This is a genomic window from Streptomyces sp. NPDC029041 (assembly GCF_040637515.1).
Classification (GTDB): Bacteria; Actinomycetota; Actinomycetes; order Streptomycetales; family Streptomycetaceae; genus Streptomyces.
The window spans coordinates 56623-113215 of the sequence record NZ_JBEZWO010000004.1 but is presented as its reverse complement, the minus strand read 5'-3'; the positions used below and the strand labels follow the sequence as shown (position 1 = coordinate 113215).

Genomic DNA, 56593 nt, shown 5'->3' with positions numbered 1-56593 from the left:
ACCGCGATAAGTTCAACCGAGCGGCTAGCGACAAGGACCCGTATGTGCGGCTAGCCAAGGAAGCGGCAAAGTACAAGATCGGAATGGTTTACGCGACACAGGAAGTCTCCAGCGTCGACGAAATGATTCTGTCGAACACGGCCAACTGGGTTTGCGCGTACATGAATAACAGCAGCGAGGTCAAGAAGCTTTCCAATTACTACGACTTCGCTGATTTTGCGGCTCAAATCCTGACTGCTGATGATCGCGGTTTCGTCCGACTGCGTACAGACTCGTCGCCGTACACCCTGCCGGTGCAGATCGCCAAGTTCGACTTGGAGATGGTGAATGGTGTCCGCGGAGAGTGTGGGCTTGCACCCACTGGCGCTAGCGACGATTTTGCTCCGGAAGCTGGCGTAGATGAAGACGACTTCTCCGACTGCCCTGACCCTGACGAGATTTTCTCCGCGCATGCCGGCGCGCGATCTAACCACGTGACGGCAGGTCAAAGCAGTGCCCTCCTCTTCGAGGACTCTGAGGTTAGGTACTGACATGCCCTACAGCTCACGTCTTCCGGGAGGAGCTTTCTCTTTCGAGACTGCCTCCAGTATGGGGCACCTTCCTACGGTCACTAACGAGCGGATCCGTGAGCGTTTGGCCCGCTATAGCAGGCCTGACGCCCAGCTTGACTTCGGCAGAATCGAGAAGCTGACCGGTTCTGCCGGTGATCTAGATCAAACCACCGAGCCTCACATCCGTTACGTCGTTGCGGTGGATGGGTCGAACCATGAATACGAGGAAGCGTTCGATCGGTATCCCTCGACGCGTGTGCTCTATCTGCAAATCGCCGGGGTCTTTATCGACCTGCAGCAGATGCAAGAGCAAACGGGACCTTTTGTGAGCCCCAGTCGGATTGCCGAAGCAATCGAAGCCTCAGTGGTTTCCGGTTTTCTTCCCGGGTCATTCCTTGAACATCAGGATTTCGCGGACCCGGTAGAGGCGTTCCGTGCCGAGCTCTTCGACCTCTTCGCGACTACTGAGGTGCAGAGTGGCATGCTCCTCGATTTGATCTGTGAGGTGCAGCGCTACGGACCCGCGGAGGACGCTTCTGCAGCGCAACAGAAGAGGGTACTCCTGCCCAAGTGTCCCAATTCAAAGTGTGACCTGAATGAATCGAAGGTGGCGCGACGGGCAAACCTGACTGTCTCGCTTAAGACCCCCGAGAAGTGCCCGGCGTGCTCCTGCACACTTTGGGCTACTGATACCTTTCGGGTTTACGAGGACTTTCGCCCAGACGCCTCCAATGGGGAGGTGTTGGGCAGAGTCAGGGACATCGTCGAGCACCTTGTGCTGCTGGGCGTCGCGCTTGACTTGGAGCGACGGTACCCTTGGCTGTTGCCTGAGACTGCCTTCCTCTACGACGGCGACTTGGCCGTCTTCGGTAACAGTGCTCGCATGTTCCGTGGTCTCTTGGGCTCTTGGCAGGCGCTCTGGCAGCGTTCCCGTCGGCGGGGGCAGCAACCGCCAGTTTTGCTCGGCATCGCTAAGAGCGGCTACCCCGTTGAGCACTTCAAGGGAATTCAGCGGGCTGCCGAAGTTGCAGAGCGTCCGCTGCCGATTCCACGTCAGTCGTATATGCGGATCGATGATCGGTACATGAAAGAGGTCTTGCGGGTGCAGAGCCTGAGCGAGACTTACTATGGCCGCAAGTTCTTTTATCATGCGGCAGACGGCCAGCATTTGGTGATAACTGTCCCGCCAGCAGAAGGTTTGGCCTACGCGAAGCAAACTGAGGAGGGGGCCGATGACCCTTCTCGCTTCCCGACTCTCAGGCGTACCTTCGAGGTTCTCGATCGTATGGGCACACATCTGTACGACGATGCGGTGATCCCTGTGTCTCTGGCACACAATTGGGCCGCGTATCCGCTGAGTAACGCCGATAAGGTTCTAAGGGTCCTGACGGAGCAGACCATCGCTCGCAAGAGATCCTGATGGCGGCAAATAGTTAGGACACCAGAGCGCCGGTAATCGACGTGGAATGCGTCGACGCCGGCGCTCCCGTTTTTGGAAGTGTATTACATGGTGTCGCCGATTCTATTTTCGAAAAGTAGCCGAGTACTCTTCCTTCGCCTTCTTGATTTGCTCCTCGGTGAGGCTGTTGAAGTATCGAATTGCCTCCGATGACCACTTGACCAGGTTGGCATCCTTATCCCGCCAGCAGTATTTGGACTCCTCGCGCATTTCGTGCGTGTAAGTCACTGCCTGCCATTCGAAGGACGTGGTGGAGCGCTTCAATTTGGGAAGGACGTCCTTCTGGCGGTAGGGGTGAGAGACGTTCGGATCTACTTTGCGAGAGACGACTACGGCATCGGCGAGTTCCTCGGCGGTAACTCCAACGACGATATCCGCTTTGTCGATCTTCTTGATAGATTGAAGAGATACGTCGAAGACAGTTAGAAGGCGCTCTGTGTCGATTCCGTCAGACTCAAGGGCGTCGCTTTTTTCTTTGAGGTAGGCCAGGAAATCCTGCACTGCCTTGCTCTTCGGAACTTCGCTGGAACCACTCTTCATGAATTGGATCGGATCTACCGGATTCTCAATGCCCAATGGCATTATGCGCCAAGATATTTCATCGGATAGGTCTTTGCCGAATACTGCCGACGCTATGTCGCGGTAGTTCAGAATCGACGTCTGGGCGAGCGAGTAGATTAGATTGGAGAATGACTTCTCGTTGTAGAAGTGCACGGCATTGTCGCGGTAGGTAGTCAAAAGGTCGACGTTTGCATCCACGGCCTGCACGGGAATTTGCTTTGGCCACAGAGCTGAGTTCGCGGCTCGCCAGAAGGCATCTCGGCAGGTGAGTGTGCGGTACGGTTCTCCTCGCTTCTTCGGGTAATATATTCTGTTGCCCGACTTCGAGGTAATTGCTTTGAATAGCAACTCCCAGGCGTTTATTAGTAGGATGACGAAAACTTCGTCCCGGTAATCGAAGCGCGGTTTATTGTACACCTCGATTGCGCCGACAATCGCAGATTTGCTGTTGCCGAAAAGGCGTCGCCACGACCCTTTATAGTTCATTTCTTGTCCCCCCAGGTCTTCCTGCCTGGCTCCTGCAGTGTTCAGTCCTCAAGATTACGCCTGCTGCCGCGGGGAGGCGTAAGAGGCACACGTCATGGCTGCCGAGAGGGGGAGCGCTGTTGCGAGAAGGGCGGCGGAGCGGCTTTGGGCTGGAGCTGCTTTGGCGCGAGTGATCATGGCCCCGTAAGCTTCCGGCGCGTCGGGCAGTCTGTGGACCTGCCCGCTAAAGCACGACGTTGGGGCCATGATCTTCGAGGCTCGCGCCAAAGTGGCTGCCTAAAGCCGTGGAGCCGACCGCCCCAGCCACGATCTACCCCTTCTCTGACAGCAGGTGGCTGATTGCTGTGCGCGCGGCACGGGCGCCGGCTGGGCTGGAGCGGGGCGGAGACAGGAGCGCAGGCCCGGCCGGGGGCCGGGCCGCGCGCGGGGAGCGGAGCGAGCCGCCTTGAACCAGTAGAGAAAGTTGTAACTCAGTCTGTGGTGCGGGGCTTGAAGTCGTATGTGCACGCGGGAAGTTCGCGGCCTCGGCGGTGAGAGAGGGGCAGGAAGAGCACTGGTCGGATCGTCCAGGTGATGCGGGTGGTGGTGTGCGTGACGGTGACGGTGCAGGGCTCGGACCGCAGGAGGGCCCTTCTCGTCTCGGCTCGCTCCTCGTAGAGCCAAGCCCATGCTTCGTCGCATGCTGAGGTGTCTAGTGCCGGGGTGATGGTCCTGAGCGCGACGGCTACCCACCTGTCGGCTTGATGAGCGGAGTACGCGTCGAACGATGCGTGCAGGGTCGGTTGCTCCGCTTGGCTTGTGAGGTCTTCGGTCCAGCACTCGCACCAGTAGCCGCGGGGAAGTTCAGTCACGAGGTCACTCCTGGCGGGTAGGCCACGAGCACGTAGCGAGTGCTCTCGTCGTGCAAGGTGAGTTGGTAGGCAGTGCCCCCGGTTAGGTAGGCGAGTGCACGATCGTGCTCGGGCTCGTCGGTCAACCAGTGGCGTCCCGGCTGGGCGTACGCCGCGTCTAGCTGGTCGGTGACGTTCCTCGTCCGCTCGCGCAGCCAGCGCAGAGCCAGGCGGGGACTCGCCGTGTCGTGTGCTCCCAGAGGGATGGAGCGGATCTCGTTCGCGGGATAGGCCGCTGCCCAACAGCGGTAAGTAGTGAGGTGTTCCGCTGCGGCTAAGCGTCCGTGAGGAGTCCCCGTCATCACGTACGCCCTCCCGGTTGTGCGCTCGCGAAGAGTTCCGCGGTGATCGTGTGGCCGGCCTGGCTGTTGTGGACCACGACCCGGTGTGCGAGTGCGGTGACCATGCCCAGCCCTCGGCCGTGTTCGGCGTCCTGGCCCTGGTGCTCGACCTTGGGAGACATGCTGGTGCCCCCGGCGTCGGTGACCGACAGGGCGACCACTTGCGGGGAGACGGCCAGGGCCAGGTGGAAGCTGCCGGATGCCGTTCCGCTCGCCGTGTGGAGGATCGCGTTCGCGCTCAGCTCGCTCACGATCAGTTCGGCGTCGTCGGCCAGGGGAGATCCGCGCAGGATGTCCCGCGTCCAGCGCCGGGCCCGGCTGACCTCTTCCAGAAATCCTGGGCAAGTGAGTCCCCAGACCCGGACGGTGCTCGTATACTCGTGCATACAAGTTCCTTCGTGCTGGTAGGCCGCCATGTGCAGCGGGTTCGGGCTAGACGAGTTTCACGCCGTCGTGGGCGCGGATAGCCGGCGGGGCTACAGCGTCCAATGCGTCCAGGACGCGGATCGCGTATGCCTCGTCGGCGAGTTCGATGACTTCTTCGCGGGTGGCCCAGCGCAGTGCGCGGGTCTCGTCTCCGGTGGTGGGCGTGCCGTCGGCGGCCTCACAGCGGAAGACCATGGAGACGATCAAGCCCTTCATGTTCTTGTAGATCCCGGTCAGGGTCGCGGGAAGCGCGATCTTGATGCCGGTCTCTTCGAGAACTTCGCGCTGGAGGGCCTCGGGGATGGTTTCCTCGCGTTCGAGGATGCCGCCTGGGGGTTCCCAGTGGCCGTTGTCGCGGCGCTTGATCAAGAGGGCGCGGTCCTGGTCGTCGACGATGACTCCGGCGACGCTCACGGAGTGCGGACGTTCGGTGCTCACGTTCCTCTGCCCTCTCGGATGGCTAGGCTCTCCACCGTAGCAACAAAGCTCGCCCACTCGTCTAGATACCTAAAGGAGTACACGTGCCCTCTCTTTCCTCCGGCCTCCTCGGCGACCTCGACCCCACGAGCGATCGTGCGGTCTTTCGGCAGATCGCCGACCAGCTGCGCGAGGCCATCGACCGTGGGCGATTCAAGGAGGGCGAAAAGCTGCCTTCGGAAGCGGAGCTTGTCGAGCATTACGGGGTTTCCCGTATGACGGTTCGAAACTCCTTCTCCGTCCTCCAGGGCGAGGGCCTGGTGCACGCCGAGCACGGCAAGGGCGTCTTCGTGCGACCACGCCCGCCTGTGAGGCGTCTCGCCTCAGACCGGTTCGCCCGGCGTCATCGCGAGCAGGGGAAGTCAGCGTTCATCGTGGAGGCCGACGCCGCCGGCAGTCACCCGCAGGTGGACAGCCTGGAGGTGAAGGAGGAGAAGGCCAGTCAGGACGTCTCCACCCGACTCGGGTCCGTGCGGCGGGTGCTGGCCCGGCGTCGCCGGTATCTGCTGGACGGGCGGCCCGTGGAGTTCGCCACCTCGTATCTGCCGCTCGACATCGCGCGCGGGACACCGATCGCTGAGCCGAACCCCGGGCCCGGGGGCATCTACGCCCGGCTTGAGGAGCTGGGGCACCGTCTCGACCACTTCGAGGAAGAGATTCGTGCCCGGATGCCCTCGCCCGATGAGGTCCGGACGCTGCGGCTGGCCTCCGGTGTGCCGGTCATTCACCTGATCCGGACCGCGTTCGACCAGGAGGGGCGGGCCGTGGAGGTCTGTGACACGGTCATGGCGGCGGACGCGTACGTCCTGTCGTACCAGCTCCCGGCGACGTGAGCGCCTGATCGGTGGTGGTGCGCGGGGCTGCCTGCCCGAACTCGTACACCCCAACAGGCTTACTCGTATAGACGAGTGGGCAAGTTGTGTGGCAAGGTGGTCGTCGTTCCCGGAAATCGGGTTCGAACGCCGCATCTCGTATAGACGAGTAGATGGGAAGAAGCCTTGCGCACCATCCGTGTAGAGACCTCCGCCGCAACGATCCTGCTGACCGAGGCGCCCGAGCCCAAGGTCCGCGACCGGCAGACGGGCGAGATCGCCAAGGACGCCACCAGCGGTGAAGCCCTGATGACCATGGGCGTCGTCTACTTGGAGGACGGCGAGTCCTCGCTGATCAAGGTCACCGTTCCTGAGAGTGGAGTCTCCGAGGGGCTGACGCTCGGTGCTCCGGTCTCGCTGCCGGGGCTGGTGGCCCGTCCGTGGGAGAGCGTCTTCAACGGGCAGCAGCGGCACGGCATCGCGTTCCGCGCCGCTGCGGTGACTCCGGCCGCGTTCCCGGCCGCCTCCGGGGCCGCTGCCTGATGACCGATCTGACGACGCTCCTGGAGGTGGGTGGTCCTGTCGCCGCACTCGGCGGCGGGGCCGCCTACGCCCGGGCCAAGCATCCCGGGGTGTACTGGTCCACGTTCGGCCTGCCGATATCCACAGCCCGGCTGCTCAGCTCGTACGGCTCGGTCATGGAGGCCTGCGGCCTGACCGTAGCTCCGTCCCGGCTGCGGATGCTGGCGGTCAAGGCCACCACTCGCCGTGAAGTTCGTCCCGTACCGCCGCGTCGGGGCATCATCCGCCCCACCTCGACCGGGCTGCGGCTCCGGCTCCGCCTCGCTCCGGGCCAGGAACCGGCCGACGTCGCCGCCTCGGCCGAACGACTGCGACACGCATGGGGCGTGCACGCCGTGTACGTGACGACGATCAAGCCCGGTGTGGTCGAACTACGGCTGGTCGGCTTCGACGTGCTGCGGCAGGTGCGGATGCCTCGCAGGGTGGACGCCGAGTTCCTCCAGGTGCCGGTGGCGCTGCGGGAGGACGCCATGCCGTTCGTACGCGACTACCGGGCTGTACCCCACCAACTCACCCTCGGCGCGACGCTGTCAGGTAAATCCATGTACCTGCGGCACCTGATCGCTGGGCTCGCCCCTCAGCCGGTCGCCCTCGTCGGTATCGACTGCAAGCGCGGTGTGGAACTGGCGCCATTCGCCTCCCGGCTCTCCGCGCTGGCGACCGACCCGGAGCAGGCAGCCGAGCTGCTGCCCGTGCTCGTGAAGGAAATGGAGGACCGCTACGACTTGATCAAGGCCCGGCAAGGCATCGCCCCGGGTACCCCGGCCGAAGAGATCACCTCCGACATCTGGGGACTGCCAGAGTCTGAACGTCCCGTCCCCCTGGTGCTGTTCGTGGACGAGGTCGCTGAACTGTTCCTCGTCGCCACCAGGAAGGACGAGGAACGTCGGGATGAGATGGTCACCCAGCTCATTCGCCTTGCCCAGCTCGGCCGCGCGGCCGGCATCTACCTGGAGGTCTGCGGACAGCGCTTCGGCGCCGAGTTGGGCAAGGGCGCCACCATGCTGCGGGCCCAGTTGACAGGCCGCGTCTGCCACCGAGTGAACGACGAAGCCTCCGCGAAGATGGCGCTCGGCGACATCGCACCCGAAGCGGTCTCGGCTGCCTGCGCCATCGCACCTGAACGCCCCGGCCTGGCCGTAGCTGGTGACACCTCCGGCGGCTGGTCACGCATCCGGACCCCGTACCTGTCCCTCAGCGATGCGGCGGCGGCCTGCCGAGAGTCCGCACACCTGGTGCCGGACGTGCCTGCGCTCAAGCCCTTCCTGCCCGAGGTGGCCATACGGCCAGTTGAGTCTCCGGCCCTCGTCGCCGAACCCCGCCCGGCTACCGGCTGACCTCCTCCACAACCCCGGTCGGCGTGACCGCCTCACGCCAGGTCCCTACCCCTCGCATGCCTGAACCCGGAAGGAGCCGCATCATGCGCGCCCAACTGGCCCGCGTTGACGCGGTGCTCATCCAAGCCGTCATCGCCGCCGCGCTGTCCTTCGCCCACCTGCACGACATCGCCTCGGCGGCCGGACAGGACGGGTGGAAGGCGTGGGCCTACCCGATCTCGGTCGACCTGCTGCTCGTCGCCGCCTGGCGCCGACTGCGCTCCGGGGAAGCCAAAGCGGCCGGGTGGTGCTGGTTCGTCATCGCCCTCACCGCCTCCCTGGGAGCCAACGTCGCTACCGCCGGCCTCCTCGACCTGAACCACGTCCCGGCCTGGCTGCGCATCCTCGTCGCGGGCTGGCCCGCGGTCGCCTTCCTCGGCGGCACGCTGCTGGCGCACTCCGCACCGACAACGCTCCACCAGGTCGCCGACCCCGACAAGGACAACGAGGTCCACGACTCCGCGGAAGCACCAGAAGCCCGTCCCGAGCCTGCACGCCCGGCCACCGAACAAGCCCCGCCCCAGCCCGCCGACGAGCACGAGCCGCCCGAGCGTCCCGCCTTGCCCGTTCCGGCCGCCCTGGTCGCCCACGCTCGCAAGGTCGCCGCCGAACACCACACCGGTACCGGAACACCCATCGACACCCCAACGCTCCGCGCCCGCCTCGGCGTCCCCGCACCCATGGCCGAAGCCATCGCCACCCACCTCTGAAGGAGACCTCGTGAGCGCCAATCGCCGCTTCCGCAACGTCGTCCGCATCGGCCCCGTCCGGGTCGGCACGTACTACGACGGCCGGGGCCAGGAGAAGCACACCGCAGCCTGCACCGCCCCGCGCTGCGGCTTCTCCACCGACTACGACGGCCGCGCCGCCGCCGAGCTGGCCGCCCGCACTCACCGCTGCCCCGTGCGCTGAAAGGACTCTCACCCCGTGACCGTCAGCCTGCCGCTTGTCGTCATCCTCGGATTCTTCGCCTGGGGAGCAGTCAGGTTCCTCGGCGTCCGCGTCTGGATCGTCGTCCTGATCGCCCTCTTCGGCTTCTGGCTGTCCCGCACCTTCCTCGCACCCGCCATCGAGTCCGGCACGCGCTCCGGCGTGACCGTCATTAACGGCTCACACGCCTAGACGAGTAGATAAGGAGAGCCAGCCGTGTTCCTCCCGAAGTACCCCGACAGCCCGACCCCGCCGCCCGCGCACACCCACACCCCGACCGAGCCGACACCCGTCCAGCGCTCGCTCCCGTCGGTCTCCGTCGATCAGAAGACCGTCGTCGCCCTGGTCGTCGGCGGGGTCGTCCTCACCGCGCTCCTGGCCGCCGTCGCCGTCACGGCCATCTCCGTAGCCGTCGCTGCCGTCGTCCTGCGCTCCATGCTCCGCGACCACCACCGCCGCTGAACCGCGCTGGCCCCCGGGGCGGCGGCACACGACCAAGCATCTCGCCACCCCGGGGCCCGCTCCTCCCGACCGAGCCAGTCAGAAGGAGAATCGCCATCTTCACCCGCACCACTCCGGCCCCACTCCCGGAACTCGCGAACCTGGCCACGCAGGGCACACTGCCGGGTATCCTCCGCCAGCTCTCCGGACTCGGCGGCTGCACCAACCCGATCCGCCTCGACGGCCACCGCACCGAGTACGACGTCGACACCACGACCGGCGAGATCGGCAACGTCCTCCACCGCCTCGAATCGACCAGCCTCCCGGCCGGACAGCTCCTCGTCCGCTGCAACAACCGCCGCACGACCCGCTGCGCCGCCTGCGCAGAGGTCTACCGCCGCGACACCTTCCACCTGATCACCTCCGGGCTGCGTGGCGGCAGGGGCATCCCCGAACACGTCGCCGTCCACCCGCGCGTGTTCGCCACCTTCACCGCGCCGAGCTTCGGCCCGGTCCACAACCGACCCTCCAGCGGGCGCCCCTGCCGCTGCGGCACCCACCACGACCAGGACGACGAGGCGCTCGGCACCGCGCTCGACCCGAACACCTACGACTACGAAAGCGCTGTGCTCTGGAACGCCCACGCCGGTCCTCTCTGGCGGCGCTTCTCGACCTACCTGCGCCGAGAGGTCGCCAAGCGCGCCGGCCTCTCCCAGCGGCGCTTCCGCGAGCACGCCCGCGTGTCCTTCGCCAAGGTCGCGGAGTACCAGAAGCGTGGCGCGGTCCACTTCCACGCGGTCATTCGCATCGACGGCCCCAGCGGCGGCGACACTCCACCCCCTGCTTGGGCAACCGCCGAGCTGCTCACGGACGCCATCCGTGCTGCCGCTGCCAAGGTCCGCGTGGACGGCCCGACTATCGACGGCCGCGCCCACACCTTCACCTTCGGTCGCCAGCTCGACGTACGCACCATCCGCTCGGCCGACTTCGACGGCGGCCAGGAGCTGACCGAACGGGCTGTCGCCGCCTACATCGCCAAGTACGCCACCAAGGGCGCCGAGACTGCGACAGGAGCTCTCGACCGCCCGCTCAAGTTTGCCGCCGAACTCGCCCAACTCGACATCAGCGATCACGCCCGGCGCCTTATCCGAACCGCTTGGTTCCTCGGCGTACGCAAGGACCTCGAACACCTCCGCCTGCGCGCCTGGGCTCACATGCTCGGATTCCGCGGCCACTTCTCCACCAAGTCCCGCCGCTACTCCACCACCCTCGGCGCCCTCCGCGACGCCCGCGCCGAGTGGCGCCGTGCCCAAGCCGCAGCACCCAGCGGCGCAGAACCTGAGACGACGTACGTCCTCGCGCACTGGGTCTTCGCCGGTACCGGCCTCTCGGACACCGAAGCCTGGCTGGCCGCATCTCTCGAACCCGCCCCCGGAACGGAAGGAGAACCGACATGGACCGCCGACGGGACGAACTGATGACTGTCCCGCAGATCCTCGCCGAGCTGGGCGGAGTGTCCCGCCGAACCTTCTACCGCTGGCGCGAGCTAGGGCAGGCTCCGGAAGCGATCAAGCTGCCGAATGGTGAGCTCCGCGTTTGGCGCAGTGACTTCGACGCCTGGCTCCACGGGCTCGCGGAGGCGGCGTGAAGTCGCATGACGTGAGGGTGTGGGGCATCCGCAAGCGGCCCTACAAGACGCCGTCCTATGACGTGCGATGGAAGGTTGCCGACGCCCCGCCGTTCTCCGAGACCTTCCGGACCAAGGCACTCGCCGACAACTTCCGCGCCAAGCTTCTTCGGGCTGCGCAGAAGGGCGAGGCCTTCGATACGGACACTGGTCTGCCGGACTCGATGGCACCCGTCAAAGCGTCCCGTACCTGGTACGACTTCGCACAGGCGTACGTCGCCATGAAGTGGCCGCACGCGGCTCCGAACTCCCGCGACAGCTTGAACGAGACGATGACGCTCGTCACGACTCAACTGCTGGGTGATCGGCCTGGGCGGCCTGCTGACGACGTCTTGCGCCGTGCGCTGCGGGGCTGGGCTTTCGTCGTCCAAGCCTCGGACGAGGAAGCTCCGCCGGTCGACATCGCGAACGCTCTTCGCTGGGTGGCCAAGGCTTCGCTGCCATTGGCGACGATCAAGAATCCGGCAGACATCCGCCGCGTTCTCGACTCGTTCAAGCTCAAGCTGTCGGGCGCTCCAGCGGCCGCAGAGACGGTACGGCGCAAGCGCGCGGTCCTCTTCAACGCCCTTGCCTATGCGGTCGAACTGGGGGAGCTTCCGGAGAACCCGGTCACGCTCGTGAAGTGGAAGCCTCCGAAGGTGACCAAGGAAGTCGACCGCCGGGTCGTGGTGAACCCTCGGCAGGCACGCGAACTCCTGGCCGCAGTCTCTTACGTCGGCGGCTACCGCAGAGCCCGTGGGCGGCGCCTGGTCGCGCTCTTCGCCTGCATGTACTTCGGCGGGCTTCGGCCGGCGGAAGCTGTGGCACTGCGTCGTCCGGACTGCACGCTGCCGGAGACCGGGTGGGGTTCGCTGATCCTGGAGAAGACCCGCCCGACCGTCGGGAAGCGCTGGACCGGGACCGGGGAGGTTCACGACAACCGCGGCCTCAAGAATCGCCCCACGAATGAAACCCGCATCGTCCCGATCCCACCTCGCCTCGTCCGCATGCTCCTCGCCCACATCGAGGAGTTCGGCACCGCCAAGGACGGGCGGCTGTTCGCCAACGAACGTGGGGGAGTGGTCGCCTCCACTACGTACTGGCGCGTCTGGGACGAGGCCAGGCACCTGGCGCTCACGCCGGAACAGGTTGCCTCGCCGCTGGCCGCTCGACCGTACGACCTGAGGCACGCCGCGCTCTCCTCCTGGCTCAACGCGGGCGTCGACCCCACCGAGGTCGCGGAGCGCGCGGGCAACAGCGTCGAAGTGCTGCTGAGCCGGTACGCGAAGTGCCTTGACGGTCGCCAGGACGTCGCCAACCGCCGGATTGCCGAGCTCCTCGGTGAGGACGACGGCCAGGAGGACGAGCCCGGCAACGACACCTGATCCCGACACACCTTCGACGCGCGCACCTGCGGCAAGATGGGCCCCCGGACTACGGTCCGGGGGCCTCCGTGTTTTCCGGTGCTGACCTGCGGATTCTTGGCCTGCGGCCAGTCCACGGATAGTCCACAGCCCCCGACATACAGCCGCTCCGAGCGGCACACGCCTGCACACACACGAAGACCCCGTCCCAGCGAAAGCGCTGATGGCGGGGTCTTTGGACACCTCATACAAGGTGCCCCCGGCAGGATTCGAACCTGCGCACACGGCTCCGGAGGCCGTTGCTCTATCCCCTGAGCTACGGGGGCGTGTTCGTCGCGTTGCTCGCGGCGACGGGTAGAACACTACCAGCTCCCTCGGGGTGGTCATGAACGGGTTTCCGCTGTCGGGGCGGGGGATCCGGGTCGCTCGTGCGGGGTGGAAGTGGGGAAAACCGGGACGCGATGGCCGGGGTCGACCTACTCTCGAGTTGTGCCAGGCGCGTCGGGTCGGGTGCTTGTTGTGGACGACAACAAGGTCATCCGGCAGTTGATCAGGGTCAACCTCGAGCTTGAGGGGCTGGAGGTCGTGACCGCGGCCGATGGTGCCGAGTGTCTTGATGTCGTGCATCAGGTGCGGCCCGATGTCGTGACCCTCGATGTCGTCATGCCCCGGCTGGACGGGCTGCGGACCGCCGCTCGCCTCCGGGCCGACCCGCGGACCCGGGACACGCCCCTCGCCATCGTCAGCGCCTGCAGCCACCACGAGGTCGAGGCCGGGCTTGAAGTGGGCGTCGACGCCTTCCTCGCCAAACCCTTCGAGCCCGCCGAACTGGTCCTCGTGGTCCGCCAGTTGATGGAGCGAGCCCGGGGTGGGGGTCGGCAGCGCGGCGGTGGCCCCGACACCGACGGCGGTGGTGCCCCAGGGAACGGCCCAGTAGCGAAGGAACCGGCGGTGAAGGAACCGGTGAGGGAGCAGGGGCAGGAAGTGGATATTCCCGCCGTGCCGTAGGAGAGGGTCGCACCGTCGCCGCTTTGCCGCTCCCGCAACGCCGGGCAGCGTCCACCGACGCGGCCCCCGGCCCCGGCCTCCTCATGCTGGCAGCGTCCACCGGCGCGGCCCCCGGCCCCGGCCCCGGCCCCCTCATGCTGGCAGCGTCCACCGGCGCGACCCCCGGCTCCATGCCGACAGCGTCCACCCCGGACACAGACCGGCGTCCCCCACCCCAAGACAGGCCCCGCCCCCCCCGAGCAGCCCCCACCCCGAGACACCAGCCCGCGTCCACATCCCGGACCCTCGGGAAACCGGCTCGCATACCCACCCCCTTCCTCCCATACGCTGGTGCCGTGACCCCCGCAGAGCTCTCCCGCACCGTGCTGCACGCCGTGCGCCGCGCCGTCGACGAGGGTGAGCTCAGCGTGACCGTTCCGGAGCGGGCCGTGGTCGCTCCGCCCGGGCCCGGGGGCCGTGGCGACTACGCCACCAGCATCGCCCTCCAGCTGGCCCGCGCGGCAGGGCGGCCGCCGCGTGACGTCGCCGAGGTGCTGCGCGCGCGGCTCCTCGACGAGCGGCGGTTCGCCGACGTCGTGGTCACCGGGCCCGGCTTCCTCAACGTCAGCCTGCACAGCACCGCCTCAGCCGACCTCGTCGACGAGATCCTGCGGCGCGGGCGGCGCTACGGGCACACGGCGAGCGGGTTCAGCGGGAGCGCCCTCGAGATCCACTGCCGGGCGGAGGTGCGTGCCGTCGTGGTCACGGACGTCGTGGCCCGTCTGGCGCGCAGCCAGGGGGACGTCGTCCGCGTCTCGTGCACCGGGCGGCCCGTCCCGGAGTGGAAGTCCGTCCTCGGGGCGGACATCACCACCCCTGGTTCCCCTGTCATCACCCCGGGGCCGCATGTCACGCATGTCATCCCCGACCGGTCCGTCACCGTCCACCCCGTTCCCGCCCCCGCCGACCCCGTGCCCCTCGGCCGGGACGCCGCCCGCTGGGCCCTGCTGCACCCCGCCGCCCACGACCGGCCTAAGATCCCCGGCGACCACCTCGTCCAGCGGGAGTGCAACCCCCTCTTCCGCGTCCGGTACGCCCACGCCCGCACCCGGGCCCTCCTGCGCAACGCCTCCGACCTCGGCTTCCACCCCGAGCCGGGTCCCGTGAGCGCAGCGGAAGCGCTGACCGCCGTACTCGGCGACCACCCCCGCGTCCTCGCCGCCACCGCCACGCAGCACACCCCCGACCGCCTGGCCCGGCATCTCATCGCCGTCGCCGATGCCGTGATGCCCCTGCTCCCCGCCGTGCTGCCCCTCGGTGAGGAGAAACCCTCGGCCGCCCACCGTGCCCGGCTCGCGCTCGCCGAAGCCGCCGGGACGGTGCTGGCCGGCGGCCTGTCCCTGCTCGGCATCGACGCACCCGACCATCTCTGAGAGACACGAACAGATCATGAGCCGTTCCGCACACCCCGCCGGGCCCCGTCACGCGGATGTCCTCCCCGAGGGGCACTACTCCGCCCCGCCCGCCGACCTCAACGCGCTGGATCCCAAGGTGTGGGCCCAGACCGTGACGCGTGACGACGACGGGGTCGTGACCGTCGGCGGCATTCCCGTCACGCGGCTCGCCGAGGAGTTCGGCACCCCCGCCTACGTCCTGGACGAGGCCGACTTCCGGGCCCGTGCGCGTGCCTGGCGCACCGCCTTCGGGGCCGACGCCGACGTCTTCTACGCCGGCAAGGCGTTCCTCTCCCGCGCCGTGGTGCGCTGGCTGGACGAGGAGGGGCTGAACGTCGACGTCTGCTCCGGCGGCGAGCTGGCCACCGCCCTGTCCGCCGGTATGCCCGCCGAGCGCATCGCCTTCCACGGCAACAACAAGTCCGTCGACGAGATCACCCGTGCGGTCGAGGCCGGTGTCGGGCACATCGTCCTCGACTCCTTCCAGGAGATCGTCCGCGTCGCCCACATCGCGCAGAGCCTCGGCAAGCGGCAGAAGGTCCTCATCCGGATCACCGTCGGCGTCGAGGCGCACACCCACGAGTTCATCGCCACGGCCCACGAGGACCAGAAGTTCGGCATCCCCCTGGCCGGGGGGCAGGCCGCCGAGGCCGTACGGCGGGCGCTGCAGCTCGACGGGCTCGAGCTCGTCGGCATCCACAGCCACATCGGGTCGCAGATCTTCGACATGTCCGGGTTCGAGGTGGCCGCCCACCGGGTGGTCGGGCTGCTGAAGGCCGTCCGCGACGAGCACGGTGTCGAGCTGCCCGAGATCGATCTCGGCGGCGGGCTCGGGATCGCGTACACGAGCGACGACGACCCGCGCGAGCCGCACGAGATCGCCAAGGCGCTGACCGAGATCGTCACCCGCGAGTGCGAGGCCGCGAAGCTGCGCACGCCGCGGATCTCCGTCGAGCCGGGGCGCGCCATCGTCGGCCCGACCGCCTTCACGCTCTACGAGGTCGGCACCATCAAGCCCCTCGACGGGCTGCGGACCTACGTCTCCGTCGACGGCGGCATGTCGGACAACATCCGCACGGCGCTGTACGACGCCGAGTACAGCGTCGCGCTGGTCTCCCGCACCTCCGACGCCGAGCCGATGCTCGCCCGGGTCGTCGGCAAGCACTGCGAGAGCGGGGACATCGTGGTCAAGGACGCGTTCCTGCCGTCCGACGTGGCACCGGGTGACCTTCTCGCCGTACCGGCCACCGGCGCCTACTGCCGCTCCATGGCCAGCAACTACAACCACGTGCTGCGCCCGCCGGTCGTCGCCGTCGAGGGTGGGGAGGCCCGGGTGATCGTCCGCCGCGAGACCGAGGAGGACCTGCTGCGTCTCGACGTCGGCTGAACGGCAGAAGGCCGAAAGCCGAAGCAAGCGGGCGGCGGAAGATCTCCTGTCTTTCGCCTCCGCGAAAATGAAATAAACATCTCACGATCCGGACCGGGGGCAGAAACTCCCGTCCGGTGAGTGAGACTGGTTCCACCGTAGACGGTAAAGAGGAAACGAGGTCGGATGATGCGTACGCGTCCGCTGAAGGTGGCGCTGCTGGGCTGTGGAGTGGTCGGCTCAGAGGTGGCGCGCATCATGACGACGCACGCCGACGACCTCACGGCCCGCATCGGGGCCCCGGTGGAACTCGCGGGCGTGGCCGTACGGCGGCCCGACCGGGTGCGCGAGGGCATCGCCCCCGAGCTCGTCACCACCGACGCCACCGCCCTCGTCAAACGCGGCGACATCGACGTCGTGGTCGAGGTCATCGGCGGCATCGAGCCCGCCCGGACCCTCATCACCACCGCCTTCGAGCACGGCGCCTCCGTAGTCTCCGCCAACAAGGCGCTGCTCGCCCAGGACGGCGCCGCCCTGCACGCCGCCGCCGAGCAGCATGGCCGGGACCTCTACTACGAGGCCGCCGTCGCCGGTGCCATCCCGCTGATCCGGCCGCTGCGCGAGTCCCTCGCCGGCGACAAGATCAACCGGGTGATGGGCATCGTCAACGGGACCACCAACTTCATCCTCGACAAGATGGACTCGACGGGCGCGGGCTACCAGGAGGCCCTCGACGAGGCCACGGCCCTGGGGTACGCGGAGGCCGACCCGACCGCCGACGTCGAGGGCTTCGACGCCGCCGCCAAGGCCGCGATCCTCGCCGGCATCGCCTTCCACACGCGCGTGCGTCTCGACGACGTCCACCGCGAGGGCATGACCGAGGTGACCGCGGCCGACTTCGCCTCCGCCAAGGAGATGGGCTGCACCATCAAGCTGCTCGCCATCTGCGAGCGGGCCGGCGACGGGGCGTCGGTCACCGCGCGCGTGCACCCGGCCATGATCCCGCTGAGCCACCCGCTGGCCTCCGTCCGCGGTGCCTACAACGCCGTGTTCGTCGAGTCCGACGCCGCCGGGCAGCTCATGTTCTACGGTCCCGGAGCGGGCGGTTCCCCCACCGCCTCCGCCGTGCTCGGCGACCTCGTCGCCGTCTGCCGCAACCGGATCGGCGGCGCGACCGGACCGGGCGAGTCCGCCTACGCCGCGCTGCCGGTGTCCCCGATGGGCGACGTCGTCACGCGGTACCACATCAGCCTCGACGTAGCTGACAAACCGGGTGTTCTCGCCCAGGTCGCGACCGTCTTCGCCGAGCACGGAGTCTCGATCGATACGGTTCGCCAGTCGGGGAAGGACGGCGAGGCCTCCCTCGTCGTCGTCACGCACCGTGCGTCCGACGCCGCCCTCACCGGGACCGTCGAGGCGTTGCGCAAGCTCGACACCGTGCGTGGTGTCGCCAGCATCATGCGGGTTGAAGGAGAGTAACCAGCAATGACCCACCAGTGGCGCGGAATCATCGAGGAGTACCGGGACAGGCTGCCGGTATCCGACAGCACGCCGGTCGTGACGCTCCGTGAGGGCGGTACGCCCCTGGTGCCCGCGCAGGTGCTCTCCGAGCGCACGGGCTGCGAGGTCCACCTCAAGGTCGAAGGCGCGAACCCGACCGGGTCCTTCAAGGACCGCGGCATGACCATGGCCATCACCCGGGCCAAGGAAGAGGGCGCGAAGGCCGTCATCTGCGCCTCCACCGGCAACACGTCGGCCTCCGCCGCCGCCTACGCCGTGCGGGCCGGGATGGTGTGCGCCGTGCTCGTGCCGACCGGCAAGATCGCGCTCGGCAAGATGGGCCAGGCCCTGGTGCACGGCGCGAAGATCCTCCAGGTCGACGGCAACTTCGACGACTGCCTCACGCTCGCGCGCGGCTTGAGCGACAACTACCCCGTGGCGCTGGTCAACTCGGTCAATCCGGTGCGTATCGAGGGTCAGAAGACCGCCGCCTTCGAGATCGTGGACATGCTCGGCGACGCGCCCGACATCCACGTCCTGCCGGTCGGCAACGCGGGCAACATCACGGCCTATTGGAAGGGCTACACGGAGTACGCCGCCGACAAGGTGGCGACCCGGACCCCGCGCATGTGGGGTTTCCAGGCCTCCGGCAGTGCCCCGATCGTGCGCGGCGAGGTCGTCAAGGACCCCTCGACCATCGCCACGGCCATCCGCATCGGCAACCCGGCCTCCTGGCAGTACGCGCTTGCCGCGCGGGACGAGTCGGGCGGGTTCATCGACGAGGTGACGGACCGTGAGATTCTGCGCGCCTACCGGCTGTTGGCGTCCCAGGAGGGCGTCTTCGTCGAGCCGGCGTCCGCCGCGTCCGTCGCCGGTCTGCTGAAGGCCGCCGAGCAGGGCAAGGTCGACCCGGGGCAGCGGATCGTGTGCACCGTCACCGGCAACGGGCTGAAGGACCCCGACTGGGCCGTCGCCGGCGCCCCGCAGCCGGTCACCGTACCCGTCGACTCGGCGGCCGCGGCGGAGCGTCTCGGCCTGGCCTGACCTGCGGCGTCGCACCGGGCGCCGGCGCACGGCCCGACACGGTCCGGCGCAAGAAGGCGCTTGCCCGGGGGAGTTCCCTACGGGGGGTGCATAGGGGGCTTACGACACGCATCGTGCGCCTCCTGTGCGCCCTGTGTCGCCACAGAACCTTCCTTCGATAGGCTGTACCGAACCCGCCCGCCGCATATGCCTCCGCATGAGCATGGTGCCGTGCCGTCTCCGCGGCCGGGCAGCGGCCGGCCGTCCCGGTCGGCAGCGGCCCGAGGGGTTCTCGTACGCCATCGAATGTCCACTGCACGTCATTCGACCATCACCGCAGCTCAAGGAGAGTCATCGAGCGATGGCCGGTCCAGCGTTCCGCGCCGCCGCCGTCCGGGTGCGCGTCCCCGCCACCAGCGCCAACCTCGGCCCGGGCTTCGACGCCCTCGGCCTCGCGCTGGGCTTGTACGACGACGTGGTCGTCCGGGTGGCCGACTCCGGGCTGCACATCGACATCGCGGGTGAGGGGAGCGAGACGCTCCCGCGCGACGAGAAGCACCTGCTCGTCCGTTCTCTGCGCACGGCCTTCGACCTGCTCGGCGGACAGCCGCGCGGTCTGGAGATCGTCTGCGCCAACCGGATTCCGCACGGCCGGGGTCTCGGTTCCTCGTCGGCCGCCATCTGCGCGGGCATCGTCGCCGCCCGCGCCGTGACCATAGGGGCCGACGCCAAGCTCGACGACACCGCGCTGCTGGAGCTCGCCACCGAGATCGAGGGCCATCCCGACAACGTCGCGGCGTGTCTGCTGGGCGGCTTCACGCTGTCCTGGATGGAAGGCGGCGCGGCGCGCGCGATCAGGATGGATCCCGCGGATTCCATCGTTCCGGTGGTTTTCGTCCCCGGAAAGCCGGTACTCACGGAGACGGCGCGCGGCCTGCTCCCGCGCACCGTTCCGCACGTCGACGCCGCCGCCAACGCCGGCCGGGCGGCCTTGCTCGTCGAGGCCCTGACGCGCCGCCCCGAACTGCTGCTGCCGGCCACCGAGGACCGCCTGCACCAGGAGTACCGCGCCCCCGCCATGCCCGAGAGCGCGGCGCTGGTGGAGCGGTTGCGGGGCGACGGCATCCCCGCGGTCATCTCCGGCGCCGGACCGACGGTCATGGCGCTGGCCGACGCGGAGACGGCCGACAAGGTCGAGGCCCTGGCGGGGGCGGAGTGGGCGGCGAACCGGCTGCGTCTCGACCAGCAGGGCGCGAGCGTGCTGCCGCTCGCGACCTCCGGTGACATCTGAAAAGCGCTCGGTTACCGGATTTCGAGAGGGGGAATGTTTGTTGGATCCGGTAGTGTTAACCTCAAGTCTGCACCCGACCCCACCATGGCGAGGTGCCTCGTGTCCCCGTCCGGGACAGACATTCTTCCGGGAGCCCCCCAAGCCGCACTGTGTTCCGTACGTCGGACCGTACGCCGTACGCGGACACTGAGCGGGGCGCAGGGCATGCTCCGGAACCGGTGCGACCACGCCGCGTGACACTGACACTGGGTGCCACGACTCAAGGAAGCGCCATCACCAGATTCCTCCGCCGCTTAGGCGGACCACCGCCCCGGCACGGTTCACACCACACGAACCGAAGTCGGACAGCACAAACGGTCGCCGAGCCAGACAGGCCGACGTCCGCTCCAGGGAAGGACCCTTCGTGAGCGACACCACCGATCTGATGGGCGCACGTGTCGAGGAGACCGCTGCCGCGCCCGCCACGGACGCCTCCGCGCCTGCCAGCGGTGCCGGCTCCCGGCGGCGCCGCGGTACCGGCCTCGAGGGCATGGTGCTGGCCGAGCTGCAGCAGGTCGCCTCCGGCCTCGGTATCAGGGGTACCGCGCGGATGCGCAAGAGCCAGCTGATCGAGGTCATCAAGGAGGCGCAGGCGTCCGGCGGCGCCGCTCCGGCCGCGAAGGCCGACGCCCCCGCCGAGACCAAGCCCAAGCGCCGCGCCACCTCGCGGACCCGTACGGGCGACAACGCCGAGAAGGCGGACAAGAAGGCGGACGCGAAGGAGGCCTCCCAGGCCCCCGCGGACAAGGCCGACAAGGCCGTGGCCCAGCAGCAGATCGAGATCCCCGGCCAGCCGGCCGGCGGCCCCTCCCGCGACGGTTCCCGCGCGAGCGCGGGCGAGCGCGGCGGAGACGAGGCGCCCGAGCGCCGTCGCCGCCGGGCCACCGCCGAGGCCGGAGCCCCGGCCTCCGCCGCCACGGAGACCGTCGTCGCCGAGGCGAAGAGCGACACCAAGGCCGAGACGCCGGCCCCGTCGCAGCAGCAGTCCCAGAACAACGAGGCCAAGTCCGACGCCGGTGACGGCGGCGAGGGCCGTCGCCGTGACCGCCGTGACCGCGGCGACCGTGGTGACCGCGGTGGCCGGGACCGCGACCGCCGCGGCGGCAAGGGCGACGACCAGCAGGGCGGCGGCCAGCGCGGCCAGCAGCAGAGCCAGCAGGGCGGCGGCCGTCAGGACCGGGGCCAGCAGCAGGATGACGACGACTTCGAGGGCGGCCGTCGTGGCCGCCGCGGCCGCTACCGCGACCGCCGTGGCCGTCGTGGCCGCGACGACATCGCCACCGAGCCGCAGATCGCCGAGGACGACGTCCTGATCCCGGTCGCGGGCATCCTGGACATCCTCGACAACTACGCGTTCATCCGCACGTCCGGCTACCTGCCCGGCCCGAACGACGTGTACGTCTCCCTCGCCCAGGTCCGCAAGAACGGCCTGCGCAAGGGCGACCACATCACCGGTGCCGTGCGGCAGCCCAAGGAAGGCGAGCGGCGCGAGAAGTTCAACGCGCTGGTGCGCCTCGACTCCGTCAACGGCATGGCGCCCGAACACGGCCGCGGCCGCCCGGAGTTCAACAAGCTCACCCCGCTGTACCCGCAGGACCGCCTCCGCCTGGAGACGGACCCGGGCGTGCTGACCACCCGCATCATCGACCTCGTGTCGCCGATCGGTAAGGGCCAGCGCGGTCTGATCGTGGCCCCGCCGAAGACCGGCAAGACCATGATCATGCAGGCGATCGCCAACGCGATCACCCACAACAACCCCGAGTGCCACCTGATGGTCGTCCTCGTCGACGAGCGTCCGGAGGAGGTCACCGACATGCAGCGGTCGGTGAAGGGCGAGGTCATCTCCTCGACCTTCGACCGCCCCGCCGAGGACCACACCACGGTCGCCGAGCTCGCCATCGAGCGCGCCAAGCGTCTGGTGGAGCTGGGTCACGACGTGGTCGTGCTGCTCGACTCGATCACCCGTCTGGGCCGTGCGTACAACCTCGCCGCCCCCGCCTCCGGCCGCATCCTGTCCGGTGGTGTCGACTCGACGGCGCTGTACCCGCCGAAGCGCTTCTTCGGTGCGGCCCGCAACATCGAGGACGGCGGCTCGCTGACGATCCTCGCCACCGCCCTGGTGGACACCGGGTCCCGCATGGACGAGGTGATCTTCGAGGAGTTCAAGGGCACCGGCAACATGGAGCTCAAGCTCGACCGCAAGCTCGCCGACAAGCGCATCTTCCCGGCGGTGGACGTCGACGCGTCCGGCACCCGCAAGGAAGAGATCCTGCTCGGCAACGAGGAGCTCGCGGTCGTCTGGAAGCTGCGCCGGGTGCTGCACGCCCTCGACCAGCAGCAGGCCATCGAGCTGCTCCTCGACAAGATGAAGCAGACGAAGTCGAACGTCGAGTTCCTGATGCAGATCCAGAAGACCACCCCGACGCCCGGCAACGGCGACTGAGGTGACTCGGCTGAGGTGAGCCGCCTCAGGTAAGGACTGCGCAAGAGGGCCGACCCCCGGACGGGGGGCGGCCCTCTGTGTCGTTCGGGTGCGGGTAGGATCACGCTCTCTTCGAACTTGTGATCCCAAGGGGGGACATTCGTGGGTACACCCATGCCCGGGGGCGGTCGGCACAGACGCCGGATACGCATAGCACTGCCCGTCGCCGCGGCCGGTGTCGCCGCCGCCGTGGCCGGCGCGCTGCTGACGACGTCCGCCGACGCGGCGACCCCGCTGCCGCAGCCGACGGTCAAGCCCGCCATGAGCTCGCCGTCGCTCGCCGAGCTGGAGAAGCGCGTCGCAGGCGCCATGGCCGGTGACGACGTCGCCGGCAAGACGAGCAAGGCCTCGCTCAGCGCGAGCACCGGCACGAACACCAGCAGCATCGACCCGAAGATCATCGGTGGCAACGAGACCACCATCAGCACGGCGCCGTGGATGGCGCAGCTCCTCTACTTCGACGACCGGGGCACCTCCAGCACCAGCGACGACATCGGCTTCTTCTGCGGCGGCGCCGTCGTGGCGCCGACGAAGATCCTCACCGCCGCGCACTGCGTCAAGGGCTACAACTGGAACGCCAACGGCGCCGTCGTCACCGGCACCTCCCAGCTGCCCTCGGACAACGGCACCGACCTGCACGGCGGTACCGCCACGGCAGTCTGGCGGCAGTGGAACCACCCGTCGTACAACGCCACCACCATCGACAACGACATCGCGGTGCTGACCCTGGCCGTCCCGGTCAAGGCCACCCCGATCCGGATGACGACGTCCGGCGACACCACGTCGTACAAGGCCGGCACCAGCGCCAAGGTCTACGGCTGGGGCCGCACCAGCTCCACCAGCGACGACATCTCCGAGACGCTGAAGACGGCCACGCTGCCCATGCAGTCCGACACGACGTGCTCCGGCGCGTACGGCGCGGACTTCGTCAAGGGCCACATGGTCTGCGCGGGCAATCCCGCCACCGGCAGTGACACCGGCACCGTCTCCGCCTGCAACGGCGACTCCGGCGGCCCCCTGGTCGTCAACAACCGGATCGTCGGTGTCGTGTCCTGGGGCGTGACCGACTGCGTCGCGAAGGGCGCCTACAGCGTCTTCAGCAAGGTCAGCACCTACGTGGGCGCCGCCTACCCGCGCCTGGACGACACCAACATCAACGGTGACCACAAGGCCGACCTGTGGGTGCGCAACGCCTCCACCAGGACCGGCTACTCCAAGAACTCCAACGGCACGTCCTTCGCCGCTCGCGAGTCCTGGGGCAACTGGGACGGCGTCAACGTCGTCCTGCAGACCGACCTCGACCGGGACGGCTACCAGGACCTGGTCTACCGGGTCAGCTCCACCGGCGACGTCTTCTGGGCGCACTACGTCATCTCCAGCGGCACCTGGAGCACCAAGCAGATCGCCGACAACTGGAAGACCCGCACCCGGATCATCACCCCTGGTGACGTCACCGGCGACTACCTGCCCGACATGCTCTCCGTCGACTCCGCGGGCGTGATGTGGATCTACCCGGGCAAGGGCAACGGCACCTTCGCGCCCCGCGTGAAGGTGGGCTCCGGCTGGAACCAGTACAACTCCGTGCGCGGTAAGGGCGACTTCAACGGGGACGGCAAGACCGACCTGATCGCCCGCAGCAAGTCCGGCAGCTACATCTACCTGTACAAGGGCACCGGCAAGGCCGGCTCGGGCGCGTTCTCGGCCCGGGTCAAGGTGCGCACGTGGGACGGCTACAACGCCTTCGACGCGCCCGGCGACGTCACCGGCGACGGCAAGGCCGACTTCCTGGCCCGCACCCCCGGCGGCACGCTCTACCTGTACGCGGGCACCGGCAAGGGGACCAGCGAGATCTTCGCCACACGGAAGTCCGTCGGCACCGATTTCAAGCAGTACGACATCTTCGGCTGACATCGCAGGTGAGCGGGGTACGTCCCGCCGTGCCGAACACGCACTGTGCCCACCGTCCTACGCGGTGGGCACAGTCCGTTGTGCAACCCTTTCCCGAGTTTCCCCGTCTGACCAGGTGGGGCGACGATAGTGCGAGGAAGGGTCCTTTTCGGCCACGCCTGGCACTGACCGCAGGGGGTAAGCGACCGTAGAAGAGCTGAGGAGTACATGTCTGCCGAGAGCACGCCGGATCCGGGCATACCGGGAAGTAACGGCATCGACGGAGCGCGTCACCGCGGCAAGGGCCGGCGACGCAAGCCCCCGAGACGCCGCAAGGGCCTGCTGATCACGGCCTGGACCACCGCCGGCATCGTGGTGCTGGGTGGCGCCGGAGCCGGTTACCTGTACTTCAAGCTCAACGGCAACCTCAAGAGCGTCGACATCGACCAGGCTCTCGGCACGGACCGCCCCAAGAAGGCCGACAACGGATCCGAGAACATCCTCGTCCTCGGCTCCGACACCCGCGCCGGGGGCAACAAGAAGCTCGGCGGCGGCACCGACGACGGCAGCGCCCGCTCCGACACGGCGATGATCGTGCACATCTACAAGGGTCACAAGAAGGCCAGCGTCGTCTCCATCCCGCGCGACACCCTGATCGACCGCCCGTCGTGCACGGACACCAAGGGCGCCGAGCACCCCGCCGCCCAGAGCGTGATGTTCAACTCCGCTTACTCCACCGGCGGAGCCGCCTGCGCCGTGAAGACCGTCGAGTCGATCACCGACCTGCGCATGGACCACTACCTGGAGGTCGACTTCGCCGGCTTCCAGAAGCTCATCGACGACCTCGGCGGCGTCGAGATCACCACGACCAAGAGCATCGACGACCCCGACAGCCATCTGAAGCTGAAGGCGGGCACCCACACGCTCGACGGCAAGCAGGCCCTGGGCCTGGTCCGCACCCGGCACGGCGTCGGCGACGGCTCCGACCTCGGCCGCATCCAGCTCCAGCAGGCCTTCATCAAGGCCCTGGTCCACCAGATCAAGGACGTCGGCGTCTTCTCGAACCCGAAGAAGCTGCTCGACCTCGCGGAGACCGCGACCAACACGGTGACGACCGACTCCGACCTCGGCTCGGTCAACAAGCTCGCCTCCTTCGCGAGCGGCCTCCAGGGCATCAGCCCGTCCCACATGCACATGGTCACGATGCCGGTGGCCTACGACCCGGCCGACCCCAACCGCGTCCTCCTCCGGAAGAAGAAGGCCGACGAGATCTGGAAGGCCCTGGAGCAGGACAAGCCGATCCCGAAGTCGGCGACGTCCGGATCGGCGACAGGTGAGGCCAAGGGTGTCGTGAGCGCCCCGTAAGGGGCGCGGGAAACTGCGCGAGCAAGCGGCACCGGCCCGCAGGGAACAAACGACGACAACCCCCGGTTTTGGGAGTAGGCCCCAGTCCTGGCAGACTGGTACGTCGGCTCCGGTTCACGCTCCCGCACCCCGCGGTGGCGACCCGGCGCCCTCCCGAACCTAGGAGACACCTTGAAGCGCGACATCCACCCCGAGTACGTCGAGACGCAGGTCAGCTGCACCTGTGGCGCGTCGTTCACCACCCGTAGCACCATCGAGTCCGGCACCATCCGTGCCGATGTCTGCTCCGAGTGCCACCCGTTCTACACGGGCAAGCAGAAGATCCTCGACACCGGTGGCCGTGTGGCCCGCTTCGAGGCCCGCTTCGGCAAGGCCGCCGGCTCCAAGAAGTAGCGAGCTCCGAATCGCCGGTCCACGGACGCGCCCCCTCACCGGGCGCTCCGGGACCGGCGTTTTTGGTCGCCCGCCCTTCACCCCCGTCCCGCACAGGAGCCCCAAGATGTTCGAGGCCGTCGAGGAACTCGTCGCCGAGCACGCCGACCTGGAGAAGAAGCTCGCCGACCCGTCGGTCCACTCCGACCAGGCCAACGCGCGCAAGCTGAACAAGCGTTACGCCGAGCTCACCCCCATCGTCGCCACGTACCGCTCCTGGACGCAGACGGGCGACGACATCGAGACCGCGCGCGAACTGGGCGCCGACGACCCGGAGTTCGCCGCCGAGGTCAAGGAGCTGGAGAAGGCGCGCGAGGAGCTCACGGAGAAGCTGCGCCTCCTGCTCGTCCCGCGTGACCCCAGCGACGACAAGGACGTCATCCTGGAGATCAAGGCGGGCGCGGGCGGCGACGAGTCGGCGCTGTTCGCCGGCGACCTGCTGCGCATGTACCTGCGCTACGCCGAGCGCGTCGGGTGGAAGACCGAGATCATCGACGCCACCGAGTCCGAGCTGGGCGGCTACAAGGACGTCCAGGTCGCCGTGAAGACCAAGGGCGGCCAGGGCGCCACCGAGCCCGGCCAGGGCGTCTGGGCGCGCCTGAAGTACGAGGGCGGCGTGCACCGCGTGCAGCGTGTGCCCGCGACGGAGTCCCAGGGCCGGATCCACACCTCCGCGGCCGGCGTGCTCGTCACGCCCGAGGCCGAGGAGGTCGACGTCGAGATCAACCCCAACGACCTCCGCATCGACGTCTACCGGTCCTCCGGGCCCGGCGGACAGTCCGTCAACACCACCGACTCCGCCGTGCGCATCACGCACATCCCGACCGGAGTCGTCGCCTCCTGCCAGAACGAGAAGAGCCAGCTGCAGAACAAGGAGCAGGCACTGCGTATCCTGCGCTCCAGGCTGCTCGCAGCGGCGCAGGAGGAGGCGGAGCGGGAGGCCGCCGACGCCCGCCGCAGCCAGGTCCGCACGGTCGACCGCTCCGAGAAGATCCGCACGTACAACTTCCCGGAGAACCGCATCTCGGACCACCGCGTCGGCTTCAAGGCGTACAACCTGGACCAGGTCCTGGACGGCGACCTCGACGCGGTGATCCAGGCCTGCCTCGACGCGGACTCCGCGGCGAAGCTGGCGGCCGCGTAAGGCAGGCACGAGCACGTACGAGTGAACGCGTACGAGTACTACGGAGGACTTGCGTGCAGCAGTCATTTGGGGGGCGGCCCCCAAGCCCCCGCAGCGTGCTGCTCGCGGAGGTGGCCCAGGCCACCCAGCGGCTCGCCGACGCCGGCGTGCCCTCGCCGCGTACCGACGCGGAGGAACTCGCCGCGTTCGTGCACGGCGTCAAGCGCGGCGAGCTGCACCTGGTCGGGGACTCCGACTTCGACGCCCGCTACTGGGAGGTCATCGCCCGCCGCGAGGCCCGCGAACCGCTTCAGCACATCACCGGGCGTGCCTACTTCCGCTACCTGGAACTCCAGGTCGGCCCCGGGGTGTTCGTGCCGCGGCCCGAGACGGAGTCCGTGGTCGGCTGGGCCATAGACGCCGTACGGGCCATGGACGTCGTCGAGCCGTGCATCGTCGACCTGTGCACCGGCTCCGGCGCCATCGCGCTCGCCCTCGCCCAGGAGGTGCCGCGCTCGCGCGTGCACGCCGTGGAGCTGTCCGAGGACGCCCTCAAGTGGACCCGGAAGAACGTCGAGGGGTCCAGGGTCGACCTGCGCCAGGGCAACGCGCTCACCGCCTTCCCGGACCTGGACGGCCAGGTCGACCTGGTCATCACCAACCCGCCGTACATCCCGCTCACCGAGTGGGAGTACGTCGCCCCCGAGGCACGGGACCACGACCCCGACATGGCCCTCTTCTCCGGCGAGGACGGCCTCGACCTGATCCGCGGCCTGGAGCGCACCGCGCACCGGCTGCTGCGGCCGGGCGGTGTGGTCGTGGTCGAGCACGCCGACACCCAGGGCGGCCAGGTGCCGTGGATCTTCGCCGAGGACCGCGGCTGGACCGACGCGGCCGACCACCCGGACCTGAACAACCGCCCGCGTTTCGCCACGGCCCGCAAGGCCCTGCCGTGAGCACACCGGGCACCCCGCGGTCTGCGCGGGCTTCGTGGACTTCGTGGACTTCATCCCAGCAGCACGTGTACGAGGAGGCCAGTTAAAGATGGCACGGCGATACGACACCAACGACGCGACCGACCGTGTGACCGGTCTGCGCGAGGCAGCGTCCGCCGTCCGCCGTGGCGAGCTCGTGGTGCTGCCGACGGACACGGTGTACGGCATCGGCGCCGACGCGTTCTCCTCGGAGGCGGTCGCCGACCTGCTCGACGCGAAGGGCCGGGGCCGCAACATGCCCACGCCTGTCCTCATCGGGTCCCCGAACACGCTGCACGGGCTCGTCACGGACTTCTCCGAGCTGGCCTGGGAACTGGTCGACGCCTTCTGGCCGGGCGCTCTGACGCTCGTCGCCCGCCACCAGCCGTCCCTGCAGTGGGACCTGGGGGACACCCGTGGCACGGTCGCCGTGCGCATGCCCCTGCACCCGGTCGCCATCGAACTGCTGACCGAGGTCGGCCCCATGGCCGTCTCCTCGGCCAACCTGACCGGCCACCCGGCGCCGGAGGACTGCGACGCCGCGCAGCAGATGCTCGGCGACTCCGTCTCCGTCTACCTCGACGGCGGCCCGACCCCCGGCATCGTGCCCTCGTCGATCGTCGACGTGACCCGTGAGGTGCCGCTGCTGCTGCGCGCGGGTGCCATCTCGGCGGACGAGCTGCGAAAGGTCGTACCCGACCTCGAGGTGGCGAATTGACGGCCCCTGGGCCGGGGCGTGGCATAGGCAACGGGGAAAGCGCGGCGGAGATCACGACGACGTTCGTGGGGCTTCCGCGTGACAGCTTCCGGATCCTCCACGTCAGCACCGGCAACGTGTGCCGCTCGCCCATCACCGAGCGGCTGACCCGCCATGCGGTGCGGGAGCGGCTCGGGATCCTGGGCGGCGGGCTGATCGTGGAGAGCGCGGGCACCTGGGGCCACGAGGGCGCGCCCATGGAGTCCCACGCGGAGACCGTCCTGGCCGACTTCGGCGCGGACGCCTCCGGCTTCACCGGGCGCGAGCTCCTCGACGAGCACGTGATCCGCGCCGACCTGGTGCTGACCGCCACCAGGGACCACCGGGCGCAGGTCATCTCCATGGGCCACTCGGCGGGCCTGCGCACCTTCACGCTGAAGGAGTTCACCCGCCTGGTCAAGGCCATCGACCCGGCGACGCTGCCGCCCCTGGAGGAGGGCGTGGTCACCCGCGCGCGTGCCCTGGTCCGCGCCGCGGCCGCTCTACGCGGGTGGCTCCTGGCACCGACCGCCGAGGCGGACGAGGTCTACGACCCGTACGGCGCCCCGCTGACGTTCTTCCGGTCCATCGGGGACGAGATACACCAGGCGCTCGATCCGGTCGTCACGGCCCTCACCGGCGTCCCCGCAAAGACGTAACAGCCGAGCGCTCCGCAGGCCCCGGGCCTACATTGGTCGTACGTCACCGTCGACGCCCGGAGCCCACCATGACGGTCACCCCTGCCATCGAGGCCGACGTCCTGCGCCGCCAGGACCCCGAGCTCGCCGACGTCCTGCTCGGTGAGGCGGAGCGGCAGTCGACCACGCTCCAGCTCATCGCCGCGGAGAACTTCAGTTCCCCGGCCGTGCTGGCCGCCCTCGGGTCACCGCTGGCGAACAAGTACGCCGAGGGCTACCCGGGCGCACGGCACCACGGCGGCTGCGAGGTCGTCGACGTCGCCGAACGGCTCGCCGTCGAGCGGGCCAGGGAGCTGTTCGGCGCCGACCACGCCAACGTCCAGCCACACTCGGGCTCTTCGGCGGTGCTCGCCGCCTACGCCGCCCTGCTCCGCCCCGGCGACACCGTCCTCGCGCTCGGTCTGCCCCACGGCGGCCATCTCACCCACGGTTCGCCCGCCAACTTCTCGGGCCGCTGGTTCGACTTCGTCGGTTACGGCGTCGAGGCCGAGTCCGGGCTCATCGACCACGAGCAGGTGCGCACCCTGGCCCGCACGCGCCGGCCCAAGGCGATCGTGTGCGGCTCGATCGCCTATCCCCGCCATCTCGACTACGCGTTCTTCCGCGAGGTCGCCGACGAGGTGGGCGCGTACCTCATCGCGGACGCCGCGCACCCCCTCGGGCTGGTCGCCGGGGGAGCGGCCCCGAACCCGGTGCCGTACGCGGACATCGTCTGCGGGACCACCCACAAGGTGCTGCGGGGCCCGCGCGGCGGTGTGATCCTGTGCCGGGCGGAGCTGGCCGAGCGGGTGGACCGGGCGGTGTTCCCTTTCACACAGGGCGGTGCGCAGATGCACACCATCGCCGCCAAGGCGGTCGCCTTCGGGGAGGCGGCGACACCGGCGTTCGCCGCGTACGCCCATCAGGTGGTGGCGAACGCGCGGGTTCTGGCGGCCCGGCTGGCCGCCGAGGGCCTGGTCGTCACCACCGGTGGCACGGACACCCACCTGATCACCGCGGACCCGGCGCAGCTCGGCGTCGACGGACGCACCGCCAGGGGCCGTCTCGCCGCGGCCGGCCTGGTCATGGACTGCTGCGCGCTGCCGCACGGGGACGCCCGGGGTCTCCGGCTCGGCACGGCCGCGATCACCACTCAGGGGATGGGCGAGGCGGAGATGGTCCGGATCGCCGGACTGATCGCCGGGGTGCTGCGGGGCGTGACGGATCCCTCAAGAGCCCGTGGAGAAGTGCGGGAGCTGGCCGGTGGATTTCCGCCGTATCCGGCGTGAGTCGGGGTAAGCGCATCGGGGTGCACATCCACTCGTGCAACCATCGTCGCTACCCGGAAGTCCCCACCCATATGCGCGCATCGCTAGGGTGTGGGGCTGAGATGGCCAGCGAGACCTGTGGGGAAGCCCGTGCGTGAATACCTGCTGACGCTCTGCGTCACGGCCGCGGTTACGTATCTGATGACAGGGCCGGTACGCAAGTTCGCGATCGTGGCCGGAGCGGTTCCGGAGGTGCGGGCGCGTGACGTGCACCGGGAACCCACCCCGCGGCTCGGCGGGATTGCGATGTTCTTCGGCCTGTGCGCGGGACTCCTCGTCGCCAACCACCTCACCAACCTCAGTGCAGTCTTCGACAACTCCAACGAACCACGGGCGCTGCTGAGCGGGGCGGCCCTCATCTGGCTGTTGGGCGTGCTCGACGACAAGTTCGGGGTGGACGCACTGATCAAACTCGGCGGGCAGATGATCGCGGCCGGCGTGATGGTGATGCAGGGCTTGACCATCCTCTGGCTGCCCATCCCGGGCGTGGGCTCTGTGTCGCTCACCCCGTGGCAGGGCAACCTCCTCACGGTGGCGCTCGTCGTGATCACCATCAACGCGGTCAACTTCGTCGACGGGCTCGACGGTCTGGCCGCTGGGATGGTGTGCGTCGCGGCGGGCGCGTTCTTCCTGTACGCGTACCGGCTCTGGTACGGCTACGGCATCGAGGCCGCCGCGCCCGCGACGCTGTTCGCGGCCCTGCTCATCGGCATGTGCGTGGGGTTCCTCCCGCACAACATGCATCCGGCCCGTATCTTCATGGGCGATACGGGCTCCATGCTCATCGGGCTCGTCCTCGCCGCCGGCGCGGTGTCGATCACCGGTCAGGTGGACCCGGACCGCATCACGTTCAGCGCGGGCTCCGTGCGCAGCGCGGTCCACACGATGGTGCCGGTGTACATGCCGATCCTCCTGCCGCTGACGATCATCGCGATCCCGCTCGCCGACCTGGTGCTTGCGATCGTGCGCCGCACGTGGAAGGGCCAGTCCCCGTTCGCCGCCGACCGCGGCCACCTGCACCACCGGCTGCTGGAGATCGGCCACTCGCACAGCCGCGCGGTGCTGATCATGTACTTCTGGTCGGCGCTGATCGCCTTCGGGGCTCTCGCCTACTCGGTCAACTCGGCGTCCATGTGGATCGTGCTCGGTGTGGTGTTCCTGAGCGCGATCGGTCTGATCCTGCTTCTGCTGCCGCGCTTCACGCCCCGCGCCCCGCGCTGGATGGAGCGTTTCGTGCCGCCGCGCTACCGGCGGAGCGGATCGGTCGCGGCCCTCTCACCCGAGGCCTCGACGCCGGCGTCCGCCGCTGACGCGCACAGCCCGGCCGGGACCGAGAGCCGCACGCCCGTGGTCTCCGGGGTCGCCGGTGTCAACGGGGCGACGGCCCTGGGCCCTCGTTCGCGCCTGGCCGACCGGCGCAAGGCGGGGACAAGGTAAGAATCTGACGAGAGCATTGCCAAGTCGTGGGGTGGCGATGGGGGTGCGAAGCGCCCAATACCAGACATCTCGGCGCTGTTCCCGCTCAGACGCGCAGATTCACTCTCATGTGTGAGAGTCCGCACACCTTCAGGTAAAGACTGCATCAAATAGTTTGTGATACGGTTCACGAGAACCCCCCGGATAGAGCCGAAGGACCGCAGTGCGACGGTCCATTGGTGTGAGGTCTCCACTCAGCCCGGGACTACGCTCGTCCATGACGACACCCCTGCCCCCTGCGAAAGCGGAGTTGCCGCCATGCCGTCCAATGACGCCCGGATCCTGGCCCAAGCCGCCGTTCCCACGGCCGCCGTCGGTGCCGTTGCCGCCGTCGTCAGTGGTGTGGTGGCGGGTGGCAAGGGTGCGATCGCCGCGGTTGTCGCGACGCTCGTCGTGGTCCTCTTCATGGGCATCGGCCTCTACGTGCTGCAGCGGACTGCCAAATCGCTTCCGCACCTCTTCCAGGCGATGGGTCTGATGCTCTACGCGGCGCAGATTCTTCTGCTGTTCATCTTCGTCGCGGCGTTCAAGAACACGACGCTGTTCAACCCGAAGGCGTTCGCCATCACGCTGGTCGTCGGCACACTTGCCTGGATCGCCGCGCAGGCGCGAGCGCACATGAAAGCCAAGATCCTTTACGTCGAGCCCGATTCGACGACGGGCGCGAAGCCCGAAAAGTCGGGGCACTCGTCGTGAGGGGTAGGGCCGGGATAAGCAGGCATGAGTTCTCCTGCTATCGTCCGGTGCCAACTGCGGCATCGAGGGCGCGGGCATCCGAGCTGACGCCTGCTCCATCGCGAGGCGAGATGCCCCCCAGCCGCCCCCACATCCGTAACACCAGTCCCGTGCCGAACTGCGGCCCTGTGCCGCGCCGACACAACGAGGTTGCCGTACCCATGCGTCACGCCGAAGGAGCCCGCGGTGAGTGCTGACCAGACCCAGCTCGCCTTTGACTGGAGCTGTCGGATCATGTCCGACAACGGGTGTGGTTTTCCGGCTCCGGGCCTGCACTCGTTCCTCTTCAAGCCGATTGGCACGGTCGGGGGGTACGAGTTCAACAAGGTGATGCTGCTCGCCATCATCACCACCATCCTTGTCATCGGTTTCTTCTGGGCGGCCTTCGGCAAGGCCAAGGTGGTGCCGGGCAAGCTGCAGATGGTCGGTGAGGCCGGTTACGACTTCGTCCGCCGCGGCATCGTCTACGAGACCCTCGGCAAGAAGGAGGGCGAGAAGTACGTCCCCCTGATGGTCTCGCTGTTCTTCTTCATCTGGATCATGAACATCTGGTCCGTGATCCCGCTCGCGCAGTTCCCTGTGTCGTCGATCATCGCGTACCCGGCTGTTCTGGCCGCGGTGGTGTACGTGACGTGGGTCGGCCTGACCTTCAAGCGACACGGTTTCGTCGGGTTCTTCAAGAACGTCACCGGCTACGACAAGTCGCTCGGCCCGGTACTGCCGCTCGTCATGGTCATCGAGTTCTTCTCGAACCTGCTCGTCCGGCCCTTCACACATGCGGTGCGACTGTTCGCGAACATGTTCGCCGGCCACCTGATGCTGGTCATGTTCACCGTCGCGTCCTGGTACCTGCTGAACAGCTGGATGATCCCGGCGGCCGGTGTCTCCTTCGTCATGGCCACGGTCATGATCGTCTTCGAACTTTTCGTGCAGGCCGTCCAGGCGTACGTCTTCGTACTCCTCGCCTGCACCTACGTCCAGGGCGCTCTCGCCGAGCATCACTGAGCCCCGAACACTCTCAGCCCCCAGAACGTCCGGTGGCCAACCCCCATCGGTCCTGAAAGAGAAGGAAGATTCAGCATGGCTGCCCTTGAGACCCTCGCCGCCGTCGAAGGCAACCTCGGCTCCATCGGCTACGGCCTTGCCGCCATCGGCCCCGGCGTCGGCGTCGGCATCATCTTCGGTAACGGCACCCAGGCCCTGGCCCGCCAGCCCGAGGCGGCCGGTCTGATCCGTGCCAACCAGATCCTCGGTTTCGCGTTCTGTGAGGCGCTCGCCCTCATCGGCATCGTCATGCCGTTCGTCTACTAAAGACGACCGGACGATCGAAACCTTTTAACGGAAGGCACTGATGTGATCGCCAACCTGGTGCAGCTGGCGGCCGAGGAGAAGCAGAACCCGCTTATTCCTCCGGGCCCCGAGCTGCTCGTCGGCACCATCGCCTTCGCCATCGTGTTCTTCTTCTTCTGGAAGAAGCTGCTTCCGAACATCAACAAGGTTCTGGAGGAGCGCCGCGCGGCGATCGAAGGCGGTATCGAAGAGGCCGAGACCATGAAGGTCGAGGCCCAGAGCGTCCTTGAGCAGTACAAGGCACAGCTCGCCGAGGCCCGGCACGAGGCCGCGCGCCTGCGCCAGGAGGCGCAGGAGCAGGGTGCCGCGCTCATCGCCGAGATGCGGGCCGAGGGCCAGCGTCAGCGCGAGGAGATCGTCGCCGCCGGCCACTCCCAGATCGAGGCCGACCGCAAGGCCGCCGCTTCCGCGCTGCGCCAGGACGTCGGCAAGCTCGCCACCGACCTGGCCGGCAAGCTCGTCGGGGAGTCCCTCGAGGACCACGCCCGCCAGAGCCGTGTGATCGACCGGTTCCTCGACGAGCTCGAGGAGAAGGCCGAGGCCGGGCGATGAACGGAGCGAGCCGCGAGGCCCTGGCAGCCGCACGTGAGCGTCTCGACGCGCTGACGGACTCCACGTCCGTGAACGCGGCTTCGCTCGCCGACGAGCTGGCCGCCGTCACCGCGCTGCTCGACCGCGAGGTGTCGCTGCGTCGGGTCCTCACCGACCCGGCGCAGGCCGCGGAGGCGAAGGCCGAGCTGGCCCAGCGCCTGCTCGGCACCCAGGTCAGCGGCCCCGCCGCCGACCTGGTGGCCGGCATGGTGCGCTCCCGCTGGTCGCAGTCCCGCGACCTGGTGGACGCGCTGGAGGAGCTGGCCAACACCGCCGACCTCACCGCCGCGCAGCAGGCCGGCAAGCTCGACGACGTCGAGGACGAGCTGTTCCGGTTCGGCCGGATCGTCTCGGGCAGCACCGAGCTGCGTGCCGCGCTGACCGACCGCAAGGCCACCGCCTCCGCCAAGGGCGAGCTGCTGCGCAGCCTCCTCGGCGGCCGGGCCCAGTCGGCCACCGAGCGTCTGGTCACGCGCCTTGTGACCGCGCCGCGGGGACGTAGCCTGGAGGCGGGACTGGAGTCCCTGTCCAAGCTGGCCGCCGACCGCCGGGACCGCATGGTGGCGATCGTCACCTCGGCGGTGCCGCTGAGCGACCCGCAGAAGCAGCGCCTGGGCGATGCCCTCGCGAAGCTCTACGGCCGCCGGATGCACCTCAACCTGGACGTGGACCCCGAGGTCCTCGGCGGAATCCGGGTGCAGGTCGGCGACGAGGTCATCAACGGATCCCTCGCGGACCGCATCGAGGACGCCAGCCGCCGGCTCGCCGGCTGAGCAGCAACTCAATAGGCACAACGTACTTACGACGGCCCTGGTTGGGCCGTGCAGAAGAATCCTGGGGGTCGCCCCCAGACCCCCTAAGAAACTTCGGGCCCAACAAGGAGAGCAGGGAACCCAGATGGCGGAGCTCACGATCCGGCCGGAGGAGATCCGGGACGCGCTGGAGAACTTCGTCCAGGCGTACAAGCCGGACGCGGCCTCGCGCGAGGAGGTCGGTACGGTCACCTTTGCCGGCGACGGCATCGCGAAGGTCGAGGGTCTGCCCTCGACCATGGCCAACGAGCTGCTGAAGTTCGAGGACGGCACCCTCGGCCTCGCCCTCAACCTCGAGGAGCGCGAGATCGGTGCCATCGTCCTCGGTGAGTTCAGCGGCATCGAGGAGGGTCAGCCGGTTTCGCGTACCGGTGAGGTTCTCTCCGTCGCGGTGGGCGAGGGCTACCTCGGCCGCGTGGTCGACCCCCTCGGCAACCCGATCGACGGCCTCGGCGAGATCGAGTCCGAGGGCCGCCGCGCCCTGGAGCTGCAGGCCCCCACGGTCATGCAGCGCAAGTCGGTGCACGAGCCGATGGAGACGGGCTACAAGGCCGTCGACGCGATGACCCCCGTCGGCCGTGGTCAGCGTCAGCTGATCATCGGTGACCGCCAGACCGGCAAGACCGCCCTGGCCGTCGACACGATCATCAACCAGCGCGACAACTGGCGCTCGGGCGACCCGAACAAGCAGGTTCGCTGCATCTACGTCGCCATCGGCCAGAAGGGCTCCACGATCGCCGGTGTGCGCGGCGCTCTGGAAGAGGCCGGCGCGCTGGAGTACACGACCATCGTCGCCGCCCCGGCGTCCGACCCGGCCGGCTTCAAGTACCTGGCGCCGTACACCGGTTCGGCCATCGGTCAGCAGTGGATGTACGAGGGCAAGCACGTCCTGATCATCTTCGACGACCTGTCGAAGCAGGCCGACGCCTACCGTGCCGTGTCGCTGCTGCTGCGCCGCCCGCCGGGCCGTGAGGCCTACCCGGGTGACGTCTTCTACCTGCACTCCCGCCTGCTGGAGCGCTGCGCGAAGCTCTCCGACGAGATGGGTGCCGGCTCGATGACCGGTCTGCCGATCGTCGAGACCAAGGCCAACGACGTCTCGGCGTTCATCCCGACCAACGTCATCTCCATCACCGACGGCCAGTGCTTCCTGGAGTCGGACCTGTTCAACGCCGGTCAGCGCCCCGCGCTGAACGTCGGTATCTCCGTCTCCCGAGTCGGTGGTTCCGCGCAGCACAAGGCGATGAAGCAGGTCTCCGGCCGTCTGCGCGTGGACCTCGCCCAGTTCCGTGAGCTGGAGGCGTTCGCCGCCTTCGGTTCGGACCTGGACGCCGCGTCCAAGGCGCAGCTGGAGCGCGGTCAGCGCATGGTCGAGCTGCTGAAGCAGCCCCAGTACCAGCCGATGGCCACCGAGGACCAGGTCGTCTCCGTCTGGGCCGGCACCACCGGCAAGATGGACGACGTGCCCGTCGCCGACATCCGCCGCTTCGAGAAGGAGCTGCTGGACTACCTGCACCGCAAGGAGCAGGGTCTGATGACCTCCATCCGCGAGGGCGGCAAGATGTCCGACGACACCCTGCAGGCCGTCGCCGAGGCCATCGCGGAGTTCAAGAAGCAGTTCGAGACCTCCGACGGCAAGCTGCTCGGCGAGGACACCCCGGCTGCCGGTAAGTGACGACGGAAGGGACCTGACTCATGGGAGCCCAGCTCCGGGTCTACAAGCGTCGCATCCGATCCGTCTCCGCGACCAAGAAGATCACCAAGGCGATGGAGATGATCGCCGCCTCGCGCGTCGTCAAGGCGCAGCGCAAGGTGGCGGCCTCCACCCCGTACGCGACCGAGCTCACCCGCGCGGTCACGGCGGTGGCGACCGGATCCAACACCAAGCACCCGCTGACGACGGAGGCCGAGAACCCGACCCGCGCCGCGGTCCTGCTCATGACGAGCGACCGCGGTCTGGCCGGCGCCTTCAACTCCAACGCCATCAAGGCCGCGGAGAAGCTCACGGCGAAGCTTGAGGCCGAGGGCAAGGAGGTCGTCAACTTCATCGTCGGCCGCCGTGGTGTCGCCCACTACAACTTCCGCGAGCGCAAGATCGCGGAGTCGTTCACGGGCTTCACCGACGACCCGTCGTACGCGGACGCCAAGAAGGTCGCGGCCCCGCTGATCGAGGCCATCGAGACGGAGACGGCCGAGGGTGGTGTGGACGAGCTCCACATCGTCTACACCGAGTTCGTGTCGATGATGACGCAGACGGCGATCGAGGCCCGGCTGCTGCCGCTCAGCCTCGACGAGGTCGCGGCGGAGGCGGCGCCCAAGGGCGAGATCCTCCCGCTGTTCGACTTCGAGCCCTCGGCGGAGGACGTCCTCGACGCCCTCCTGCCGCGCTACGTCGAAAGCCGCATCTACAACGCGCTGCTCCAGTCGGCCGCCTCCAAGCACGCCGCCACGCGGCGCGCGATGAAGTCGGCCACCGACAACGCCGGAGAGCTCATCGAGACGCTCACCCGGCTTGCCAACCAGGCCCGCCAGGCCGAAATCACCCAGGAAATCAGCGAGATCGTCGGTGGCGCGAGCGCCCTGGCCGACGCGACCGCGGGGAGTGACCGATAAATGACCACCACTGTTGAGACGGCCACGGCGACGGGCCGCGTCGCGCGGGTCATCGGCCCGGTCGTCGACGTGGAGTTCCCCGTCGACGCGATGCCGGAGATCTACAACGCCCTTCACGTCGAGGTCGCCGACCCGGCGCTGGCGGGCGAGAAGAAGACGCTGACCCTTGAGGTCGCCCAGCACCTGGGTGACGGCCTGGTCCGCGCCATCTCCATGCAGCCCACCGACGGCCTGGTCCGCCAGGCCCCGGTGACCGACACGGGCGCGGGCATCACCGTCCCGGTCGGCGACTTCACCAAGGGCAAGGTGTTCAACACCCTCGGTGAGGTGCTGAACACGGACGAGGTCCACACGGGCGAGCGCTGGTCCATCCACCGCAAGGCCCCCGCGTTCGACCAGCTCGAGTCGAAGACCGAGATGTTCGAGACGGGCCTGAAGGTCGTCGACCTCCTCACCCCGTACGTCAAGGGCGGCAAGATCGGTCTGTTCGGTGGTGCCGGTGTCGGCAAGACCGTGCTGATCCAGGAAATGATCATGCGTGTCGCCAACCTCCACGAGGGCGTCTCCGTCTTCGCGGGCGTCGGCGAGCGCACCCGTGAGGGCAACGACCTCATCGCGGAGATGGAAGAGTCCGGCGTTCTGGACAAGACCGCCCTGGTCTTCGGCCAGATGGACGAGCCCCCGGGCACCCGTCTGCGCGTGGCCCTGGCCGGCCTGACGATGGCGGAGTACTTCCGTGACGTCCAGAAGCAGGACGTGCTGTTCTTCATCGACAACATCTTCCGCTTCACCCAGGCCGGTTCCGAGGTGTCGACCCTGCTCGGCCGTATGCCCTCCGCGGTGGGCTACCAGCCGAACCTGGCCGACGAGATGGGCACCCTCCAGGAGCGCATCACCTCGACCCGTGGTCACTCGATCACCTCGATGCAGGCGATCTACGTCCCCGCGGACGACCTGACCGACCCGGCCCCGGCCACCACCTTCGCCCACCTCGACGCGACGACGGTTCTGTCCCGTCCGATCTCCGAGAAGGGCATCTACCCGGCCGTGGACCCGCTGGACTCGACGTCCCGCATCCTCGACCCGCGGTACATCTCGGCGGAGCACTACAACGCCGCGATGCGCGTGAAGAACATCCTGCAGAAGTACAAGGACCTGCAGGACATCATCGCGATCCTCGGTATCGACGAGCTCGGCGAGGAGGACAAGCTCGTCGTCCACCGTGCCCGTCGCGTGGAGCGCTTCCTGTCCCAGAACACCCACGCCGCCAAGCAGTTCACCGGCGTGGACGGTTCGGACGTGCCGCTGGACGAGTCGATCGCCGCGTTCAACGCGATCTGCGACGGCGAGTACGACCACTTCCCGGAGCAGGCGTTCTTCATGTGCGGTGGTCTCGAGGACCTGAAGAAGAACGCGAAGGAGCTCGGCGTCTCCTGACCCGGGCAGCGCTCGAGTCATGAGGGGGCGGGGTTCGTCCCGCCCCCTCATTCACGCCTACTAGACTTGTAACCAACACCCGGCACTCCCGCCGGGTGGTGACCCGAGGAGCCACCCTTGGCTGCTGAGCTGCACGTCGCGCTGGTCGCGGCCGACCGTGAGGTCTGGTCCGGCCAGGCCACCCTGGTCGTCGCGCGCACCACGTCCGGCGACATCGGCGTCATGCCCGGTCACCAGCCGCTGCTCGGTGTGCTGGAGTCGGGCCCGGTGACCATCCGCACGAGCGACGGCGGGACGGTCGTCGCCGCGGTCCACGGCGGATTCATCTCGTTCGCGGACGACAAGCTCTCGCTGCTCGCGGAAGTCGCCGAGCTGTCGGACGAGATCGATGTCCAGCGCGCGGAGCAGGAGCTCGAGCGCGCGAAGGCGGAGGACGACGCGGAGGCCCAGCGCCGCGCGGACGTCCGTCTGCGGGCTGCGACGGCGGCGCGCTGACCGAAGTCCGCCGTGTGATGACGTCACTCAGCCGCGGCTGGGTACCGGAGAGATCCGGGCCCGGCCGCGGCTGAGGCGGATGTGGGTGATTTTTACGTTCCGTTACCTAGGAGACGAGGAGGTCGGTGTCGATGGTCCTCGCTCTGACTGTGTGCGGAATCGTGGTGGCCCTCGTGGTGGTGGGCCTGTTCGTCTTCGGTCTGCGCCGTCGGCTGATCCAGCGCTCGGGCGGCACCTTCGACGCCAGCATGCGCTGGGACGCCCCGGCCGAGGGCGACACGGGCGGCAAGGGCTGGGCGTACGGGGTGGCCCGGTACAACGGTGACCGCGTCGAGTGGTACCGCGTCTTCTCGTACTCGCCGCGTCCGCGCCGCACTCTGGAGCGGTCCGCGATCGAGGTGGCCGGCCGCCGGGTCCCGGAGGGCGAGGAGGAGCTGGCGCTGCTCTCCGACCACGTGATCCTGGCCTGCCTGCACCGGGGCACGCGTCTCGAACTCGCGATGAGCGAAGACGCGCTGACCGGTTTCCTCGCGTGGCTGGAGGCAGCCCCACCGGGTCAGCGCGTCAATGTCGCCTAGGGTCTACGACCCTTCGAACTCCTCTTTGATCCGGCCTACTTCAGGCCGCTGTCGATGGCCGTCGCCAGCTCTCCGTTGGCGGTGTCGCCGCTGAACTCCCAGAAGAACGCGCCGCCCAGGCCCTGGTTCTTGGCCCAGCTCATCTTGCCGGCAATGGTCGACGGGGTGTCGTACGACCACCAGTTGCTGCCGCAGTGCGCGTACGCCGTGCCGGCGATGGTGCCGGTGACGGGGCAGGAGTTCTTCAGGACCTTGTAGTCCTCGATGCCCGCCTCGTACGTGCCCGGAGCCGCGCCGGTCGCCGAGCCGCCCGGGGCGGACTGGGTGACGCCGGTCCAGCCGCGGCCGTAGAAGCCGATGCCGAGGAGCAGCTTCTTCGCGGGGACGCCCTTCGCCTTGAGCTTGGTGATCGCGTCGGCCGAGTTGAAGCCCGCCTGCGGGATCCCCGGGTACGAGGTGAGCGGGGAGTGCGGGGCGGTCGGGCCGTCCTTGTCGAAGGCGCCGAAGTAGTCGTACGTCATCACGTTGTACCAGTCGAGGTACTGGGCGGCGCCGCCGTAGTCGGCCGCGTCGATCTTGCCCCCGGAGGAGCCGTCGGCGGTGATGGCCGCGGTGACCAGGTAGTTCGGGCCGAACTCGGTACGCAGTGCCGACATCAGGTTCCTGAAGGCGGCGGGCCCCGAGGTGTCGCAGCTCAGGCCGCAGGCGTTCGGGTACTCCCAGTCGATGTCGATGCCGTCGAAGACGTCGGCCCAGCGCGGGTCCTCCACGACGGCCTTGCAGGACTTGGCGAACGCGGCCGCGTTCTGCGCCGCCTGGCCGAAGCCGCCGGAGTAGGTCCAGCCGCCGAAGGAGTACAGCACCTTGATGTGCGGGTACTTGGCCTTCAGCTGGCGCAGCTGGTTGAAGTTGCCCCGCAGCGGCTGGTCCCAGGTGTCGGCGGTGCCGCTGACGGACTGGTCGGCGGTGTAGGCCTTGTCGTAGGCGGCGTAGGTGTCGTCGACGGTGCACTGGCCGTTCTTGACGTTGCCGAAGGCGTAGTTGATGTGCGTGATCTTCGAGGCCGTCCCCGACGTCACCAGGTTCTTGACGTGGTAGTTGCGGCCGTAGACGCCCCACTCGGTGAAGTAGCCGAGCTTGACCTTGTCGCCGGTGGGCGGCGGCTCGGTGGTGCCGCCGGTGGTGCGGACCCGTACGGCGCCGCTGACCGGGCCGGTCTGGTCGGCGGTGTCACGGGCCTGGACGGAGTAGGAGTAGTCGGTGCCCTTGGTCAGGCCGCTGTCCGTGTACGAGGTGGTCGTGACCGTGGCGACCTTCGTGCCGTCGCGCAGCACGTCGTAGTTCTTGACACCCTTGTCGTCGGTGGCGGCGGACCAGGACAACTTCACCGAGGTGTCGGTGACGCCCGAGGCGGTGGGGGTGCCGGGGGCGCTGGGCGCGCTGTCGCCGGGTTCGCTCGTGCCGCCGTCACAGCTGCCGCCGTTGAGCTTGCAGTTGGCGGGGGAGCCGGTGCCGCTGCCGTTGAAGCCGAAGGAGACGGAGGCGCCGGGGGCGAGGCTGCCGTTCCAGGACTTGTTCTTCGCGGTCCAGTGGCTGCCGGAGGAGGTGACGTCGGCGTCCCAGGAGGAGGTGACGGACGTGCCGGAGGGGAAGTCCCACTCGACGGTCCAGGAGCTGAGAGTCGTGGTGCCGGTGTTCTTCACCGTCCACTTGCCCTCGAAGCCGGAGCCCCAGTCCTGGGTCTTGGCGTAGGAAGCGGTGGCGGACGTCGCGGCCTGGGCCGGGCTCGCCAGGCCGACGAGGCCGGCCAGCGGGAGCAACAGGGTCGCGAACCCTGCCGCGGCTCTGTGTCTGAAGCGCATGCTGCGCCTCCTTGATGGAGTTGTGGGGGGCGTGACTGAGCCTCACGCCACTCGTGGTGCGGTGAGAATAGAAAGGTCTGGACCACCGGTCAATAGGTCTGGACCGCCGCGACCTGTGCCGATCCCCGCCGGATCAGATCCCCAACTCCTGGGCGAGCACCGCCGCTTGTACCCGGCTCCGCAGCCCCAGCTTCCCGAGCAGCCTGCTGACATGGGTCTTCACGGTCGCCTCGGCCATGTCGAGCCGCTCCGCGATGCCCGCGTTGGACAAGCCCTGGCCGAGGCAGGACAGCACCTCGCGCTCCCTCCGGGTCAGCTGTTCGAGCACCGCCGGATCGGCCGCGGGCTCCCGCGCGGGTTTCGCCGCGAACGCCGCGATCAGCCGCCGCGTCACCGCCGGGGCGATCAGCCCCTCTCCGCGCGCCACCGTCCGCACGGCCTCCAGCAGTTGCTTCGCCTCGGTGTTCTTCAGCAGGAACCCGCAGGCGCCCGCCCGCAGCGCCCCGAAGACGTATTCGTCGAGGTCGAAGGTGGTCAGCACGAGTACGTCCGCGAGCTGTTCCGCCACGACCTGCCGGGTCGCCGACACCCCGTCCAGGCGCGGCATCTGCACATCCATCAGCACCAGGTCCGGCCGCAGCTCACGGGCCAGCGCCACCGCCTGCTCACCGTCCGCCGCCTCGCCGACCACCTCGATGTCGGGCGCGCTGCGCAGGATGAGGACCAGACCCGCACGGACGGCGGACTGGTCCTCGGCGACGAGGACCCGGACGGGCGAGCTCATGCGATGTCTCCTTCGGCGCTGTGGCTGACGGGGAGGGTGGCGCGCACCAGCCAGATCCTGCCCTCGGGCGAGTCCTCGGGGGCGGCTTCGAACGTGCCGTCGAGCAGGGCCACGCGTTCTCTCATGCCCACCAGACCCGCGCCGGAGCCGGGGGCGCGCGGGCCGTCCCGGTCCCCGTACGGGCTGGTCACGCTGACGACGAGAGAGCCGTCCCGCCGGGCGAGGGACACGGCGACCGGGCCCGGGGCGGCGTGCTTGAGGGCGTTGGTCAGCGACTCCTGCACGATGCGGTAGGCGGCGAGTTCGACGGGTGCGGGCACCTCGCTCCGTTCGGCGTCGAGGGTGACGTCGAGGCCGTTGGTGCGGGCGCTGTCGACCAGGGCGCCCAGTCCGTCGAGGGTGGGCGCGACGCCGGGCTCGGTGTCGCCGCTGTCGTCCCGCAGGATTCCGATCAGCCGCCGCATCTCCGCGAGTCCTTCCACGCTGTTCTCGCGGATGACCCCCAGCGCCTCCTGCGAGGTCTTCGGATCGTCCAGGGAGAGTGCGGCGGTGGAGTGGATCGCGATCGCCGACAGGTGGTTGGCGACCATGTCGTGCAGCTCGCGGGCCATCCGGGCCCGCTCGGCGGTGACCGCCTGGGTGCGGTCCATCTCGGCGAGCAACGCGGTCTGTTCGGCGCGCAGCCGGGCCGCCTCGGCCGCGTCACGGTGGTTGCGGACGATCAGGCCCGTGGCGGCGGGGCCGAAGGACACGAGGCCGGTGACCACGCCGATCAGCAGCGCCTCGGGCTCGCGCCAGACGGCGAACGGCACCACCGCCCCGGCCACCGAGAGCAGCCCGGTGATCCGCGGGATGCGGTGGGCCGACGCGGGCGGGCCGTACAGGACGGCCGCGTACATCAGGTCCGTGTACATCAGGATCGTGACCAGGCTGCCCTGGGTGAGGACGTCCAGGACGATCGCGGCGGTGCCGATCAGCAGGGCGGTGCGCGGTGCGGTGCGCCGCAGCAGCTCGCAGCCGGCCATGACGAACAGCGGCAGCAGCACCGGCCAGCGGCCCGGCAGCAGCACGTACACCTCGGTGGCCGGGCGGGTGGCCAGCCCGAGTGCCCACAGCAGCAGCCCGCCCAGCAGACTGCCCAGGGCGACGTACACGTCGAAACGGCGTGGGCGGGGGAGTCGTACGGCCATGCCACCATCCAACACGGCCGCCGCATGCCGCGCGTGAGCCCCGCGGAGGGTCCCCGGCTGCATCTTTCGATGTACCGCGGGTTCGTCAGTCGCGACGACGAATCGGGCCGCGCCGGCCGGGAGCCTTGAAGGGTGACCGAGAGGAGCGAACCGTGATCGTCGCCTTGATCGCCGCCTGCGAGATCGGCTTCTGGGTGCTGCTGGCGGCCGGCCTGTCCGTCCGGTACCTGCTGCGCATGCCGCGTACGGGGCTGGCGCTGCTGCTGTGCGAGCCGCTGCTGGAGGTCGTCCTGCTGGTGGCCACCGCGCTGGACCTGAGGAACGGCGCCGAGCCGAACTGGACGCACGGTCTGGCCGCCCTGTACATCGGCTACACCGTGGGGCACGGCCACCGCACGGTGAAGTGGCTCGACGGCCACGCGGCCCACCGGCTGGGCGGCGCCCCGAAACCGGCCGGCCCGCCGCGCTACGGCATGGCCCGGGCGCGGCACGAGGGGACGGTGTGGCTGGGCACGCTGACGGCGGCCGTCGTCGCGACCGTGCTGCTCCAGCTGGCCATCTGGTACGTCGACGATCCGGGCCGCGTCACCTCGCTGGAAAGCTGGCGCTATGTGGCCTGGCGTGCGGCGGGGATCCACGGCCTGATCGCGCTGAGCTATCTGATCTGGCCGCGGAAGGCTCCCGCCGGGGAGGCCGAGGTGACGCTGGAGAAGGAGAAGGCGCGGCGTTAGGGCCGGTACCTCGGCCGCGGGCCGGTGGTGGCTGGCCGCGCCCACGCGGCGGAGCCGCATATCGCATCAGCCCCGCGCCCCTTTCGGGGCGCTTTCAGCGCTCCCCGCCCGGCACCCACAGCACGTCTCCGACCTCCTTGTTCGCCGTCCTGGCGAGGATGAACAGGAGGTCGGAGAGGCGGTTGAGGTAGGTGGCCGTCAGGGGGTTCATCGTCTGGGCGTGGACCTCCAGGGCGGACCAGGTCGAGCGCTCCGCCCGGCGGACCACCGTGCAGGCCTGGTGGAGCAGGGCCGCGCCGGGGGTGCCGCCGGGGAGGATGAACGAGCGGAGCTTGTCCAGCCGTTCGTTGAAGCGGTCGCAGTCGGCTTCGAGCTTGTCGATGTAGAACTGCTCCACCCGCAGGGGCGGGAACTCCGGGTTCTCCACCACCGGGGTCGACAGGTCCGCCCCCACGTCGAACAGGTCGTTCTGAACGCGGGTGAGGACCGTGACGATCTCCGCGTCCAGCCCGCCCAGCGCGATGGCCGTGCCGATCGCCGCGTTGGCCTCGTTGGCGTCGGCGTACGCGGCAATCCGCAGGTCGGTCTTGGCGACCCTGCTCATGTCGCCGAGGGCGGTGGTGCCCTGGTCGCCGGTCCTGGTGTAGATGCGCGTCAGATTGACCATGTGGCCAGCGTAGTTACGGTCAGGCGGTTCGGAACACGCGTGTGCCCACTGTCACGGACAGCGCCGTGAGGGCGACGGACACCAGGACGCCGTACAGCATGTTCGCCGTGGCGTAGTCGCCGACGTAGGCGTCCCGCACGGCGTCCACCAGATAGCGGAACGGCATGAGGTGGGACAGGACGTCCAGCCAGTCCGGGCCCAGGGACATCGGGAGCATCAGCCCGGACAGCAGCATGGACGGCAGGGTCAGTGCGTTGATCGCCGGACCGAAGCTCTGTGGGCTGGTCATCTTCATGGCCAGCGCGTACGACAGGGATGCCAGCGACAGGGTGAGCAGGGCGACGAACCCGAAGCCGATCAGGACGCCGGCCAGCGGGGCGCGCAGGCCCATCACCACCGCCGCCAGCACCAGCAACGCGGCCTGGAAGACGAACAGCGTGGCGTCCCGCAGCACCCGCCCGAGCAGCAGGGCCAGCCGGCTGACGGGGGTGACCCGCATCCGCTCGATCACCCCTTGGCCCTTCTCCATCAGGACCGTGAAGCCGGCGAACGACGCCCCGAGCAGGCCCAGTTGGAGCAGCAGACCGGGAACGAGCACCTGCCAGGAGCTGCCGTCCCCGCCGAGCGGCAGGTCCGTGAGCAGCGGGCCGAAGAACAGCAGGTACAGCAGCGGCGTCAGGACGCCGAAGAGCAGTGCGAAACGGGAGCGCAGGATCTGGCGCAGATAGCGGCCGTAGATCAGGGCCGTGTCCTGGAGCAGCATCTGGGACCTCCTATACGGCCACGGGCGTGGCGTCGGCCGGGGCGGCGCTGCGGCCGGTGATGGCGAGGAACGCGTCCTGCAGCGAGGCGTCGAGCGAGCCGCCGTACCGCAGCTTCAGTGCGCTCGGGGTTCCCTCGGCGACGACCACGCCGTGGTCGACGACGACCAGCCGGTCGGAGAGGGCGTCGGCCTCGTCGAGGTAGTGCGTGGTCAGGAAGACCGTCGTGCCGTGCTCGTCGCGCAGCCGGCGGACCAGGTCCCACAGGTCGGCGCGGCTGCCGGGGTCGAGCCCGGTCGTCGGCTCGTCCAGGAACAGCACCTTCGGGCGGTGGGTGAGCGCCATCGCGATGTCCAGCCGCCGACGCTGCCCGCCGGACAGCGTGCCGCACTTGCGGTCGAGCAGCTCAGTGAGGTCCAGGTCGCGGGCCAGTTCTCCGGCGCGTTCGACGGCCCGGGACCTGGTCAGCCGGTACAGGCGTCCCTGGGTGACCAGCTCCTCGCGGACGCTGATCTGCGGGTCGACCCCACCGGACTGGGCGACATAACCGCAGGCCCGCCGCACCCCGGCCGGGTCCGAGGCCAGGTCGTGGCCCGCGACGGTGGCGGCGCCGCCGGTCGGCTGCAGCAGGGTCGTCAGCATGCGCAGGGTCGTCGTCTTGCCGGCGCCGTTCGGGCCGAGGAACCCGAGGATCTCGCCCTCGCGGACGGTCAGGTCGATGGACCGCACGGCCTCCACGGGGCCGTTCCTGGTCAGGAAGGTACGGGCCAGTCCGGCCGTACTGATGATGGTCATGCCTACAGAAAAACAGAGTCTCCCAAAGTTTGCAATGACACCAAATTTTCACACCCCCCAGGGAAGCTAGGATTCGGACATGGCTGAAGGGCTCAGGGAACGGAAGAAGCGCGAGACCAGGCAGCGCATCTCGGACATCGCCACCGGGCTCTTTCTGGAACACGGGTTCGTGACGGTGACGATCGCCGAGGTGGCGGAGGCGGCCGATGTCTCCGTGAACACCGTCTACAACTACTTCCCGGCCAAGGAGGACCTGTTCTTCGACCGCTCCCAGGGCGTCGTCGACCGGCTCGCCCGCTGGGTGCGCGGGCGGGACGAGGGGGAGTCGGCGGCCCGGGCGGTGCTGCGCGAGCTGCGGGCCGAAATCGAAGCCGTCTCGCCCCGCATCGGCCTGACCGAGGGCTACGACCGCTTCATGCGCTGCATCGACGAGGCGCCGCCGCTGCGCTCCCGGCTGTGGAGCATCCAGCAGGAGGTCCAGGACAACCTGGAGGCGACGCTGCGCGAGGAAACCGGTGCCGCCGCCGGCGACCCGCTGCCCGGGCTGATCGCCGGTCAGATCTGCTGGATCCACGGCACCGTTTTCGGTGCGATCGGCCGCGAGATGGTCAAGGGGCGCAACCCGGACGAAGTGTCCCGGGAGATGCTCGTCCTCCTCGACGACGTCGAGGAGCTGTTGAGCGAGAAGGTGCTCAACTACGCCGTACGAGGCGCCCCGTGACCCCTGCCGGTGTGATGTCCGTCATGTGAGACGTGACGCGCATTACTTACTGGTCACACAGCCCCTCACGAGCGCTAGTGTCCGCCCGAGAGCAGACATGAGCAGCGCGTCAGGGGAGTCGCACAGTGGCACGGAAGCTTGCCGTCATCGGAGCCGGCCTCATGGGGTCCGGCATCGCCCAGGTCTCCGCGCAGGCGGGCTGGGAGGTGGTCCTGCGTGACGTCACCGAGGAGGCGCTGACGCGGGGCACCGACGGCATCAAGGCGTCGTACGACAAGTTCGTCGCCAAGGGCAAGCTGGAGGCGCACGACGCCGACGCCGCCCTGGCCCGCATCACCGCGACCACCGACCTGGACGCCGTGGCCGACGCGGACGTCGTCGTCGAGGCCGTGTTCGAGAAGCTCGAGATCAAGCACGAGATCTTCCGGGCGCTCGACAAGATCGTGAAGGACGAGGCGGTCCTCGCCTCCAACACCTCCGCCATCCCGATCACCAAGATCGCGGCGGCGACGGAACGCCCCGAACGGGTCGTCGGCACGCACTTCTTCTCGCCGGTGCCCATGATGCAGCTGTGCGAACTGGTGCGCGGCTACAAGACCAGCGACGAAACCCTCGCCACCGCGCGGGAGTTCGCCGAGTCGGTCGGCAAGACCTGCATCGTCGTCAACCGTGACGTCGCCGGCTTCGTGACGACCCGTCTCATCTGCGCCCTGGTCGTCGAGGCCGCGAAGCTGCAGGAGTCGGGCGTGGCGAGCGCCGAGGACATCGACCTGGCCTGCAAGCTGGGCTTCGGTCACGCCATGGGCCCGCTGGCGACGGCGGACCTGACCGGTGTCGACATCCTGCTGCACGCCACGAACAACATCTACACCGAGTCCCAGGACGAGAAGTTCGCGGCTCCCGAGTCGATGCGCCGGATGGTTGACGCCGGTGACATCGGACGCAAGAGCGGGCAGGGCTTCTACAAGCACTGAAACCGCACATGCCCAGGGGCCCATCACACCCCCGGGTGAATTCGGTATCGGTTCGCTTACAAGAAGCAACCTCTGACTCCTCCACACAGTCAGAGGTTGCATCACCCACATCCAGAACGCGGAGCACCATTCGCACGCACGGGGAGCGCATATGTACATCAGGGGCGACCACGCCGGGCTGGTCGTCGGGGGCCGCCTCGACGTCCGGAGCGCGGCGGACGCCCGTACGGTCCTGCACTCGGCCGTCGACGACGGAGTCGGGGACCTCGTGCTGGACCTGTCCGAACTGGACTCCTGGGACGCCACCGGCCTGGGTGTGATCATGGGAGCCCACCGACGGGCCGGCCGCTGCGGCCGGCGCCTGGTGCTGCGCGACGTACCGCCGCAGATGCAGCGCCTGCTGGTGGCCACCCGCCTGCACCGGATCCTGGCGATCGAGGGAGGCATCGGGGTGGAGACGCTTCCCCGCGTGTGACGGCTCGTACGGGTGTGAGCCGGGCGACCGGGGAGACCCGGACGCAGGGCGCCGCACCGGGCGACGCGCACAATCCTCACGAGACCGTGACGTTACGGACGGAGCGGTACCCCGGACTGTCGTAGATACTGTGCGAAGGTTTAGGGTTCGGCTGCCCGCTGCCTTGACACCCTTCGGCGGGACCGGACCAGAAGCGACAGCGCGGTGTGCAGCAAGGCCGGGAGGGGCTTTTCCGAGCACACACACGCTTTTGGGGGGCTTGACCTATGGATCCTGACAACCAGGGACCCGAGGAGTACGGCCACGAAGGTGACGGCCCCGCGCCGCGCCAGCGCCCTCCCAGGGAATCCCTCACGCCCGAATTCGCCCAGCACGCACCGGCGCTCGCCCGCACGGTGCAGCTCGTCGCCGGCGATTTCCTGCTGACGGTCAACCCCGTCGACGGCAGCGAGATCGAGGCCTGCCCGCCCACCCGACGGCCCGCCCGGCCCGTGAAGCTCACGGCGGCCGAGCGCGCCGAGGCCGAGCGCGCGGCCCGTCCGCCCGTCCCGCCCGGCCCCCCGCAGCCCGCCCTGCCGCTGCTGGCCCGCCAGGACGAACGCGAGCGCCTGGTGCGCCTGCTCGCCCGCGGCCGCTCCACCCGCCTCACCGGCCCGGCCGGCTCCGGCCGCACCCGCCTCCTCGACCTGGTCGCCGAGGACTGCTCCGACCTCGCCCCCGACGGCGTCGTCCGTCTCAACGGCTTCGGACGTACCTCCGACGACCTGCTGTACGGCCTGTTCCACGCGGTCTTCAGCGCCCCGCTGCACCGCCCGGACCGGGACGAGCTGCTCACCCACCTCCGTGAGATCGGCGCGGTCGTCGTCCTCGACGACCTGGAGTTCGGCGGCGCCGCGCTGGACGAGCTGCTGGAGGCGACCCCCGAGTGCGCCTTCCTGTTCGGCGCGACCCCGGACGTGCCGGCGCCCTCGGCCGACGCCGCCGTCGAGGAGGTCGTCCTCGGCGGGCTGGAGCGCGCGGCCGGGCTCGACCTGCTGGAACACGCCGTCGGCCGGAGCCTCACCGAGGACGAGTCCAACTGGGCCGGAGACCTCTGGTTCGAGTCCGAGGGCCTGCCGCTGCGCTTCGTCCAGGCCGGCGCCCTGCTGCGGCAGCGCGACCGGCTGCGCGCCGGCACCAGTGCCGTCGACGAGTTCGGCGTGTTCGAGGACGCGCCCCCGGCCGACAGCACCGAGACCTACGACCTCGGCGACGACGTGCCGCTGCCCGCGCTGGGCGAGGCCGCCGCGCCCGCGCCGCTGCTCGCCTCCCGGCTGAGCGCCTCCGCCCGCGCCACCCTGCGGTTCGCGCTCGCCCTCGGCGGCGAGGTCCCGCACCAGGCACATCTGCCCGCCCTGGTCGGCGACACCCACGCGGACGCCGCACTCGGCGAACTGGCCGCCTGCGGCCTGGTCTCCCCGGTCGGCTCCCGCTACCGCCTCGCGGCCGGCGTCCCGGCCCAGCTGGAGGCCGCCGGGTACGCCGACGACACCGAGGCCGGTGCCCGCAGCGCCGCCCAGCACTACTCCTGGTGGGCCGGGCACCCCTCGGTCACCCCCGAGCGCGTGTGCGCGGAGGCCGACGCGGTCCTCGCCGCCCTGGCCGTCCTCGGGCCGGTCACCCGTCCGCCCGCCGAGGGCGAGGAGAGCGCGGCCGTGCACCTGGCCCGCACCGCCGCCCCCGCGTTCGCCGCCGGACTGCACTGGAGTGCCTGGGAGCGGGCCCTGCGCTCCGGCGCCGAGGCCGCCCGGCTCGCCGGGGACGTGGCCGAAGAGGCCTACTTCCACCACGAGCTCGGCGTCCTCGCGCTGTGCGCGGGGCAGCTCGACCGGGCCCGCGCCGAACTGGAGGCCTCCATCGGCCTGCGCGGCGCCCTCGCCGACAAGCGGGGCACCGTCGCCGGCCGCCGTGCCCTCGCCCTGGTCGCCGACCGCTCGGGCACCCCGCTCGGGCTCGGACCGACCGCGGGGGAGGAGGTGCCCGACGCCCGTGACGAGGAGTCGGCGTCCCCGCCCGGCGGTGTCCCGGCGCCCTTCCCGCAGCTCCAGCAGCCGCCCTCCGCGACCCTGGTCACCCACCGCAGCTCGCCCGCGCCCTCGCGGGCGGCCCGGGGCGGCCTCAAGGGGCTGGCCCGGCGCAACCTCGTGGCCGCCGGCGCCGGTGCCCTGCTCGTCGCCGTCCTCGGCACGGTGGTGACGCTCGGTGCCACCTCCGACAACGACAAGAACCCGCCCTCCGGCCAGGTCGGCGTCAACCCGTCCGCCAGCCAGGGCGTCGTCGACGACAGCATCGGTGCCGACCGGCCGGGGAACGACAGCGGCGGCGGCACCGGCGGTGCGCCCGTCCGCCCGACGGACCCGGGCCCGGACGGGACGCCCGGCACGTCGGACGACCCGACGCCGACGGACTCCCCGAGCGGTTCGCAGGACCCGAGCGACTCGGCGTCGCCGTCGAAGCCGCCGTCGTCGTCCAAGCCGCCGTCCTCTCCTAAGCCGAGCTCGCCGAAGCCGCCGGCCTCCTCGTCCAAGCCGCCGACGAGCTCGTCGACACCGACCTCGCCGGCGCCCACCCCGACGGACACCGGGCAGCCCACGCCGACGACGACCCCGCCGACGACGAGCCCTTCCACCTCCGACTCGGCCAGCGGCCCGGCGCCCAGCGCTCCCACGAGCACCTCGGCGAGCGCGTCGCAGAGCACCACGGGCACGCCGAGCGGCCCGGAGACGGTGATCTGACGCCCGTGCACACGGCGGGGCCGGGTCCGTTCCTCGGACCCGGCCCCGTTCGTCGTCGTCCGGCTGTCAGAACAGCCGCAGCTTGTCGTCCTCGATGCCGCGCAGCGCGTCGTAGTCGAGCACCTGGCAGCCGATGCCGCGGTCGGTCGCGAGGACGCGGGCCTGGGGCTTGATCTCCTGGGCCGCGAAGACACCGCGCACCGGGGCGAGATGGGGATCGCGGTTGAGCAGTTCCAGGTAACGCGTGAGCTGCTCCACGCCGTCGATCTCGCCGCGCCGCTTGATCTCCACGGCGACGGTCCTGCCGTCGGCGTCCCGGCACAGGATGTCGACCGGTCCGATGGCCGTCGGGTACTCGCGGCGGATCAGCGTGTAGCCGTCGCCGAGTGTCTCGATACGGTCGGCGAGCAGTTCCTGGAGGTGCGCTTCCACGCCGTCCTTGATCAGGCCGGGGTCGACGCCCAGTTCGTGCGAGGAGTCGTGGAGGACTTCCTCCATCGTGATGATGAGCTTCTCGCCCGCCTTGTTGACGACGGTCCAGACGCCTTCCTCCTCGCCGGTGCCCTCCTTCAGGGTGCAGGGCGGCGACATCCAGTTCAGGGGCTTGTAGGCCCGGTCGTCGGCGTGGATCGAGACGCTGCCGTCCGCCTTCACCAGGATCAGGCGCGGGGCCGAGGGAAGGTGGGCGGTGAGCCGCCCGGCGTAGTCCACGGAGCAGCGGGCAATGACGAGACGCATGGTCGGCAACGCTACTCGACGGGCGCCTGTCGACGCGATTCGCCCTGGAAAACACGTGTTCGGTAATGGCCGATTGTGTGCATGGTGTGCTCATTGGGAGTGTCTCATCTGCGCATTTTCCTGGTGCCGTCACCCCGCGTTGCTTACCGTATGAACGGGAGGTCGCGGTGCGTGTACGCAGCGTGTCCGGCGTCGCGGACTTCCCTTTCTGTCCGGCAACCCCTGCCCGCCGGGCGGGGGTGCGAGAGGAGAACTCATGTCGCTCGACGTCTCACCGGCCCTACTCGAACAGGCCGAGCGAGGCGAGGTCGACGAAGCGGAATTCGTCGACTGCGTCCGGACCTCCCTGCCCTATGCGTGGGAGATGATCAGCTCACTGGTGGTCCAGCTGAAGGTGGACGGCGGTGCGTTCGCCGACAACCAGACGCCCCCGCCGGACGAGCAGGCACGCGGTCAGCTGCTGCGTGCGCTTGCGAGTGACGCGATACGCGGCGCGCTGCAACGGCACTTCGGTGTGCGCCTGGCCTTCCAGAACTGCCACCGGGTGGCCGTGTTCCCGCTCGACTCCTCGGTCGACGAGAAGCTGGACCGTTTCACCTCGGTCCGCAGTCAGGTGCTGAACCAGTCTCCCGAGTTCCGGGACTGCTGACGCGGCGCCACTTGCTTGCCGCTCCGTACGCGGGAGGTGCGGTTCTGTACCGGAGCGGCAAGCCCCCAGGAAGTCACCGCGCTCTCAGGCGAGTTGGGGGAGCACCTCGGTGCCCAGCCGCCGCACGTTCTCCTCGGTCGCCGCCAGGTCGCCGGAGCCCTCGACGAGCAGCGCGAAGCGGGAGATCCCCGTCCGCTCGCTGGTCGCCGCCAGCCGGTCCGCGCACAGCCGCGGAGTGCCCACCGGGTGGAGTCCGCAGAGCAGTTCGGTGTAGGCCAGCGGGTCGCGCATCCGGCGCGTGCGCCCGTCGACCGTGACATGCGCCTCCAGGCCCTGCTTCAGCCAGCCCGGCATCGCCTTCATCAGCGTCTCCGCCGCGTCGACCCGCCGGTCCGCGATCTGGCAGACGCCGGCCGACACATGGGACGCACCCAGGATCTCCTCCGGCGACCGGCCGCAGGCCCGTGCGTGCTGCCGCCACAGCGCGACCATCTCGGCCTTCTCCTCGTCGCCCACGTGCATCCCGAGCAGCATCGGCAGGCCCCGCTCGGCGGCGAGCCGCACGCCGGCCGGTGAGGTGCAGGCGACGACGAGCTCGGGCCCCGGGCCCTCCGCCAGGGCCTCCGACGGCCGCGGCACCACCGGGACTTCACGGAAGCGGAACCGCTCCCCGTCGGCCGCCACGGACGACTCGCGCAGCCACCGCACCAGGAGCTCCAGAGACTCCGGGAACCCCTTCTCGTAGGCCTCCAGGCCCGCGCCGAACACCTCCAGGTCCACCCAGGGGCCGCCGCGGCCGACACCGAGCGTGAAGCGCCCGTCGCTCGTGTGGTGCAGCAGCGCCGCCTGTTCGCCGAGGGCCACGGGGTGCGCGGTGGGCAGCACGCTCACCGCCGTACCGACCCGGATGCGCCGGGTGCGGCCCAGCAGAAAGGCGGCCAGGGTGATGGCCGACGGACAGGTGCCGTACGGCACGAAGTGGTGCTCGGCCAGCCAGACCGTGTCGAGCCCGGCCTCCTCGGCCACCTCGGCCGAGCGGACCGCGCGGTGCAGCGCCTCTCCCTCGCCCTGACCGGGGAACCGGGCCGCCAACACGAAACTTCCAACGCGCATCGCTTTCCTGCTTCCTTGGCTCCGACACGGAGCTCCCCCACACCGCATAACCGTCCGACACGTGCCGAGGACACGGCCGGGCGGAGTATTTTGCGGATTGTCTGCAGAATGGCCGTTCGTCGGCAGCCGGGGAGAGGGACGTGCCGGGGGGCGGTCCGGCCGGACGCGTGGGGCACTCAGGGCGATTCGTGCCGTACGCGTACCTCTCTGCGCGCCGCGTAGGCTGGATACGGCCCGTGCTTCCTGTATAGCCCCGAGAGGTGTCCCGTGTCCCCGCGTCGCAACCGAGCCAAGGACGCCGGTTCTTCCGGCCGGAGCGCCGAGGACGACCGCCCCGGCCGCTACGGCGGCTGGCAGTCCTCGCAGAACTGGCAGGGCGAGAACTGGAACGTGCGGCACGTGGCCGGTGCGAGCGCGCAGGGAAAGTCGTACCGCTGCCCGGGCTGCGACCAGATGATCCCGGACGGAGTGCCGCACGTGGTGGCCTGGGCGGACCACGCGGGCGTGGACGACCGGCGGCACTGGCACAAGGCCTGCTGGAACGCGCGGGACCGCCGCACCCCGGGGGTGCGGCGGTCCCGTAACGCGCCGAGATTCTGACCGGGCTCAGACGTCCCGCTTCTCCTGGAGCACGAAGGCGCCGCCGAAGGTGACGGCCGTGACGCCGAGGATGATCCACAGCGGGTCCCAGCCCGACGGGCCGGACTCGCTCAGGGAGTTGGCGTAGAAGACGCTGAGCTGGTTCGGGATCGAGTACTCGAACAGTGCGTCGCGCACCTTCTGCAGGGACTCGGAGAACATGAACAGCGCGATCACGAGCGGGGCCAGTACGGCGCCGATCATGATGGTGATGGCGCCCGCCGAGTGCCGGATGATCGAGCCGACGAGCAGGGAGAGCAGGCCGAGCAGCGCGATGTAGAGCGAGATGCCGACCGTGCCCTTCAGCCACTCGCCGCCGGAGGGGGACTTGGCGCCGTCGCCCTCCAGCATCGCCACGTGCAGGAACGCGACGAGGGACGCGGACACCAGCGTCACGGCGAACGCGGTCAGGAAGAACACCACGGCCTTCGCCGCCAGTACCCTGCCCCGGCTCGGGCACGCGACCATCGTGGTGCGGATCATGCCGGTGCCGTATTCCGAGGCCGTGGTCAGCACGCCCAGTGTGATGATGCACATGCTGCCCAGCAGCAGCCCGAAGAAGCCCAGGCCGAGGGGGCTCTGACCGCTCAAGGCCGGGTCCGACTCG

General features: G+C 69.2%; 59 protein-coding genes and 1 tRNA gene (2 of these 60 running past the window's edge). 45 read left to right on the top strand and 15 right to left on the bottom strand.

What is annotated here, in order from left to right; genetic code table 11:
• Positions 1–530, top strand: partial view of a DUF87 domain-containing protein gene (locus AB0F04_RS10855; RefSeq protein WP_362039976.1) — the 3' end only. It extends 1723 nt beyond the left edge of the window; the window shows 530 of its 2253 coding nt (coding positions 1724–2253); its start codon lies beyond the left edge, outside the window; its stop codon occupies positions 528–530.
• Between the two features lies 1 nt (position 531).
• Positions 532–1971, top strand: coding sequence for a hypothetical protein (locus AB0F04_RS10850; protein WP_362039974.1), 1440 nt, complete (start codon positions 532–534; stop codon positions 1969–1971).
• 102 nt (positions 1972–2073) lie between these two features.
• On the opposite strand, the gene AB0F04_RS10845 is transcribed toward AB0F04_RS10850, so the two are convergent.
• The 5 genes from AB0F04_RS10845 to AB0F04_RS10825 all read right to left on the bottom strand — a co-directional run bounded on the left by AB0F04_RS10845 (position 2074) and on the right by AB0F04_RS10825 (position 5391).
• Positions 2074–3057, bottom strand: a complete 984-nt coding sequence (locus AB0F04_RS10845) for a DUF3644 domain-containing protein (protein WP_362039971.1) — start codon at positions 3055–3057, stop codon at positions 2074–2076.
• A gap of 470 nt (positions 3058–3527) precedes the next feature.
• A complete protein-coding gene (locus tag AB0F04_RS10840; RefSeq protein ID WP_362039968.1) occupies positions 3528–3908 on the bottom strand; it encodes a hypothetical protein in 381 nt (126 codons plus the stop codon).
• Between the two features lie 340 nt (positions 3909–4248).
• Positions 4249–4674 (bottom strand): ATP-binding protein, encoded by a 426-nt coding sequence (locus AB0F04_RS10835; protein ID WP_362039965.1) that lies wholly within the window; start codon positions 4672–4674, stop codon positions 4249–4251.
• 46 nt (positions 4675–4720) lie between these two features.
• The gene (locus AB0F04_RS10830; RefSeq protein ID WP_053670655.1) at positions 4721–5128 is read right to left on the bottom strand and encodes an NUDIX hydrolase; all 408 of its coding nucleotides are present in this window, start codon (positions 5126–5128) and stop codon (positions 4721–4723) included.
• Between the two features lie 20 nt (positions 5129–5148).
• Positions 5149–5391 carry a hypothetical protein gene (locus tag AB0F04_RS10825; protein WP_362040843.1) on the bottom strand — a complete coding sequence of 81 codons (243 nt, stop codon included), beginning with the start codon at positions 5389–5391 and terminating at the stop codon, positions 5149–5151.
• Between AB0F04_RS10825 and AB0F04_RS10820 the strand changes: the two genes are divergently transcribed.
• The 10 genes from AB0F04_RS10820 to AB0F04_RS10775 all read left to right on the top strand — a co-directional run bounded on the left by AB0F04_RS10820 (position 5305) and on the right by AB0F04_RS10775 (position 12383).
• Positions 5305–6024 (top strand): GntR family transcriptional regulator, encoded by a 720-nt coding sequence (locus tag AB0F04_RS10820; protein WP_233580483.1) that lies wholly within the window; start codon positions 5305–5307, stop codon positions 6022–6024. The two genes, AB0F04_RS10825 and AB0F04_RS10820, sit on opposite strands and share 87 nt — an antisense overlap.
• 165 nt (positions 6025–6189) lie before the next feature.
• Positions 6190–6546: a hypothetical protein gene (locus tag AB0F04_RS10815; RefSeq protein ID WP_053670612.1), complete on the top strand. Its 357-nt coding sequence runs from the start codon at positions 6190–6192 to the stop codon at positions 6544–6546.
• The gene (locus AB0F04_RS10810) at positions 6546–7922 is read left to right on the top strand and encodes an FtsK/SpoIIIE domain-containing protein (RefSeq protein WP_362039963.1); all 1377 of its coding nucleotides are present in this window, start codon (positions 6546–6548) and stop codon (positions 7920–7922) included. Before AB0F04_RS10815 ends, AB0F04_RS10810 begins: the two co-directional genes overlap by 1 nt.
• Positions 7923–8005: 83 nt before the next feature.
• A complete protein-coding gene (locus AB0F04_RS10805; RefSeq protein ID WP_362039961.1) occupies positions 8006–8671 on the top strand; it encodes a DUF2637 domain-containing protein in 666 nt (221 codons plus the stop codon).
• A gap of 10 nt (positions 8672–8681) precedes the next feature.
• The gene (locus AB0F04_RS10800) at positions 8682–8873 is read left to right on the top strand and encodes a mobile element transfer protein (RefSeq protein WP_033314621.1); all 192 of its coding nucleotides are present in this window, start codon (positions 8682–8684) and stop codon (positions 8871–8873) included.
• Between the two features lie 15 nt (positions 8874–8888).
• Positions 8889–9083 carry a hypothetical protein gene (locus AB0F04_RS10795; RefSeq protein ID WP_020274975.1) on the top strand — a complete coding sequence of 65 codons (195 nt, stop codon included), beginning with the start codon at positions 8889–8891 and terminating at the stop codon, positions 9081–9083.
• 24 nt (positions 9084–9107) lie between these two features.
• Entirely contained in the window at positions 9108–9353 is a 246-nt protein-coding gene (locus tag AB0F04_RS10790) for a SpdD protein (RefSeq protein ID WP_362039959.1), read from the top strand.
• 158 nt (positions 9354–9511) lie between these two features.
• Positions 9512–10810 carry a replication initiator gene (locus tag AB0F04_RS10785; protein ID WP_362040792.1) on the top strand — a complete coding sequence of 433 codons (1299 nt, stop codon included), beginning with the start codon at positions 9512–9514 and terminating at the stop codon, positions 10808–10810.
• Positions 10786–10980, top strand: coding sequence for a helix-turn-helix domain-containing protein (locus AB0F04_RS10780; protein ID WP_033314625.1), 195 nt, complete (start codon positions 10786–10788; stop codon positions 10978–10980). Before AB0F04_RS10785 ends, AB0F04_RS10780 begins: the two co-directional genes overlap by 25 nt.
• A complete protein-coding gene (locus AB0F04_RS10775; RefSeq protein WP_362039957.1) occupies positions 10977–12383 on the top strand; it encodes a tyrosine-type recombinase/integrase in 1407 nt (468 codons plus the stop codon). Before AB0F04_RS10780 ends, AB0F04_RS10775 begins: the two co-directional genes overlap by 4 nt.
• Positions 12384–12616: 233 nt before the next feature.
• Here the strand turns inward: AB0F04_RS10775 and AB0F04_RS10770 are convergent.
• Positions 12617–12688 (bottom strand) — tRNA-Arg (locus AB0F04_RS10770).
• A 115-nt stretch (positions 12689–12803) separates the two neighbouring features.
• Here AB0F04_RS10770 and AB0F04_RS10765 point away from each other — a divergent pair.
• From AB0F04_RS10765 to AB0F04_RS10640, 26 genes are all read left to right on the top strand, one after another.
• Positions 12804–13370: a response regulator gene (locus tag AB0F04_RS10765; RefSeq protein ID WP_362039955.1), complete on the top strand. Its 567-nt coding sequence runs from the start codon at positions 12804–12806 to the stop codon at positions 13368–13370.
• Positions 13371–13705: 335 nt separating this feature from the next.
• Positions 13706–14782 (top strand): ArgS-related anticodon-binding protein NrtL, encoded by a 1077-nt coding sequence (nrtL, locus tag AB0F04_RS10760; RefSeq protein WP_362039953.1) that lies wholly within the window; start codon positions 13706–13708, stop codon positions 14780–14782.
• A 16-nt stretch (positions 14783–14798) separates the two neighbouring features.
• Entirely contained in the window at positions 14799–16190 is a 1392-nt protein-coding gene (gene lysA / locus AB0F04_RS10755) for a diaminopimelate decarboxylase (RefSeq protein WP_362039950.1), read from the top strand.
• 165 nt (positions 16191–16355) lie between these two features.
• The gene (locus AB0F04_RS10750; RefSeq protein WP_362039948.1) at positions 16356–17648 is read left to right on the top strand and encodes a homoserine dehydrogenase; all 1293 of its coding nucleotides are present in this window, start codon (positions 16356–16358) and stop codon (positions 17646–17648) included.
• Positions 17649–17654: 6 nt separating this feature from the next.
• The gene (gene thrC, locus AB0F04_RS10745) at positions 17655–18713 is read left to right on the top strand and encodes a threonine synthase (RefSeq protein WP_053670600.1); all 1059 of its coding nucleotides are present in this window, start codon (positions 17655–17657) and stop codon (positions 18711–18713) included.
• 340 nt (positions 18714–19053) lie between these two features.
• Entirely contained in the window at positions 19054–19983 is a 930-nt protein-coding gene (gene thrB, locus AB0F04_RS10740; protein WP_362039946.1) for a homoserine kinase, read from the top strand.
• Between the two features lie 403 nt (positions 19984–20386).
• Positions 20387–22465 (top strand): transcription termination factor Rho, encoded by a 2079-nt coding sequence (gene rho, locus AB0F04_RS10735; RefSeq protein WP_362039944.1) that lies wholly within the window; start codon positions 20387–20389, stop codon positions 22463–22465.
• Between the two features lie 153 nt (positions 22466–22618).
• Positions 22619–24412 carry a trypsin-like serine protease gene (locus AB0F04_RS10730; protein WP_362040790.1) on the top strand — a complete coding sequence of 598 codons (1794 nt, stop codon included), beginning with the start codon at positions 22619–22621 and terminating at the stop codon, positions 24410–24412.
• Between the two features lie 207 nt (positions 24413–24619).
• Positions 24620–25756, top strand: a complete 1137-nt coding sequence (locus AB0F04_RS10725) for an LCP family protein (RefSeq protein WP_362039941.1) — start codon at positions 24620–24622, stop codon at positions 25754–25756.
• A gap of 171 nt (positions 25757–25927) precedes the next feature.
• Positions 25928–26149: a 50S ribosomal protein L31 gene (gene rpmE, locus AB0F04_RS10720; RefSeq protein ID WP_003992975.1), complete on the top strand. Its 222-nt coding sequence runs from the start codon at positions 25928–25930 to the stop codon at positions 26147–26149.
• Positions 26150–26255: 106 nt separating this feature from the next.
• Positions 26256–27332 carry a peptide chain release factor 1 gene (prfA, locus tag AB0F04_RS10715; protein WP_362039940.1) on the top strand — a complete coding sequence of 359 codons (1077 nt, stop codon included), beginning with the start codon at positions 26256–26258 and terminating at the stop codon, positions 27330–27332.
• 95 nt (positions 27333–27427) lie between these two features.
• Complete coding sequence (prmC, locus tag AB0F04_RS10710; RefSeq protein ID WP_362040787.1) at positions 27428–28267, top strand: peptide chain release factor N(5)-glutamine methyltransferase; 840 nt, start codon at positions 27428–27430, stop codon at positions 28265–28267.
• A gap of 88 nt (positions 28268–28355) precedes the next feature.
• Positions 28356–29003 carry an L-threonylcarbamoyladenylate synthase gene (locus tag AB0F04_RS10705; protein ID WP_221756787.1) on the top strand — a complete coding sequence of 216 codons (648 nt, stop codon included), beginning with the start codon at positions 28356–28358 and terminating at the stop codon, positions 29001–29003.
• Positions 29000–29680, top strand: coding sequence for a low molecular weight phosphatase family protein (locus tag AB0F04_RS10700; RefSeq protein ID WP_053670592.1), 681 nt, complete (start codon positions 29000–29002; stop codon positions 29678–29680). Before AB0F04_RS10705 ends, AB0F04_RS10700 begins: the two co-directional genes overlap by 4 nt.
• Positions 29681–29748: 68 nt before the next feature.
• On the top strand, positions 29749–30987 hold the full coding sequence (gene glyA, locus AB0F04_RS10695) for a serine hydroxymethyltransferase (RefSeq protein WP_362039937.1): 1239 nt from the start codon (positions 29749–29751) through the stop codon (positions 30985–30987).
• Positions 30988–31116: 129 nt separating this feature from the next.
• On the top strand, positions 31117–32463 hold the full coding sequence (locus tag AB0F04_RS10690) for an MraY family glycosyltransferase (protein ID WP_362039935.1): 1347 nt from the start codon (positions 31117–31119) through the stop codon (positions 32461–32463).
• A 297-nt stretch (positions 32464–32760) separates the two neighbouring features.
• A complete protein-coding gene (locus AB0F04_RS10685) occupies positions 32761–33198 on the top strand; it encodes a hypothetical protein (RefSeq protein ID WP_362039934.1) in 438 nt (145 codons plus the stop codon).
• 273 nt (positions 33199–33471) lie between these two features.
• Positions 33472–34242, top strand: coding sequence for a F0F1 ATP synthase subunit A (atpB, locus tag AB0F04_RS10680; protein ID WP_362040784.1), 771 nt, complete (start codon positions 33472–33474; stop codon positions 34240–34242).
• Between the two features lie 75 nt (positions 34243–34317).
• Complete coding sequence (gene atpE / locus AB0F04_RS10675; RefSeq protein ID WP_030049631.1) at positions 34318–34548, top strand: ATP synthase F0 subunit C; 231 nt, start codon at positions 34318–34320, stop codon at positions 34546–34548.
• 42 nt (positions 34549–34590) lie between these two features.
• A complete protein-coding gene (locus AB0F04_RS10670) occupies positions 34591–35139 on the top strand; it encodes a F0F1 ATP synthase subunit B (protein ID WP_362039932.1) in 549 nt (182 codons plus the stop codon).
• A complete protein-coding gene (locus tag AB0F04_RS10665; protein ID WP_362039930.1) occupies positions 35136–35951 on the top strand; it encodes a F0F1 ATP synthase subunit delta in 816 nt (271 codons plus the stop codon). The genes AB0F04_RS10670 and AB0F04_RS10665 overlap by 4 nt, the downstream gene beginning before the upstream one ends.
• A 124-nt stretch (positions 35952–36075) precedes the next feature.
• The gene (gene atpA / locus AB0F04_RS10660; protein WP_053670584.1) at positions 36076–37665 is read left to right on the top strand and encodes a F0F1 ATP synthase subunit alpha; all 1590 of its coding nucleotides are present in this window, start codon (positions 36076–36078) and stop codon (positions 37663–37665) included.
• A 20-nt stretch (positions 37666–37685) separates the two neighbouring features.
• Complete coding sequence (locus tag AB0F04_RS10655) at positions 37686–38603, top strand: F0F1 ATP synthase subunit gamma (RefSeq protein ID WP_362039928.1); 918 nt, start codon at positions 37686–37688, stop codon at positions 38601–38603.
• On the top strand, positions 38604–40040 hold the full coding sequence (gene atpD / locus AB0F04_RS10650; RefSeq protein ID WP_362039926.1) for a F0F1 ATP synthase subunit beta: 1437 nt from the start codon (positions 38604–38606) through the stop codon (positions 40038–40040).
• A 117-nt stretch (positions 40041–40157) separates the two neighbouring features.
• Entirely contained in the window at positions 40158–40535 is a 378-nt protein-coding gene (locus tag AB0F04_RS10645; protein WP_053670581.1) for a F0F1 ATP synthase subunit epsilon, read from the top strand.
• A gap of 131 nt (positions 40536–40666) precedes the next feature.
• Positions 40667–41113, top strand: a complete 447-nt coding sequence (locus AB0F04_RS10640) for a DUF2550 domain-containing protein (RefSeq protein ID WP_352098439.1) — start codon at positions 40667–40669, stop codon at positions 41111–41113.
• A 35-nt stretch (positions 41114–41148) separates the two neighbouring features.
• On the opposite strand, the gene AB0F04_RS10635 is transcribed toward AB0F04_RS10640, so the two are convergent.
• The 3 genes from AB0F04_RS10635 to AB0F04_RS10625 form a co-directional block, all read right to left on the bottom strand.
• Positions 41149–42975 carry a glycoside hydrolase family 18 chitinase gene (locus tag AB0F04_RS10635; RefSeq protein ID WP_362039924.1) on the bottom strand — a complete coding sequence of 609 codons (1827 nt, stop codon included), beginning with the start codon at positions 42973–42975 and terminating at the stop codon, positions 41149–41151.
• A 133-nt stretch (positions 42976–43108) separates the two neighbouring features.
• On the bottom strand, positions 43109–43759 hold the full coding sequence (locus AB0F04_RS10630; RefSeq protein WP_362039922.1) for a response regulator transcription factor: 651 nt from the start codon (positions 43757–43759) through the stop codon (positions 43109–43111).
• Positions 43756–44949, bottom strand: coding sequence for a histidine kinase (locus AB0F04_RS10625; protein WP_362039920.1), 1194 nt, complete (start codon positions 44947–44949; stop codon positions 43756–43758). Before AB0F04_RS10625 ends, AB0F04_RS10630 begins: the two co-directional genes overlap by 4 nt.
• A gap of 152 nt (positions 44950–45101) precedes the next feature.
• On the opposite strand from AB0F04_RS10625, the gene AB0F04_RS10620 reads away from it, so the two are divergent.
• Complete coding sequence (locus AB0F04_RS10620) at positions 45102–45680, top strand: hypothetical protein (protein ID WP_362039918.1); 579 nt, start codon at positions 45102–45104, stop codon at positions 45678–45680.
• Between the two features lie 94 nt (positions 45681–45774).
• On the opposite strand, the gene AB0F04_RS10615 is transcribed toward AB0F04_RS10620, so the two are convergent.
• The 3 genes from AB0F04_RS10615 to AB0F04_RS10605 are packed head-to-tail and all read right to left on the bottom strand — an operon-like array spanning position 45775 to position 47903.
• Entirely contained in the window at positions 45775–46347 is a 573-nt protein-coding gene (locus AB0F04_RS10615; protein ID WP_362039917.1) for a cob(I)yrinic acid a,c-diamide adenosyltransferase, read from the bottom strand.
• Positions 46348–46366: 19 nt separating this feature from the next.
• Positions 46367–47110, bottom strand: a complete 744-nt coding sequence (locus AB0F04_RS10610) for an ABC transporter permease (protein ID WP_362039916.1) — start codon at positions 47108–47110, stop codon at positions 46367–46369.
• A 10-nt stretch (positions 47111–47120) separates the two neighbouring features.
• Positions 47121–47903, bottom strand: a complete 783-nt coding sequence (locus tag AB0F04_RS10605) for an ATP-binding cassette domain-containing protein (protein ID WP_362039913.1) — start codon at positions 47901–47903, stop codon at positions 47121–47123.
• Positions 47904–47982: 79 nt separating this feature from the next.
• On the opposite strand from AB0F04_RS10605, the gene AB0F04_RS10600 reads away from it, so the two are divergent.
• The 4 genes from AB0F04_RS10600 to AB0F04_RS10585 all read left to right on the top strand — a co-directional run bounded on the left by AB0F04_RS10600 (position 47983) and on the right by AB0F04_RS10585 (position 52847).
• On the top strand, positions 47983–48624 hold the full coding sequence (locus AB0F04_RS10600) for a TetR/AcrR family transcriptional regulator (RefSeq protein ID WP_362039911.1): 642 nt from the start codon (positions 47983–47985) through the stop codon (positions 48622–48624).
• A gap of 125 nt (positions 48625–48749) precedes the next feature.
• Entirely contained in the window at positions 48750–49598 is an 849-nt protein-coding gene (locus AB0F04_RS10595) for a 3-hydroxyacyl-CoA dehydrogenase family protein (protein ID WP_362039910.1), read from the top strand.
• A gap of 151 nt (positions 49599–49749) precedes the next feature.
• Positions 49750–50073 carry an STAS domain-containing protein gene (locus AB0F04_RS10590; protein WP_053670569.1) on the top strand — a complete coding sequence of 108 codons (324 nt, stop codon included), beginning with the start codon at positions 49750–49752 and terminating at the stop codon, positions 50071–50073.
• Between the two features lie 266 nt (positions 50074–50339).
• Positions 50340–52847 carry an ATP-binding protein gene (locus AB0F04_RS10585; protein ID WP_362039907.1) on the top strand — a complete coding sequence of 836 codons (2508 nt, stop codon included), beginning with the start codon at positions 50340–50342 and terminating at the stop codon, positions 52845–52847.
• 66 nt (positions 52848–52913) lie between these two features.
• Here AB0F04_RS10585 and nucS read toward each other — a convergent pair whose 3' ends face one another.
• Positions 52914–53585, bottom strand: coding sequence for an endonuclease NucS (gene nucS, locus AB0F04_RS10580; protein WP_053670567.1), 672 nt, complete (start codon positions 53583–53585; stop codon positions 52914–52916).
• Positions 53586–53841: 256 nt separating this feature from the next.
• Between nucS and AB0F04_RS10575 the strand changes: the two genes are divergently transcribed.
• On the top strand, positions 53842–54234 hold the full coding sequence (locus AB0F04_RS10575; RefSeq protein ID WP_362039905.1) for an SCO5389 family protein: 393 nt from the start codon (positions 53842–53844) through the stop codon (positions 54232–54234).
• A gap of 84 nt (positions 54235–54318) precedes the next feature.
• Here AB0F04_RS10575 and AB0F04_RS10570 read toward each other — a convergent pair whose 3' ends face one another.
• Positions 54319–55347, bottom strand: coding sequence for an LLM class flavin-dependent oxidoreductase (locus AB0F04_RS10570; RefSeq protein WP_362039903.1), 1029 nt, complete (start codon positions 55345–55347; stop codon positions 54319–54321).
• A 267-nt stretch (positions 55348–55614) separates the two neighbouring features.
• On the opposite strand from AB0F04_RS10570, the gene AB0F04_RS10565 reads away from it, so the two are divergent.
• Complete coding sequence (locus AB0F04_RS10565) at positions 55615–55947, top strand: ATP/GTP-binding protein (RefSeq protein ID WP_362039901.1); 333 nt, start codon at positions 55615–55617, stop codon at positions 55945–55947.
• A gap of 6 nt (positions 55948–55953) precedes the next feature.
• Here the strand turns inward: AB0F04_RS10565 and AB0F04_RS10560 are convergent, their stop codons facing one another.
• A protein-coding gene (locus tag AB0F04_RS10560) for an ABC transporter permease subunit (RefSeq protein ID WP_362039899.1) crosses the window boundary here: on the bottom strand, positions 55954–56593 show its 3' portion. Its footprint extends 242 nt past the window's final position; only the last 640 of its 882 coding nucleotides appear in the window; the start codon falls outside the window, past its right edge; the stop codon is at positions 55954–55956.

What these genes read in the sequence shown, in the direction of transcription:
- AB0F04_RS10850 (WP_362039974.1), top strand. Translation starts at nt 532, where the DNA reads ATGCCCTACAGCTCACGTCTTCCGGGAGGAGCTTTCTCTTTCGAGACT.
- AB0F04_RS10845 (WP_362039971.1), bottom strand. Translation starts at nt 3,057, where the DNA reads ATGAACTATAAAGGGTCGTGGCGACGCCTTTTCGGCAACAGCAAATCT.
- AB0F04_RS10835 (WP_362039965.1), bottom strand. Translation starts at nt 4,674, where the DNA reads ATGCACGAGTATACGAGCACCGTCCGGGTCTGGGGACTCACTTGCCCA.
- AB0F04_RS10825 (WP_362040843.1), bottom strand. Translation starts at nt 5,391, where the DNA reads ATGCTCGACAAGCTCCGCTTCCGAAGGCAGCTTTTCGCCCTCCTTGAA.
- AB0F04_RS10810 (WP_362039963.1), top strand. Translation starts at nt 6,546, where the DNA reads ATGACCGATCTGACGACGCTCCTGGAGGTGGGTGGTCCTGTCGCCGCA.
- AB0F04_RS10805 (WP_362039961.1), top strand. Translation starts at nt 8,006, where the DNA reads ATGCGCGCCCAACTGGCCCGCGTTGACGCGGTGCTCATCCAAGCCGTC.
- AB0F04_RS10780 (WP_033314625.1), top strand. Translation starts at nt 10,786, where the DNA reads ATGGACCGCCGACGGGACGAACTGATGACTGTCCCGCAGATCCTCGCC.
- lysA (WP_362039950.1), top strand. Translation starts at nt 14,799, where the DNA reads ATGAGCCGTTCCGCACACCCCGCCGGGCCCCGTCACGCGGATGTCCTC.
- AB0F04_RS10750 (WP_362039948.1), top strand. Translation starts at nt 16,356, where the DNA reads ATGATGCGTACGCGTCCGCTGAAGGTGGCGCTGCTGGGCTGTGGAGTG.
- thrC (WP_053670600.1), top strand. Translation starts at nt 17,655, where the DNA reads ATGACCCACCAGTGGCGCGGAATCATCGAGGAGTACCGGGACAGGCTG.
- thrB (WP_362039946.1), top strand. Translation starts at nt 19,054, where the DNA reads ATGGCCGGTCCAGCGTTCCGCGCCGCCGCCGTCCGGGTGCGCGTCCCC.
- AB0F04_RS10730 (WP_362040790.1), top strand. Translation starts at nt 22,619, where the DNA reads ATGCCCGGGGGCGGTCGGCACAGACGCCGGATACGCATAGCACTGCCC.
- AB0F04_RS10725 (WP_362039941.1), top strand. Translation starts at nt 24,620, where the DNA reads ATGTCTGCCGAGAGCACGCCGGATCCGGGCATACCGGGAAGTAACGGC.
- prfA (WP_362039940.1), top strand. Translation starts at nt 26,256, where the DNA reads ATGTTCGAGGCCGTCGAGGAACTCGTCGCCGAGCACGCCGACCTGGAG.
- AB0F04_RS10705 (WP_221756787.1), top strand. Translation starts at nt 28,356, where the DNA reads ATGGCACGGCGATACGACACCAACGACGCGACCGACCGTGTGACCGGT.
- glyA (WP_362039937.1), top strand. Translation starts at nt 29,749, where the DNA reads ATGACGGTCACCCCTGCCATCGAGGCCGACGTCCTGCGCCGCCAGGAC.
- AB0F04_RS10685 (WP_362039934.1), top strand. Translation starts at nt 32,761, where the DNA reads ATGCCGTCCAATGACGCCCGGATCCTGGCCCAAGCCGCCGTTCCCACG.
- atpB (WP_362040784.1), top strand. Translation starts at nt 33,472, where the DNA reads ATGTCCGACAACGGGTGTGGTTTTCCGGCTCCGGGCCTGCACTCGTTC.
- atpE (WP_030049631.1), top strand. Translation starts at nt 34,318, where the DNA reads ATGGCTGCCCTTGAGACCCTCGCCGCCGTCGAAGGCAACCTCGGCTCC.
- AB0F04_RS10665 (WP_362039930.1), top strand. Translation starts at nt 35,136, where the DNA reads ATGAACGGAGCGAGCCGCGAGGCCCTGGCAGCCGCACGTGAGCGTCTC.
- atpA (WP_053670584.1), top strand. Translation starts at nt 36,076, where the DNA reads ATGGCGGAGCTCACGATCCGGCCGGAGGAGATCCGGGACGCGCTGGAG.
- AB0F04_RS10655 (WP_362039928.1), top strand. Translation starts at nt 37,686, where the DNA reads ATGGGAGCCCAGCTCCGGGTCTACAAGCGTCGCATCCGATCCGTCTCC.
- atpD (WP_362039926.1), top strand. Translation starts at nt 38,604, where the DNA reads ATGACCACCACTGTTGAGACGGCCACGGCGACGGGCCGCGTCGCGCGG.
- AB0F04_RS10640 (WP_352098439.1), top strand. Translation starts at nt 40,667, where the DNA reads ATGGTCCTCGCTCTGACTGTGTGCGGAATCGTGGTGGCCCTCGTGGTG.
- AB0F04_RS10635 (WP_362039924.1), bottom strand. Translation starts at nt 42,975, where the DNA reads ATGCGCTTCAGACACAGAGCCGCGGCAGGGTTCGCGACCCTGTTGCTC.
- AB0F04_RS10630 (WP_362039922.1), bottom strand. Translation starts at nt 43,759, where the DNA reads ATGAGCTCGCCCGTCCGGGTCCTCGTCGCCGAGGACCAGTCCGCCGTC.
- AB0F04_RS10625 (WP_362039920.1), bottom strand. Translation starts at nt 44,949, where the DNA reads ATGGCCGTACGACTCCCCCGCCCACGCCGTTTCGACGTGTACGTCGCC.
- AB0F04_RS10615 (WP_362039917.1), bottom strand. Translation starts at nt 46,347, where the DNA reads ATGGTCAATCTGACGCGCATCTACACCAGGACCGGCGACCAGGGCACC.
- AB0F04_RS10610 (WP_362039916.1), bottom strand. Translation starts at nt 47,110, where the DNA reads ATGCTGCTCCAGGACACGGCCCTGATCTACGGCCGCTATCTGCGCCAG.
- AB0F04_RS10605 (WP_362039913.1), bottom strand. Translation starts at nt 47,903, where the DNA reads ATGACCATCATCAGTACGGCCGGACTGGCCCGTACCTTCCTGACCAGG.
- AB0F04_RS10600 (WP_362039911.1), top strand. Translation starts at nt 47,983, where the DNA reads ATGGCTGAAGGGCTCAGGGAACGGAAGAAGCGCGAGACCAGGCAGCGC.
- AB0F04_RS10590 (WP_053670569.1), top strand. Translation starts at nt 49,750, where the DNA reads ATGTACATCAGGGGCGACCACGCCGGGCTGGTCGTCGGGGGCCGCCTC.
- AB0F04_RS10585 (WP_362039907.1), top strand. Translation starts at nt 50,340, where the DNA reads ATGGATCCTGACAACCAGGGACCCGAGGAGTACGGCCACGAAGGTGAC.
- nucS (WP_053670567.1), bottom strand. Translation starts at nt 53,585, where the DNA reads ATGCGTCTCGTCATTGCCCGCTGCTCCGTGGACTACGCCGGGCGGCTC.
- AB0F04_RS10575 (WP_362039905.1), top strand. Translation starts at nt 53,842, where the DNA reads ATGTCGCTCGACGTCTCACCGGCCCTACTCGAACAGGCCGAGCGAGGC.
- AB0F04_RS10570 (WP_362039903.1), bottom strand. Translation starts at nt 55,347, where the DNA reads ATGCGCGTTGGAAGTTTCGTGTTGGCGGCCCGGTTCCCCGGTCAGGGC.